Raw genomic sequence first — 56,328 nt, forward strand, 5'->3', positions numbered from 1 at the left:
TCAACGGCGTCGGCGGTGGCACGGTCGCGCTCATCGCGTGGTCGGAATTCATCAACAGCCAAGGCTTTTCGCACTTCGACGAAGAGCCGACCGTGCACATCGTGGTCGGCTCGCTGTTCGCGGCGATCATCGGCTCGATCTCGTTCTGGGGCTCGCTGATCGCGTTCGGCAAGCTGCAGGAGATCCTGCCCGGTCGTCCGCTCGGGCTCGGCAAGCTGCAGCAGCCGCTGAATCTGCTGTTGCTGATCGGTGCGATCGCCGCGGCGGTGGTGATCGGCATCGGCGCCACCAATGATGGTGTGTCCCAACTGTGGATGATCGCGGTGCTGGTGCTGGCCGGCGTGCTCGGTCTCGCGGTGGTGCTGCCGATCGGCGGCGCGGACATGCCCGTTGTCATCTCCTTGCTCAACGCGTTGACCGGATTGTCGGCCGCCGCAGCGGGTTTGGCGTTGAACAACACCGCGATGATCGTGGCGGGCATGATCGTCGGCGCGTCCGGCACCATCCTGACCAACCTGATGGCCAAGGCCATGAACCGGTCCATCCCGGCCATCGTGGCGGGCGGATTCGGTGGCGGCGGAACGGCTCCCGGCGCCAGCGGCGACGGCGAGGCCAAGCAGGCCAAGGCCACCTCCGCCGCCGACGCGGCGATCCAGATGGCCTACGCCAACCAGGTCATCGTGGTCCCCGGCTACGGCATGGCGGTGGCCCAGGCCCAGCACGCGGTCAAGGAAATGGCGGCGCTGCTCGAAGCCAAGGGCGTCGAGGTCAAGTACGCCATCCACCCGGTCGCGGGTCGCATGCCCGGTCACATGAACGTGCTGCTCGCCGAGGCCGAGGTCCCCTATGACGCGCTCAAGGAAATGGACGACATCAACGGCGAGTTCTCCCGCACCGATGTCGCGCTGGTCATCGGCGCCAACGACGTCACCAACCCGGCCGCCCGGGAGGACGCCAGCAGCCCGATCTACGGCATGCCGGTGCTCAACGTCGACCAGGCCAAGAGCGTCATCGTGCTCAAGCGCTCGATGAACTCCGGCTTCGCGGGCATCGACAACCCGCTCTTCTACGCCGACACCACCTCGATGTTGTTCGGCGACGCGAAGAAGTCCGTCGGCGCGGTCACCGAGGAACTGAAGGCGCTGTAAGGCAGCTGGACCTAATCGCCTCAGGGGGAAACAGCTATGTCGCAGGGCTTTCCGCCGCCCACCGAAACCGAGGACGGCGCAACGGGTCTCGAGGTCACGGTGCCGGTGCGCCGGAAACCGTGGCAAGCACGCTGGATCGTCAAGCTCGCCGTGCTCGTCGTCGGGGTGGCGGTGTGCCTGGTCGTCGGCGTCTTCCTCAACATGAAATCGGCGCCGGGCGAAGCCAAGATCACGGCCGGGAGCTGCGCGAAGGTGTGGGGCGCGACCAGTGCCGCGGAACTCGCGCAGGCCGACTGCGCCGACCCGGACGCCAACTACCGAGTGGCGCTGCGGGTGGACAACGACGTCGACACCTGCCCGAGCCCCGATTACGCCTACTACAAGCGGTCAGGCCCGGACGGATACCGGTTGTGCCTGACGCTCAACGCGGCCGAGCACGACTGCTTCGAGGACCTGCCCGGTTTCGTCAGCCCGAAGACGGCCTGCGGCCCGCACAGCTACCAGGTGAGCAGGATCGTCCATGGCACCATGGATCGCCTGCTGTGCGGGGTGGACACCAGAGCGCAATGGGGCCTCGTCTATTCGACGCCGGAGCCGACCACGATCTGCGTGCGTGCGGTCGGAAGATGATCGTCCACGATTTAATTTGCTGGACACGGCGGGCCGGTAACCCTGATCATGCTCGGAGTGTCCTCTCGTAATGAGCCGCTTCGGTTGATCGACCCGAGCGCACCCTCGGCCGATCTCGCCGAGCGGCTGCCGTGGGCTGTCACCGTCGACTCCGCCTACTCGACCCGCGACGCGATCGACGCCCTCGCGGTGACGCCGTTCCTGCGCGGCGATCAACCCTGCGCGCACATCGCGCGGTTCGAACGGATCAACCCGGAGGCGCTGCTCCGCCCCGAATACGGCCAGGTGGTGCGGTCGGTGCAGGAGGAGGAGAGCACCGCGACCCTGGTGGTCGGCACCGGCTGGTCGTTGCGCGCCATCCGCTGGTCGGGCGGGTCGGCGATGGTCGAGGTCACCGCCGAGACCGACGAGCTGGCCGCCACCGTGCTCGCCGAGTCGATCAAGGGCGCGGCCGCGCAGCCCGAGGTGGGCGAGACCATCGAGATGGGCTTCTGGCACATGGCAGGCCACGGGCCGCAGCGCCGCGGCCACGCCATCTCGGCACCGGAGTGGCCGACGATCCGCGGCAACTACCCCGAGGATGTCGCGGGCGCCATGGACCGGCTGATGGCGTTGACGGCGGCGGACGTGCGCGGCCGTCTCGTGCTGCTGCACGGGCCGCCGGGCACCGGGAAGACCACCGCGCTGCGTGCGCTCGCGCGGGCGTGGGCGCCGTGGTGTCAATTCGACTGCGTGCTCGACCCCGAGGTGATGTTCGGCAAGCCCGGCTACCTGATGGACGTGGCGGCGGGCGTCGACGGCGACGACGACACCAAGCGCTGGCGCATGCTGGTGCTGGAGGACTGCGACGAGCTGATTCGCGGCGAGGCGAAAGAGACGGCGGGTCAGGGCCTTTCGCGGCTGCTCAACCTGACCGACGGCATGCTCGGCCAGGGCAGGGACGTGCTGGTCGCGATCACCACCAACGAGGACCTGTCCCGGCTGCACCCCGCCGTCACCCGGCCGGGCCGCTGCTTGGCCCAGCTCGAGGTCGGCCGGTTGTCACCCGCCGAGTCGGCGGCCTGGCTCGCCAGGGAACGTCGTCCGGATACGCCGGCCGATGCCGCCTGCCCGGACGGCGCGACGCTGGCGGAATTGGTGGCGCTGCGCGACGGCGACACCAAAATTCAATCGGTCAAGGATGATCCCATCAATTCGGGCCTCTATCTGTGACGAGGTAGGCAATCGGCGAGCACCCGGAATCCGGATCGATCGGCTAGATTCTGTGAGTTCGTCTGCCGTCGTGTGCGGTGGAATTGCTTTGAACCCTGGGGAGGGGAATCCATGACTACACCACCACCTAATTATCCGTATCCGGGGCAACCTGGTGGACAGGGCTACGGCCAGCCGGGTTATCCGCAGGCACCCGGCGCACAGGGGTATCAACCACAGCCGGGTTACGGCTATCCGCCACCGAACAACGGCTTTCCACCGAACAACGGATTTCCGCCGCCCAACGGTTTCCCGCCGCCCGGGCAGCCCGGATTTCCGCCAGGCAATTTTCCGCCGCCCGCGCCGCCGTCGCGGTCGGGTGGTCGCGGCAAAGCCATTTTCCTCACGATCGCCGTCGTGGTCGCGATCGGCCTGGTCATCGGGCTCGTCGTGCTGCTTCGCCCGGACGGCGACAAGGTCGCGGTCGGCGAGTGCGCGAAACTGTCCGGCACCACCTTCAAGGCCGAATTCGCTACCAAGGAGTGTGCCGACCCCGAGGCCAATTACGTGGTGGCGGAACGGATCGACGGCGCCAACAAGGATTGCGCGACCAAGGATTACGCCAGCTACTACCAGACCGGCGGCAAGGAATACACGCTCTGCCTTCGTCTCAATGTGAAGGAGGGTGACTGTGTCGACGGCAATACGCTCGGTGCCAGCACCAAGGTGCCGTGCACCGCGGCCGCCGACTACAAGATCGGCCGCATCGTTCTCGGCACGGCGAACAAGTCCGCGTGCGGCAGCAAGTACACCGAGGACAGCACCATCGTCTACCCGAAGCCGGACCCGATGACGCTGTGCTTGGTGCCGCCGAAATAGCTGCGGCTAGCTGGATTCGGCGCGGTCCGGAGCGACGACGCCTGCATAGCGGCAGCACACCAGCACCGCGATGAGCGGAACGGCGATCGCGGTGGTCAGCGGGACCACCGCGGTGAGCCAGCCGATCACCGCGGGCCCGGCCAGCAGGCCGAGATAGCCGAAGCTGAAGACGCGCGACATATCGGTCGCGGCCTTGCCGGAACCGAGATTGCCCGCGGCGGTGAATATCTGCGGGACGCTGCCGGACAGGCCGAGGCCCGTCAACGCCCAGCCGAGCAGGGTCAGCGGGATCCAGGGGGATGCCAGGATCACGGCCAGTCCGAGCGCCGAGATCAGCATGCCGTAGCGAACGACGGCGACCCGGCCGAATGCGCCGCTCACCCGATCGGTGGCCAGGCGGCCCGCGGTCATGGCGACCGAGAAGGCGCCGAAAGCCAGTGCGGCGGTGGCCGCGTCGGCGTCGAGGTGCTCGCGCATCTGCAGGGTGCTCCAGTCGCCTGCCACGCCCTCGGTGAGCAGCACCGCGAACGCGATCACGGCCAGCGCCAATACCTTCCGGCGGTGCTCGCGTCCGGTGGAGTCCGTTGGGGCCGCAGGTTTTTGGCGCAGGTGCTGCTCGGCTGCCGGGGGATCGGTGTCGCGGAGCAGTCGTGGCAGCGCCGCGAACGTCAGTGCCATGCAGGCGATCGCCGCCGATGCCAACGTCACTCGCAAATCCAGCCCGGCCCGCAAGGTCGCGGCACCTATCAGCGATCCGAGCAGGCCGCCGCCGGAGAAGAGCGCGTGAAAGGCGGCGATGATCGGGCGGCCGTAGGCCCGTTCCACATGCACCGCTTGGGTATTCATCGACACGTCCAGCGCGCCGTTGCCGAAACCGAAGCAGGCCAACGCGATCGCCAAGGCGACCGGGCCGGTAGCGAGGCCGGGCCCGATCACCGCCACGGACGCGATGATCGCGGCGGCGGCGACCAGGGTCCGGCTGCCGAACCGGTCGGCGAGCGGCCCCGCGATGCGCATGCCGACGATGCCCGCACCGGCCATCAGCAGGATGAACATCCCGAGCGTCGACTTCGAGACGCCGGTCCGATCGGTGATCGGCGGAATGTGCACAACCCACATGGCCAGCAGGAACCCGTTCAAGCCGAACACCGTGAACACGGCGGCCCGGGCCGTGCGGGTTGTTCGATCAGCCGTCGAAGTCACCATCGTCTCGACGGTACCGATGAGATTTCCGCGTGCGCCCCACCCCCTCGATGTCGGCAAAGACCGGCCCGACCTCGCGGGATCCGGGGCGGGACATCGTCGGCCCACCGGTCCGGAAGCCGGATCGCGTCGATGCGATCCGGCTCCACAGGTCGTCTGCACAGCCTCTACTTGTTCCAACCATCCACTAGCCCTGGATGTTCCAGATGCCGGTTGCGGCCGTCTCACGTGCGTACTCGGTGAAATCCTTTGGCTCACGGCCCAAAGCCCGGCGCACACCGTCGGCGGTCTTCGAGTTCCTGCCGTCCAAGATCGTGCCGAACAGGTAGTCGAGCAGGCTCACCACGTCGGCGGGCACCTGGTAATCGGTCAGTGCCGCAACGAAGTCCGTGCGCGAGACGGGGATGAAGGCGATGTCGCGCCCGGTCGCCTCGGCGATCTCCGCGACCGCCTCGGCGAAGGTGAGCGCGCGCGGCCCGGTCAACTCGTAGACCTCGCCTTGGTGCCCGTCCTCGGTGAGCGCGCGCACGGCGACGTCGGCGATGTCGTCGGCGTGCACGAACGGTTCCGGCACCGCACCGTTGGGCAGCGCCACCTCGCCCGCCAGGATGTAGTCGGTGAACGCGCCCTCGCTGAAGTTCTGCGCGAAGAAGGCGCACCGGACGATGGTCCAGTCGAGACCCGATTCCTGCACGATCTCCTCGCATTCCGCCGCCTCCGGCTCGCCGCGACCGGACAGCAGCACCAGCTTGCGCACGCCGCTCGCCTTCGCCGCGGCCGCGAACGCGCGCAGCGTCTCGGGGGCGCCGGGCACCGCGAGGTCGGGCTGGAACGCGACGTACGCGGAGTGCGCGCCGGCCAGTGCGGCGGCCCAGGTATCGCGGTCCTCCCAGCTGAACGGGATCTCGGCCGAGCGCGATCCGATCCGGATCGAGTGGCCCGTCTGCTCGAGCCGGGCGGCGACGCGGCTGCCGGTCTTGCCGGTCCCGCCGGTGACGAGGATGAGGTCGTTTGCGTTGCTGTTTGTCATTGTTCGAGTACATCGTCAGGGGGCTGGACGAGACATAGTTCAGCAGCTCATGACCATGCGTGATCGTCTACTGTGGATGACGTGGATGCGCTCGCCAGTCTGCTCGAAGGTCCACGTGCCCGCGGCGCGTTCGTCATGTGCTCGTTGCTGAAGCCGCCGTGGTCGCTGCGTATTCAGGACGAGGCGTCGCTCGCCGTGGTGTCGATGGTGCGCGGTGGCGCGTGGATCATGATGGACAAGAACGCGCCGCGCCAGCTGTGCGAAGGCGACGTCGCGATCTTCCGCGGACCCGACCACTACACGATCGCCGACGACCCGGCCACCGAGCCGGACATCGTCATCCATCCCGGCAACGTGACGAAGACACTCGACGGCGAAACCCTCTGCGAGACATTGAGTCTCGGCGTGCGCCAGTGGGGGACCGACGCCGATGGCGCCACCCTGATGGTGACCGGCACCTACGAGTCGGCGGGCGCGGCCAGCCAGCGCCTGCTGCGCGCGCTGCCGCAGGTCATCGTGCTGCAGCGCGGCGACTTCGACACCCGCCTGCTCGACATCCTGGTCGACGAGGCCGTCAAGGAGCAGCCCGCCCAGGGCGTCGTGCTCGACCGCCTGCTGGACATGGTGCTGATCGCCGCCCTGCGCGCCTGGTTCGCGCGCAACGACGCGCCCGCCTGGTACCACGCCTACAGCGACCCGCTGGTCGGCAAGGCGCTGCGACTGCTGCAACACAATCCGGCGCACGGCTGGACGGTGGCCAGCCTGGCCGAGGCCGTCGGGGTGTCCAGGGCCGCGCTGGCCCGCCGCTTCACCGACCTGGTCGGCGAGCCGCCGATGTCCTTTCTCACCGAATGGCGCCTCGCGCTGGCCGCCGACCTGCTCGCCGAATCCGACGCCACCATCGAATCCATCGCCCGCCAAGTGGGTTACGGCAGCGCCTTCGCGCTGAGCACCGCCTTCAAACGCCACTTCGGCGTGAGCCCGCGCGACCACCGCCAGGGCGCCACCCCCGCTGAGCTATCGTCGGCCGGGTGACGCAGCAGTATCCGGTCCTCTGGCCGATGCCGACCCGCTGGGCGGACAACGACCACTACGGTCACGTGAACAACGTGACCTACTACTCGTACTTCGACACGGCGGTCAACGCGTGGTTGATGCACGCCACCGGCACCGACATCCGTGACCTGCCCGCGCTCGGTGTGGTCGCCCAGACCTCGTGCCAATACGTCGGCTCGCTCAGCTTCCCGGATCAGCTGCAGGTCGGCCTGCGCATCTCGCGCCTCGGTCGCTCCAGCATCACCTACGACCTGGCCATCTTCCGCGACACCGACGGCGCACTCGAATTAGCCGCCACCGGCGTATTCGTGCACGTCTACGTCGACGCCGAAACCCGTAAGCCCGTAGAGATTCCGGCTGTCATCCGGACCGCCGCCAGCACCCTTGTCACCGACTGAAGGTGTGCGGCAACGGTTTTGTTGTTAGCGTCGATACCGCGGCCTGGGAGTGGCCGCGGTAGGACGTGCTTTCACCTCATGGGGGAATGTTGATAAATCGGCTGTTCGCTGCGCTGTTATCCGCCGCCGCATTAGTAGCGGGAAGTACCGGTTTTTCCGGTGCTTCGCCGGTGGGGGTGACGGTGCTGCCCCGGCCGGGTGGCCAATCCCCGGTCGGCACAACGACTCTGCACCTGGTCGACGCCGCGCGACCGGACCCGTTCAAGCCGGAGCGGTCTCGTGAGTTGATGGTGTCGGTGTTCTATCCGGCCGCTCAGATCGACAAGTACCCGCGGGCACACTACGCGTCGACCGTGCTGATCCCGGAACTCGAGAAGCGCTACGGTATCGAGCTGCCCGGCCTGCTCACCAACTCTTACAGCGGCGCACCCGCGCTCGCCGGATCGGCATATCCGGTGGTGCTGTTCACGCCGGGAGCGGGCGTCTCACGGGTGGAGAGCACCGGCCTGGCCGAGGATCTCGCCAGCAGGGGCTACGTGGTCGTGACCATCGACCACACCTATGAGGCGCAGCTGGTGGAGTTCCCCGGCGGCAGGTTGGTTCAATCCGCGCCGATGCCGGCATTCGACAAGGAAACCCGGCATCGATTCGCGGATGCCAGGATGCTCGATGTCCAGCTGGTCTTGAACTCCCTCACCGGACTGGCCCGCGGCGAAAACCCGGACGCCGAGCATCGCGACCTGCCCTCGGGCCTCGATCGTGCCCTCGACCTGGACCGGATCGGGCTGATCGGGCACTCGCTCGGCGGGTTCACCGCCGTCGAGTCGATGCACGACGACCGCCGCATCGACGCCGCGATCGATCTCGACGGGCAGATCGGCATCGACGAGGATTTCGGGCGCGCGGCCACCGACGGCGTCGACCGGCCGGTGCTTGTGCTGACAAGCCAGCAGATCAACGAGGTCGGCGACGCCGCGCCGTCGCTGGATGCCTTCTGGCACCACGGCACCGGCTGGAAACGTCAACTGATGCTGCGGGATTCGGCCCACTACGACTTCACCGATATGCCCGCGCTGGTGCCCGAGATCGCCCGGGCCGCCGCCAAGCGATACATCGGCCCCCTCCCCGCGGACCGCGCCACCACCCTGGTGCGCACCTACGTCGCGGCCATGTTCGACAAGTTCCTCCGCGACCGTTCCGGCACCGTCCTCGATCAGCCGCCGACCGACCCGGAGGTCGTCGTCGACCGCTGAGCTGGCTCAGCTTTGCAGGGCGGCCTGGAAGCGGCGCATGCCGTCGAGCCAGCGGTCGTAGTCGGTGCCCTTGTGGCGGTACATCTTCAGTACGTCGGGGTGCGGCAGGATGAGGAAGTGCTCGGCTTCGATGCCCGCGACGACGATCTCGGCGACCAGGTCGGCGGACAGCACCGGGCCCGCGGTCTTCACGGCCTTGACCGCGAGTTCGGCCTCGGCGGCGTGCTCGGGTGGGACCAGGCCGGTGTGCAGGAGCTGGGTGTCCACACCCATCGGGCAGACGCAGCTCACGCGAATGCCCTTGTCGCCGTAGGTGACCGACAGCCACTCGGCGAACCCGACCGCGGCATGCTTGGAGACCGCGTAGGGCGCGGACCCGAGCTGGGTGAGTAGGCCCGCCGCCGACGCGGTCGACACGAAATAGCCCGTGCCGCGGGTCAGCCAATCGGGCACCAGCAGCCGTGCGGCGCGAACATGCGCGAGTACGTTGACCTCCAACGCCGCCGCCCACTGCGCGTCGGTGCTGTCGAGCCCGGCGCCACCGCCGATGCCCGCGTTCGCGAAATAGAGGTCGACGGGGCCGAATTCGGATTCGGCGCGGTCGATCAGCACGCGGATCACCCGCTCGTCCGCGACGTCGCCGCCGACCCCGATCGCGGTGTCGCCCAGCGATTTAGCGATGCGGGTCGCTCCATCGGCGTTGAGGTCGGCCAGTACCACGCGCGCACCGCAGGCAACCAGCCTGCGGGCCAGCGCCTCGCCGATGCCCGCTCCGGCCCCCGTGACGATCGCGACCTTGCCCGAAATCTCCATTCCCGCACCCTAGCGGGGCCGCGCCGGCCCGCCGCCACGAATTCGGCAACCGGGGTAACCGGTCCGGAAGCCCGGTGCGGCGCTCAGGAACTCGCGCGCGAATATTCGGTCAGTTACCGCGCGACAGTCGATTCAACAGCGGCGCCGTGCGCGGGCCGACCAGTTCGCGCATCACCAGCGCCATGTTGGTGCGCTCGACGCCGGGAACCTTCAGTATCTGCCCGGCAATTCGATACAGGTCGTCGGCGTCCCTGGCGACCACCCGGACCGTGAGGTCGGTGAGCCCGGTCATGCCGCACACCTCAGTCACCTCGGGCACCTCGGCGAGTTCGTCTACGACAGAATCCAATTGGTGCTGATCGACGACCACCGCGACGAACGCGGACAGCGGGTAGCCGAGCGCGCGCGGCCGCACCCGGCGCTCGAAACTGCCGAGCACGCCGCCGGCCTCCCAGCGCGACAGCCGAGCCTGCACGGTGTTGCGGGACAGCCCGAGCCTTGCGGCCAGCTCCACGCCGGTGGCTCTGGGATTGGCGACCAGTTCCAGCAAAAGCCTGGCGTCGGTGGCGTCCAAGGTCACGTCGACGGCTTCTCTGGTCATGGAACGCAGTATGACATTGCGACTGGGGTAAGAATTGAGCATTCTGCGCATTCGCGTGTCGATCACTTGCGCAGTTCGCATTATCGTGGATGCTGTGAGGTAGAGCACACCGAAATGGTGAGGAGGCGGCTACCGATGCCAGACAAGGTCGAGTATCCGGTTCAATTGGTCCAGCCCGACGGTCGCCGTGTCCTCGATCGCGAGCACGCCGCACTGGTCGCCGACGTCGGGCCCGAGCAGCTACGTGCCCTATACGAGGATATGGTCGTCACCCGGCGGATCGACACCGAGGCGACCGCCCTGCAACGGCAGGGCCAACTCGGTCTATGGGCTCCGCTACTGGGGCAGGAGGCCACCCAGGTCGGTTCCGCCCACGCCTTGCACCCCGACGACTACGTGTTCTGCAGCTATCGGGAGGCCGCCGTCGCGTACTGCCGCGGCGTGCATCCCACCGAGCTCACCCGGCTCTGGCGCGGCGTGGCGCACTCCTGCTGGGACCCGAACGCGGTCAATATGACCAACCCGAACATCATCGTCGGCTCGCAGGGTTTGCACGCGACCGGCTACGCCTACGCCGCGCACCTGGACGGCGCCGAGATCGCGACCATCGCCTACTTCGGCGACGGCGCGAGCAGTCAGGGCGACATCGCCGAGGCACTCGGCTTCGCGGCGAGCTGGAGCGCCCCCGTGGTCTTCCTCTGCCAGAACAACCACTGGGCGATCAGCGAACCGGTCAACGTGCAGAGCCAGACCCCGATCGTGCGCCGGGCCTACGGCTACGGCATCCCGGGCGTGCAGGTCGACGGCAACGACGCGCTCGCGGTACTCGCCGTGACGCGGCAGGCGGTGGCCCGCGCCCGTTCCGGCGGCGGGCCGTCCTTCATCGAGGCGCTGACCTACCGGATGGGCCCGCACACCACCGCCGACGACCCCACCCGCTACCGCTCGTCCGCGGAGACCGAGCAGTGGGCCCGCCGCGATCCGATCGACCGGCTGCGCAGGCTGCTGGAACGAGAATCGCTGTCCGACTACGCGTTCGAGCGTCAGGTCGCCGAACGCGCCGATGAGGTCGCCCGCCAGGTGCGCACCTCGACCATCGAAATGCCCAACCCCGCACCGATGGACCTGTTCGACCACGTCTACACCACTCCGCACGCGCTCATCACCGAAGAGCGACGGGAGTACGCGGAATACCTGGCCGGCGATCCCAGCGAGGCGGCCGCGCGACCGGAAGGAGTCCCTTCATGATCACCACGTTCGCAGGTGCGCTCAACACCGGGCTGCGTCGCGCGCTGGAGGACGACCCCAAAGTTATCCTGATGGGCGAGGACATCGGTCGCCTCGGCGGCGTCTTCCGGGTCACCGACACCCTGCAGAAGGACTTCGGCAACAACCGGGTCGTCGATACCCCGCTCGCCGAATCCGGCATCGTCGGAACGGCTTTCGGCATGGCGCTGCGCGGCTACCGGCCGGTGTGTGAAATCCAGTTCGACGGATTCGTCTATCCCGCCTTCGATCAGATCGTCTCGCACGTGGCCAAGATCCACTACCGGACGCAGGGAAAGGTGAACGCGCCCCTCACGATTCGCATCCCGTTCGGCGGCGGGATCGGCTCGGTAGAGCACCATTCGGAATCGCCGGAAGCCTATTTCGCGCACACCGCCGGGTTGCGCGTGATGTCGCCGAGCAATCCCGCCGACGCGTATCTGATGATCCGCCAGGCGATCGCGTTGGACGATCCGGTCATCTTCTTCGAACCGAAGCGGCGTTACTGGGACAAGGCCGACATCGACTTCCTCGCGCTCGATCGCGACGGCGGCCTACCGCTCGACCGCGCCAGGGTGTGCACCGTCGGCTCGGACGCCACCGTCGTCGCCTATGGCGGCACCGTGGCCACGGCCCTGTCCGCCGCGAAAATCGCCGCCGAGGAAGGGCATTCGCTCGAGGTGATCGATCTGCGCAGCCTCTCGCCGATCGACTTCGACACCATCGAGGAGTCGGTCGCCAAGACCGGCAGGCTGATCGTCACCCACGAGGCGCCCGTTTTCGCCGGTCTCGGTGCCGAAATCGCCGCCAGGATCACCGAACGCTGCTTCTACCACCTGGAGGCGCCGGTGCTGCGCGTCGGCGGGTTCGACATCCCCTATCCCCCCGCTAAGCTCGAAAAGTTCCACCTGCCCGACCCCGACCGCATCCTCGCCGCGGTCGATCGAACGCTCGCCGCCTGACGCCGGTCCGCCGTAGTGAGAGGTGCCCACGTGGAAGATCGTGCCAAGCCGGGCCACGGCGACATCCTGGAATTCCGCCTCCCCGACCTGGGGGAGGGGCTGGCCGACGCCGAGTTGGTGTCCTGGTCGGTCAGCGTCGGCGACGCGGTGGAACTGAATCAGACGATCGCCGAGGTCGAGACGGCGAAGGCGGTGGTGGCGCTGCCTTCGCCGTTCGCGGGGCTGGTGGTGGAGTTGCTCGCGCAGCCGGGCGAGACCGTGCTGGTCGGCGCGCCGTTGATACGGGTGCGGGACAGTGCGGCGGCACCGGCGAGTCGAGCGGGCGAGACGAACGGTGCCGAGGTGTCGAGTGAGGCGCCCGGCGCGGGGCGGACCGCGGTGCTGGTCGGTTACGGGCCGGAGGGGGAGGCGGTGTCGCGGCGGCGCAGGCCTGTTGCCGCGACATCTGTTGTTACGGAGGCGGATTCGGGTCGGAAAACGGAGGATTCGGCAGCGCGGCGAGCCGTGCCAGAACTGGCTGAAGCTCCTGCTGCGCAAACGGTTTCGCCTACGGATGTGGAAGATGAAGCCGCGGCGACCTTCTCGCCAACCAGACCCCCATTGACCACCACCAGGGCAGCCGCCACACCTGCCGCTCGCAGGCTTGCCCGCGAGTTGGGCATCGATCTGTGGTTCGTCGCGGGCTCCGGGCCGGACGGCGCGGTCACCGTCGAGGACGTGCGCGGCGCGGTCCCGGTCTCGCAACCACGCACGCTGGCCGGTCAACCGCAGGCCACGCGGGTGGCGACCGCGCCGGCCGGCACCGACCCCGCAGCCGGGGTGATCCGCCCACCGGCCCGCGAGGTTCGCACACCGATCAGCGCCATCCGCAAACGCACCGCGGCGGCCATGCTGGCCAGCGCCCGCTCCATCCCGCAGGCGAGCACCTTCGTCACCCTGGACTGCACCGCGTCGATGGAGCTGCTCGACCATCTCCGTAGCACCAAATCCTTTGCCGGAGTGACCCTTACCCCGCTCGCGCTGGTGGCGAGATCGGTGCTGGCGGCACTGGCCGAATTCCCGGAGATGAATGTTTTCTGGGACGAGGCGGCTCAGGAGATCGTCACCAAGCACTATGTGAACCTCGGCGTCGCCGTGGCCACCGATCGCGGACTGCTGGTGCCGAACATCAAGGAGGCGCAGTCGCTGAACCTGCGCGACCTGACCAGGGAGATCGGCTGGCTGGCCGAGACCGCGCGCGCGGGCGGCGCCAGCCCCACCGACCTGCGCGGCGGCACGTTCACCATCACCAATGTCGGCGTGTTCGGGGTCGACACCGGAGTGCCGCTGGTGAATCCCGGCGAGGCCGCGATCCTGTGCCTCGGCTCGATCCGCAAGCGCCCGTGGGTGTTCCGCGACGAACTCGCGATCCGCTGGGTTACCACGCTGGGCATCAGCTTCGATCACCGCATGATCGACGGCGAACTGGGCGCCCGCTTCCTCGCCACCACCGCGAGCCTGCTCGAAGACCCGCTCACCCTGCTGAGCCGCATCTAGCGGATTCAGCGGGCGTGCGCGAGATGTGGGTGTGATGTCACGCGGGGGAAACATTGCGGGCGCTCGATGTAAAGAAGACCGACTAGTTCTGTAGGCATGGCAGAGGCAGCGCATCTCGTCGATACCAGATTGCCGCTCGGGCGGCAGCTCACCTTCGGCATCCAGCACGTGCTGATCATGTACACCGGGTGCATCACCGTGCCGCTGGTGTTCGGCGCGGCCGCGGGGCTCGACCGGGCCACCATCGGCCTGCTGATCAGCGCGGACCTGCTGATCGCCGGGGTGATCACGCTGGTGCAGAGCCTGGGGGTGGCCAAGCTCGCGGGCGCGCGGCTGCCGATCATCTGCGGGGCCACCTTCATCGGCCTCGATCCGATGATCATGATCGCGAAGGAGTACGGGCTGCCCGCGGTCTACGGGTCGATGATGATCGGCGGTGTCGTCGGCGTCGCGCTGGCCTGGCCGTTCGCCCGGCTGGTGCGGTTCTTTCCGCCGCTGGTCACCGGGACCGTGCTCACCGTGGTCGGCGTCTCGCTGATCGGGGTGGCGGGCGGGCTGATCATCGGCACCGACCCGAAGGCGCCCACCTTCGCCGCACCGTCGCATATCGCGCTCGCCGCGGTCGTCTTCCTGATCGCCGTCGGCTTCCTCTGCCTCGGCCGCGGCATGGTCGCTCAGCTCGGCGTGCTGATCGGCCTGGTGGTCGGCATTGTCGCGGCCATCCCGATGGGGCTCATCGACACCGACGGGATCGCCGGGACCGACTGGGTAGGCCTGCCGAAGCCGTTTCACTTCGGCGCGCCGGAGTTCCCGATCACCGGGGTGGTCGCGATGAGCGTGGTGATAGCGGTCGTGTTCGCCGAATCGACGGCGAGCATGCTGGCGATCAGCGAGATCACCGGAAAGCCCATCGGCAAGGGTGATTTGGCGCGCGGCCTGGTCGGTGACGGGCTCTCCGGGGTGCTCGGCGGGATGTTCACCGCGTTCATCGACACGATCTTCAACCAGAACGTCGGCGCGGTCGCGGCCACCAGGGTCTACAGCCGCTACGTCACCGCGACCAGCGGCGCCATCCTGGTGGTGCTCGGGGTGCTACCCCGCTTCGGCGCGATGGTCGCGGCGGTTCCCGAGCCGGTGGTCGGCGGCGTCGGCCTGGTGCTGTTCGCCACCATCGCCATCGTCGGCGTCGACACCCTGCGTAAAGCGGACCTCGGCGACCGGGTCAACGCCACCATCGTCGCCACCGCTCTCGGCGTCGGCCTGCTGCCGGTGCTGGCGAAGGACATGTTCGTGCACTTCCCGTCCGGGGCGCAGATCCTGCTCTCCAGCGGCATAACCCTTGGCGCGACAACAGCTTTCACCCTCAATCTGCTCTTCAACCACACCAAACTGAGCGCACTCGCCCGAGGCGGCGTGACCCCGAAAACATCAGAGCAACAGACCATGGTCGAACCGAAAGATACCGCGGCCCCACACCCCACCCCGGCCCCAGCCTGACCTGCCGCGTCGCGAGTGGCGAACCCCTCTCGGCGACCGCCGGCACGGTGCGCCACTCGGCCTGACGTCGCTTGCTGTGCCACAGCGGGTTTGCGTGCTCGGTCAATCGCGGTGCGTCAGCACCTTGCGGACTACCAATCCCGCGATGAGGGCCCAGAACGCGGCGCCGACACCGAGGAAGCCGACCCCGGAGGCGGCGATCAGGAAGGTGACGATGCCTGCCTCGCGGTGTTTTTCGGAGCTCAGCGCGCCGGTCAAAGCGGCTGCCAGGGTGGCGAGGAGGGCAAGGCCCGCAACGGTTTCCAGGACGCCCCTTGGTGCGACGGCGATGAAGGTGACCAATGCGGCCGAGCCGAGGGCGACCACGAAGTAGATGGTGCCGGAGGTGAAGGTGGCGATCCAGCGTTTCTTCGGGTCGGGGTGCGCCGAGGGTGCCGCCGAGAGGGCGGCGCTGATCGCGGCCAGGTTGATCGCGTGCCCGCCCGCGGGCGCGCCGATGATGGTGCCGATGCCGGTGACGGTCATCGCGGCCCGCCAAGGGACTTGGTAGCCAAAGGATTTCATGACCGCGGTGCCCGGGATGTTCTGCGAGGCCATGGTGACGATGTAGAGCGGTATCGCGACGCCGATCATCGCCTGCCAATTCCAGTGCGGCAGTGTCAGTTCCACCGACGGCACCATCGCGGCGAAGTCGAGGTGCTTGTGCTGCACCGCGATACTGATGCCCGAGCCGAGCGCCGCCGTGCCGAATGCCGCGATCACCGCCCAGCGCTTGGCCACCCGCTGCAGCACCAGCCACACCAGGATCACCGGAATCACCACCGCCGGGCTGGACTGCACCGCTTTCACCGGCGCAAGGCATAGCGGCAGCAGCACCCCGGCCAGCATGGCCTGTGCGATCTCCACCGGAATCGCGGCGACCAGCCTGCCGAGCCGCTGCCACACGCCGGTGATCACGATCAACACCCCGGCGACCGCGAACGCCGCGACCGCGGCGGGCCAGCCGCCCGCCACCGCGCCGGTGCTCGCCAGCAGCGCGGCGCCGGGCGTCGACCAGGCCAGCGTGATCGGCATCCGAAACCGGTAGCTGAGCACCAGCATGCCGATCGCCTGCGTCACGCACAGTGCGAGCAGCCCTGAGGCGGCCTGCGCCGCGTTGGCGCCGACCGCGTTCAGTCCGCTCAACACCACCGCGAAGGAGCTGGTGAAACCCACCAGCGCGGTGACAACACCGGCGCCGACCGGCTGCGCGAGCCCGGTCCCGGTGGCCTCCGGCCCTGGATCCGGCTCGGTGGGTGCCGTGGTGGCCGGTGAAACGTTCGACATTGTGGCGATCCTGCCCGCAACTGGACTGGTCCGTCACGGGCCAATCGGCCGAAACTGGACCGAATTGCCGAACGGTCGCGACCAGCGCGTTCGCCGGACGCCGCCACCCGGCGATTCGATGGTCCGACCGCCCGCCCGGTCGTCCTTACCGGCGAGTAGCGCTGGGGTGCAGCCACATTGCCCAGTTCAGATGCGTAGGGTAATGGGTATTCGGTGCGCGAAGGTGCGATTACTGGACTAGGAGCCTGGGTTGAGCGCGGTACTGATCTCGCCGGTGGAGCTTCGGGAGACGTTGTCGGACAAGCGGGTTCGCCTGCTGGACGTCCGATGGTCGCTGGGTGACCCGGACGGCCCGCAACACTATCTGGACGGCCACATCCCCGGCGCGGTGTTCGTCGACATGGAAACCGAGCTGGCCGCGCCACCCTCGCCCGCGCGCGGCAGGCATCCGCTGCCCGACATCGCGCAGCTGCAGAAATGCGCGCGCAGCTGGGGCATCCGCCACGCCGATCCGGTGATCGTCTACGACGCCACCGGCGGCATGGCGGCGGCCCGCGCCTGGTGGCTGCTGCGCTGGGCGGGCATCGCCGACGTGCGGATCCTCGACGGCGGGCTGCCCGGCTGGACGAACGCCGGCGGCGAACTCGCCACCGGCACCGAGCCCGATCCGGAGCACGGCGACGTCGAACTGAGCCCGGGTCATTTGAAGGTCATCGACGCGGACGCGGCGGCTCGCTGGCGTGGCGTGCTGCTCGATGCCCGCGCGGGCGAGCGCTACCGCGGCGAGATCGAGCCGATCGACCCGAGGGCCGGGCACATCCCCGGCGCGATCAGCGCCCCCACCGCCGAGAACCTCGATGCCAGCGGACGTTTCCGGGCCCCGGCCGAATTGCGGGACCGCTTCGCCGGATTCACCGCCGAACCGGTCGCGGTCTACTGCGGTTCCGGCGTCACCGCCGCCCACCAGGTGGCCGCTCTCGCCGTCGTTGGTATCGATGCGGCCCTCTACCCGGGGTCGTGGTCGCAGTGGTCGAACGACCCGAAGCGGCCCGTCGCGACCGGCAGCTGATCGCGGGCTGCTCGGTCGACACGTACGTCCGAGTGGCCGCCGCGAGCTGCTCTGCCGACAGGTAGACCCGCCTACTGTGGCATGCGACCTTGTCGTGGGATCTTGACGCTCAGGGGCAGGTGCGCGCCACCCCTTGCAACGCCGTGCTGTCCGCTTCGGTCAGCGGTAGCTGATATTGGGCGGCCACGGTGAGGTACTTGCCCGCGTAGAAACAATGGTTCGCGCGTGCGGGTGGCAGCCATTCGGCAGGGGTCTTGTCACCTTTGGCCTCGTTGGTGCGCCCGTCGGTGGCGAGCAGGGTGAAGTCGAGGTCGTTGGCGAAGCGGATGCGCCGCTCGGGCGGCCAGCCTGCCGCGCCAAGATCCCAGGCGGCGGCCAGCGGATACACGTGGTCGATCTGCACATCGTTGGCGGCGGCCTTCTTGAACGGGATTCGCTTGCCGGTGTACGGATCGTTCAACATGCCGCCGACGACCACGCAATCACGCGTCCCCGGCCGGAAACTCACCCCGACGAGTTGCTTGGCCAGCACGTTGTTGCGGGTATCGCAGCCATCGTGTCCGCCCGGCCCATCGTTGTCGTCGGTCCACGCCTGCCCGAACACACAACCCTGTCCCGCCTGGCAACCTCTGTCGTATCCGCCGGGATGCGGCCGATCCGGCACTACGCGCACGCCGGCCAGTAACCGCGCCAACTCGACCCTGGTCGGACTACCCGGCGCGGGTGCCACCGGGGTGACGCCGAGCTGGCCGCACCCGGCGGCGCACAGCGCGACGAGCCCGCCAACGACCCAACGCCGAATGTCCATGGCGCCAGAGATACACGGAGGGACCGACATTCGTTGAACCCGACGCACGAGCAGTTGTCAGCAGCGCAGCGACACAACCCTCACAACCAGGCCCGCGCGAGCAGGTCGTCATCGGCGACCTCGCTTGCCCTCGGCGGGAACCGAGTGGCCGAAATCGACTCGGCGTCCGCGCCGTCGTGCCCGATCAGCCACGAGCCGCCGCGTTCCTCGCACTCGGCGAGCTTGGCGAAGGTGGCGAGCAGGAAGGCGATGGCGTCGTGCGAGTCCAGGGTTCTGGCCAGGCGCTGTGATTCACCGGGGCGGGACAGGTCCAGCCACACGCCGGACTGACCGTCGAGCCGCATACCGACGATCTTCTCGGCGTTGATGAAGGTGAATTTGCGCCGTTCCCACGGCGTCGTCGGCGTGAAGCTCTGCTCGAGAACTTGGAGCAGAATCGTCATGATTGCCTCCGTTGACCAGCGGATATTCAAGTATGTTCCGGCCAGCCCCAGAAATCCAGAAAAGCGGGATGGCCGCGGTGGATCGCTGTCGGACCCACCTGCTTGGATGGGTTGATGCTGCACGGTCTGTGGTCGCCGGGATCCGGGTTGCTGCTCTGGCACGACTCACCCCGCACCGCGCTGGATCCACCCACCCCGCCGGCTCCGCCGGCTGCCGTCCCCCTGCCCGACCCGTTGGGCAGCGTCTTGAGCGCGTCCAAATTCCGGCACCGGGCCGACGTGCTGATCATCGGCCCGGACGGCGCGGACACCGAGCAGGTTCGCGCGCACGCGATGGCCCCGTCGGCCGCCGCCGCGGTGCTGCGGCAGCGGCTGCCGGTCGAGGCGGTGTCGGGCGATCTGCGCTTCCTCGCGCATGTCGCGCACGGGGTGGAGCGCTGGGTGCGGGCCGGCCGGATCGTGCCGGAGGTGCACCGAGCGGACGGTCAGTGGTGGGTGCGCTGGCGACTGGTCGGCGGCGAGCGGCAGCGCGCCTGGCTGGCCGAGCTTGCCGTGGCCATGCCCGCCGCGCTGCAGGTGGCGGGCAGGCCGAACGCGCTGCTCGACGACCTGGTCACCGAACTCACCGACCCGATCGCGCGGGCACTGATCGACCCGCCGGAGTCGGCGCACCCGCTGGTGGACGCGCTCATCCGCGATGTCGCCCTCGATGCGGGCAGCTACCGGGTCGCCGAGACGCTGGAGCATTGGCGAGCCACCCTGACCGGTGACGAGCCGGAACTGGTGTTGCGCCTGCTCGAACCGGACGGCGAGCTCGGCACCGCCGACGAGTCGGTCGCGCTGTGGCGGCTGGAGGTGTGCCTGCGCGTCGACGGCGAGGCGCCGAATCCCGTACTGCTGCACGCCGATCCGAACCTGCTGCGGATCGCGGTGGAGAAGCTGGGTGAGGCGCAGCGGGCATACCCTCGGCTGCGCGATCTGCCGAGCGATCCACGCTCGATGGACCTGCTGCTGCCGACCGAGGTGGTCGTCGATCTGGTCGAGCACGGCGCGCACGCCCTACAGGCCGCCGGCGTGCGCCTGCTGCTGCCGCGCGCCTGGAGCGTCAGCGCGCCGACCATGCGGCTGCGCGTGGAGAGCGCGGTGCCCGCCGCCGAAAGTACCGTCGGCATGCCGGGACTCGTCTCCTACCGCTGGGAACTCGCGCTCGGCGACACCATCCTGACCAAGGCCGAGATGGCACGGCTGGTCAGCAGCAAATCCGACCTGGTGCAGTTGCGCGGCGAGTGGGTGCAGGCCGACCACAAGGTGCTCGCCGCGGCCGCCCGCTACGTCGCCGCGCACACCGACACCTCCGAGATCACCTTCGCCGACCTGATCGGCGAACTCGCCGGCGGCCGCGTCGAACAGGTGCCGGTCACCGAGGTCACCGCCACCGGCTGGGCCGCCGACATCCTGGACCGGACCCGCGAGCTCGCACCGATCACCGCGCCGGTCGGCCTGAAGGCGCAGCTGCGCCCCTATCAGGAACGCGGCCTCGCCTGGCTGGCGACCATGAGCCGCATGGGTTTCGGCGCGATCCTGGCCGACGACATGGGCCTTGGCAAAACCGTCCAGGTGCTCGCGCTGCTGGTGCACGAGCGCGAGGCGGCCGACGGCACGCCGGGTCCCACCTTGCTGGTCTGCCCGATGTCGGTCGTCGGCAACTGGCAGCGCGAGACCGAGCGTTTCGCACCGGACCTGCGGGTGTGGGTGCATCACGGGGTCGGCAGGCGCTCCGGCGACGAACTGGACGCGGCGGTGGCCAAGGCGGATCTGGTGATCACGACCTATTCGCTGCTCGCCCGCGACCTCGACGAGCTGAAGCGGCAAACGTGGGACCGGATCGTGCTCGACGAGGCACAGCACATCAAGAACGCCGCCACCAGGCAGTCCCGCGCGGCCCGCGGCCTGCCCGCGCGACATCGGCTGGCGCTCACCGGAACTCCGGTGGAGAACCGCCTGGAGGAGCTGCGCTCGATCATGGATTTCGCGGTGCCGAAGGTGCTCGGCAGCCCGCAGACGTTCCGCGCCCGCTTCGCCGTGCCCATCGAACGCGAGCGGGACGAGAACGCGATCAGCAGGCTGCGGATGATCACCCAGCCGTTCGTGCTGCGCCGGGTGAAGACCGACCCCGCGGTGATCACCGACCTGCCGGACAAGCTGGAGATGACGGTGCGCGCCAACCTGACCGTCGAGCAGGCCGCGCTGTACCAGGCGGTGGTCGACGACATGCTGGCCAAGATCAAGGACGCGAAAGGCATGGCCCGCAAGGGCGCCGTGCTCAGCGCGCTGACCAGGCTCAAGCAGGTGTGCAACCATCCGGCGCACTTTCTCGGCGACGGCTCAACGGTGCTGCACCGCGGCAGCCACCGCTCGGGCAAGCTGGCCCTGGTGGAGGACGTGCTCGACGCGGTGCTCGCGGACGGCGAGAAAGCGTTGCTGTTCACCCAGTTCCGCGAGTTCGGCGAGCTCATCGCGCCCTACCTGGTCGAGCGGTTCGGCACGGAGGTCCCGTTCCTGCACGGCGGGGTGCCCAAGCAGCGCCGCGACACCATGGTCACCCGGTTTCAGGAGCTGGCCGGGCCGCCGCTGATGTTGTTGTCGCTCAAGGCCGGTGGCACCGGGCTCAACCTCACCGCCGCCAATCATGTGGTGCACCTTGACCGTTGGTGGAATCCGGCGGTGGAAAACCAGGCCACCGATCGCGCGTACCGGATCGGGCAGCAGCGCAATGTCCAGGTGCGCAAGCTGGTCTGCGTCGACACCATCGAAGAGCGGATCGACGAAATGATCAACGGCAAAAGGCAACTCGCCGACCTGGCCGTCGGCGCGGGGGAGAACTGGATCACCGAGATGAGCACCGACGACCTGCGTGAGCTGTTCACACTGGGCGCGGAAGCGGTCGGCGAATGAGTCCCTACATCGACTACAACGAGTACGGCAAGCGCCGTCCGGTGCGTGGCGGAGTCGAGGCACGCAGCCGCCGTGGCGGTTTCGGACGTACCTGGTGGGGCAAGGCGCTGCTGGAAGCGATCGAGCAGATGGCCGACGCCGGGCGCCTGTCGCGCGGGCGCACCTACGCGCGGGCCGGGCAGGTGGTCAGCTACCGGATCGAGCCCGGCTCGGTGACCGCGGAAGTGCAAGGCAGTCAACCGCGTCCATTCACCGCCGTCTTCACCGTCCGGCCGCTGCGGGAGGAGGAGCTCGAGCTACTCATCGAGACGATCCGCGACGCGCCGGGCATGCTCGCCGAGATCGCGTCCGGCGCGCTGCCGACCGCGCTCGGCCCGCTGCTGCTGCCGACCACGGCCGCCGACCTGGATTTCACCTGCACCTGCCCCGACCCGGGGTGGCCGTGTAAACACGTGGCCGCGGTCTGCTACCTGCTCGCCGAACGGCTGGACGAGCGTCCCCGGGAGATCCTCACGCTGCGTGGCCTGGACCTGGACACGCTCATCGGCGGCATCGAACGCGACCCGCAGCCCACCGACTCCGCCGATCCGTACGGCAACGATGCCGAGCTGCCGGACCTGCCGAAGATCGAATTCCGTCCCGCACCGGATGATCTCGACCCGCTGCTGTTGCGCAAGGCGATGCGGATGACCTCGGCCGAAGAGCCGATCGCCGCGGCGGGCCTGCGCGACCTCACCGCGCTGTATCGCATGTTCGAGGCCTGATCGAGCTTGGTGAGCATCCGGCGTCGGGGCTTGCGGTTGTCTCCGGACTTTTCGGGGCGGGATCAGGTCCGGTGACACAGGGACCGGGACTTCCCGACACCGGATGCCTCATTAAGTCTGCGCGCGCCGGACCCGCCCGGGAACTGCCCGAGGGTTGCCCGGCCGCTGCCCTTGCACCGAACTTCGGGCAGCATCCGGGCCGTGCCTAGGCTGGTAGACGTGGCAGGCAACAGTTCGTGGCCGCGGTCCGGCCCGATGAGCGTCAGCGACGATCTCGGCGTCGCCGTCCGGCTCGCGGCGCCGCCGCGACGGGTGGTGTCACTGGTGCCCTCGTTGACCGAGGCCGTCGCCGTGACGTGTCCGCACGTCTTGGTCGCCGCCACCGAGTGGTGCACGCAGCCGGCCGATCTCGCTGTCGAACGCGTGCGCGGCACCAAGAACCCGCACGTGCGCCGCATCATCGAACTCGCGCCCGACCTGGTGTTGTGCAACATGGAGGAGAACCGGCGCCTCGATGTCGATCGCCTCCGCGCGGCCGGAATTCCGGTGTGGGTCACCAGAATCGAGACGGTGGACGAGGCGCTCGCCTCGCTGACGCGCCTGTTCACCGTTGCCCTTGGCGCCGCCGTCCCGCCGTGGCTCACCGAGGCCGAATCCGTCTGGGCGGCACCGCCGCCGCCGGTTCGCAACGCGGTGATCCCGATCTGGCGCCATCCGTGGATGGTGGTGGGCCGCGACACCTTCACCGGCGACCTGGCCGGGCGCCTCGGCCTGCACCTCGTGCACGCCGACCGCCCGGACCGCTATCCCCGCCTCACCGAGCGGGAATTGACCACCGGCATCGACCTCGCCGTCCTGCCCGACGAGCCCTACGTCTTCACCAGAACCGATGGCCCCGAGGCTTTTCCGGGAACTCCGGTGGCACTCGTCGAGGGCCGCAGCCTCACCTGGTACGGCCCGTCCTTGGCCACCGCACGGCAAACCCTCACCCAGCAGCTGGCGGCGGCCTTCCCCGGCGGTGCTCAGCCGAGTTCGTAGTCGAACCAGAGGTGGTGACTACCATCCTCGTCCACGCTGAGACCACCCGTGCCAGTGATACCGGCCAGGGCGCCGGTACCACTCGCCGGGACGATGACAAACGATTCGGCGGTTCGGTCGGTGCCCGAGGTGGTCGCCGAATGGGCGAAGTTGAAGCTGCCCGAGGCGCCGTTCAGCGCACCCTCGAACGATTCCATAGCGACGTAGGTTCCGGTCCCGGTGGCCTGGTCGAATGCCGCGGTGAACAGGGTCGCCGAGCGGCCGGTGATCTCGCCGTCGAACTTCTTCTCGATCTGTGCGACGCCGACCGGGAGCGCGGTGTCGATGGCGGGGGTAGGGACGACCTCGGTCGGGACGAACGAGACGACGGAAAAGGTACCGATGGCTTTCATGCGCCGGATCGTATCGACGGGTACCGACAATGTCGGGGCCGTTACGCCGATGTAGCGAACCGGTAGTCGGTCAGGTCGAAGTGTCCACTGCGCCAAGCCGCCTCGACCGTGGTCGACGGGCGCAGTGGCACGTCGCCGTGCTTGTCGAAGTAGTAACTGTTGGATACGGCGCAGCTGTCCTGCCAGAACACCTGTCCGCCGCGGCGGTCGAGCATCTCCTGGAAGAAGCGGTCGTTGGCCTCGCGGGTCACCTCGACCACCGTCGCGTTGCCCGCGCGGGCGTGCCGCAGGCAGCGCAGGATGTGCCTGGTCTGGTTCTCGATCAGCGCGAAGTAGGACGAGCCGTTGTAGCCGTACGGCCCGATGATCGAGAAGAAGTTCGGGAAGCCGGGCACGCTCACGCCCTCATAGGCTTGCAGCCGGTTCTCGTCCCACCACTTCTCCAGGTCGAGGCCGCCGATGCCGCGCAGGTCGTAGGTCGGCATGTTGCCGGATTCCATCACCTTGAAGCCGGTCGCCAACACCAGGATGTCGACCGGGTATTCGGTGCCGCCGGCGGTGCGCACGCCGGTGCTGGTGATCTGCTCGATCGGGTCGGTCTCCAGCACGACATTGTCGCGGTTGAAGGTGGCTAGATAGTCGTTCGAGAAGCTGGGCCGCTTGCAGCCCAAAGCGTAACGCGGCGTGAGCTTTTCGCGAATCGCCGGATCGTGCACCTGGCTGCGAAGATGCGCGAGACCGGCGCGCTCGCCGAGCGCGGCCGTCGGCAAACTCTGGTAATAGTGCGCGGCGATCGGGAAGGTGATCTCCACATACGTCTGGCTGATCAGCCTGGTCAGCGATCGCGCGCCGGGAATCCGCAGCGCCCACTGCACCGGCTTGGGCAGCGGCAGGTCCAGCCGGGGCAGGCACCAGATCGGCGTGCGCTGGAAGACGACGAGCTGCTCGACCTCGGGCGCGGTCTCCGGAATCACCTGCACCGCGGACGCTCCCGTGCCGATGACGGCGACCCGCTTGCCGCGCAGGTCCTGTTGATGATCCCAGCGAGAGGTGTGCATGGTGACCCCGGTGAAGTCCTCGACACCCGGGATCTCGGGCAGCTTGGGCCGGGTCAGCACCCCGGTGGCGCTGATGACGAAGCGTGCGGTGAGCTCGCCACCGTCGGCGGTGTGTAGCCGCCAGTGGCAGCCGTCCTCGTCGAATTCGGCCTCAGTGATATTGGTATCGAACCGAATTCGCGATCGCAGCTGGTATTTGTCCACGCACGATTCGGCATATGCCTTCAATTCCCGGCCCGGCGCGTAGGTCCGCGACCAGCTGGCGCGCTGCTCGAAGGAGAACTGATAGCTGAACGACGGAATGTCAACGGCGATACCGGGATAGGTGTTCCAGTGCCAGGTGCCGCCGACGCCGTCGGCCTCGTCGACGATCAGGAAATCGTCGAATCCGGCCTCCCGCAATTTGATCGCGGCCCCGATACCGGCGAACCCCGCCCCGACGATGATCACCTCGTGATCGATTGCGTTGCTACTCATGCCACCGCCCCGTGCGTCATGGGCCGTGTCCGCGGCGTAGACGGCGGTGTCGACCCGGTGCTGAGCGCGGCCGATCGGCAATTGGCCGCACATGCCACCAATTAGGCGCGCGGCGGGGTACTTTGTCAACCATGAGCCTGCGCGTACCGGCCCGGACCTGGGGCGGCCGCACCACCGAGGAGCGGCGCGCCGAACGCCGCGCGCGGCTGATCGACGCGGCCCTCGACGGCTGGATCGAGAACGGCTGGGCGGCCGTGACCATGCGCGGCGTCTGCCAGCGCACCGCGCTCAACGACCGCTACTTCTATGAGCACTTCGCCGACCGCGACGACCTGCTCGGCGCCACGTGGGACGCGGTCCGCACCGAGGTGTTCGCCGACCTGACCGCGATCTTCACCGGCCACCTCGAGCTGCCCCCGCTGGATATCCTGCGCGCGGCGGTGACCCGTGCGGTGCGCCTGCAATCCGACGACAACGGGCGCGCCCGCATCCTGCTCGCCGACCACGCGGGCAGCGCCGTGCTCGAGCAACGCCGCAAAACGATGCTCACCGACGCCACCGATCTGCTCGTCGTCACTTCCCGGCCGTACCTGCGCCAGGACGCCGACGAGCTCGAGTTCCGGATGAGCACCCTCGTCGGCATCGGCGGCTTCATCGAGCTGCTCACCGCGTGGCGCACCGGCGCGATGGACATCGACGGTGATCGCATCATCGAACACACCTGCCGACTCGGCGCACTGCTCGCCACCGAGTACCTGCCGCCGGAGGTCATTACGCCTGCGGGATAACGGTTTTCCGCGTCATGCTCCCGCGTTGCCGATTCGATATACGCGCCGCGCGGTATCCCGGAAGATGTGCGCGAGCTCCGCCTGCCCGCCGCCGTGCCCGGTGATCGAGGCGGCGACCGCCTCGATGCTGCCGGTGATGGTGGTGATCGGTTTGTCCACCGGGAAATTGGAGCCCCAGATCAGGCGGTCCGCGCCGAACGCGTCGATGGCGTGTTCGATGAGCGGGTGAATGCGATCCACCAGCACCGGAACCGGGGTGGCGGTGCCGCGCGGCGGCACCGGGTGGCCGAGCACCGGCATCATCAGGCCGCTCACCTTCGCGACCACATTCGGTCGTTCGGCGAGTGCGGACAGGTCGTCGCGCCAGCGCAGGAACAGCGCGCGCCGCTTGCTCGGGTCGGTGCCGGTGTGCTTGCCGATCGGGCCGAAAATGCCTGCCGGAGTGGCGAGATGGTTCAGCACGATCGGCACCTCCGGATACCGCTCGGCCAGCGCCGTCACATCGGGAATGGCATGCGAGTACACCCAGGCCTCGAAGGATAGGTCACGCTCGGCCAGCTCGCCGAAGCCGTTCAGAAACTCCTTCGTGGCGAGCGCACCCGGGTGGTCGGTGTAGGGCCGGACGTCAGGATCGGGATGGTGCGCCGCGTGTGAACGGATGCCGCGCACCATCGGCGCGGCGGCAAGGTGCGCGTCGAGCAGCGCGGCGAAGTCGGGTGCCGCCGGATCCGCGTAGCCGAGGATCGCGCCGAGCTCGGGATGGTCGCCGCCGAACGGCAATCGAGCCACCCACGCCGTCTCGTCGGCCTCGGCCAGCGCGTCCTTCCCGACCCAGCCGACCTCGATGTGCACGATCGTGTCGATCGGCTCGGCTCCGGCATCGGCCCGATAGTCCGCAGGCAAATACGGACGGCTGAAAGCCGTAGGGTCCCCGGTGAATTCGCGATCCCGACGCGGCGCCACCCGTTTGGCCAGATCGATCGGGAGCGGCAGCGCCCGGAGCAACTTCGCCGTCCCGCTGAACACCCGTGGTGTGGTGAACGGATCCCACTGATGAATATGTGCGTCGACGATCCGAATACCCGATAGCTCCATGTCCGCCGTCCCAACCGCGCCGATGGCCTTGACCCGGCGATTGTCACACGCCACCAGCCTTGTTCGTCCAGATTCCCCGAACCGTGACACCGCGGCCTGGGGCTCAGCGCGGATCTGCTGAGCCGGCTGGCTCACACATTGCGGCGGTATTGGCCGCCGACGGTGAAGAAGGTGTCGGTGATCTGTTGCAGGGTGCAGACTCGGGCGGCGTCCATCAGGACCTCGAAGATGTTGTCGTCGGTGCGGGCGACGGCCTCGAGGCGGGTGAGGGCGTCGTGGGCGGGGTCGCGGTGCCGGTGCTGGAATTCGCGGACGCGGGTCAGTTGGGACTGTTTCTCCGCCTCGGTGCCGCGAGCCAGTTCGATGTCGTGCTTCGGCTCACCGTGCGGGTTGCGGAAGGTGTTGACGCCGACGATGGGCAGCGAGCCGTCGTGCTTACGGTGCTCGTAGCGGATGGACTCGTCCTGGATCTTGCCGCGCTGGTACCCGGTTTCCATCGCGCCGAGTACGCCGCCGCGTTCGCTGATCCGGTCGAACTCGGCCAGCACCGCCTCCTCCACCAGGTCGGTGAGCTCGTCGATGAGAAAGCTGCCCTGCAACGGGTTTTCGTTCATCGCCAGGCCCCACTCGCGGTTGATGATCAGCTGGATGGCCAGTGCGCGGCGCACCGATTCCTCGGTGGGGGTGGTCACCGCCTCGTCGTAGGCGTTGGTGTGCAGGCTGTTGCAGTTGTCGTAGATGGCGATGAGCGCCTGCAGCGTGGTGCGAATGTCGTTGAAGTTCATCTCCTGTGCGTGCAGCGAGCGCCCGGAGGTCTGCACGTGGTACTTCAGCTTCTGCGAACGGTCGTTGGCGCCGTAGCGATCTCGCATGGCGACGGCCCAGATGCGCCGGGCCACCCGGCCGATCACCGAGTATTCGGGGTCCATGCCGTTGGAGAAGAAGAACGACAGGTTGGGGGCGAAGTCGTCGATCCGCATGCCACGCGCGAGATAGGCCTCCACATAGGTGAATCCGTTGCTGAGGGTGAAGGCGAGCTGGCTGATCGGGTTAGCGCCGGCCTCGGCGATGTGATAGCCCGAAATCGAGACCGAGTAGAAATTGCGAACGCCGTTGCGCACGAACCACTCCTGGATATCGGCCATCATGCGCAGGCTGAATTCCGTGGAAAAGATGCAAGTGTTCTGGCCCTGATCCTCCTTGAGGATGTCGGCCTGCACGGTGCCGCGCACCGTCGCCAGGGTCTTCGCGCGGATATCGGCGGTCTCGTCGGCGGTCGGCTCCCGTCCCTCGTCGGCCGAGAAACGTTCCAGCGCTTGGTCCATCGCGGTATTCAGGAAATAGGCCAGGATGGTGGGAGCGGGGCCGTTGATGGTCATCGACACCGAGGTCGTCGGCGCGGTCAGATCGAAACCGTCGTAGAGCGCCTTCATGTCGTCGAGCGAGGCGATCGAAACACCCGAGGTGCCGACCTTGCCGTAGATATCGGGGCGCTCGGCGGGATCGTGACCGTAGAGCGTCACCGAGTCGAACGCGGTGGACAGCCTTTTGGCGTCGGCGTGTTCGCTGAGCACCTTGAAGCGCCGATTGGTGCGGAACGGGTCGCCCTCACCGGCGAACATCCTGGCCGGATCCTCGTTGTCACGCTTGAACGGGAAGACGCCCGCGGTGAACGGAAAGCGACCCGGCAGATTCTCCGCGCGCAGGAAGCGAAGCAGCTCACCGTGATCGGTGTACCGGGGCAGCGCGACCCGCGGAATCGAGTTGCCGGACAGTGTTTCCCGGCGCAGCGGTGTGCGGATCTCGCGGTCGCGCACCCGCACCACCTGCTCGTCACCACGGTAGGTCGCGGCGAGCGCGGGCCATTCGTCGAGCAGTGCCGCGTTCTCGGCGGTCAGCGCGGCCCTGGCCTTGGTGGCCAGCTCGGCGACCGCCTGGTCCGCCGGCAGTTCCGCGGCCACCTGCTCGAACCGCTGGACCCGTTGGGCGGCAACGATTTGCGCGGCCGTCGCGGCGTGATAGTCGCGCACGGTCTGCGCGATCTCGGCCAGGTAGCGCACCCGCGCGGGCGGAATGATCTGCGCGAATCGGGTCGATGCGCGGGTGTGCACCCGGGGCAGCGCGCCCTGCTCCAACCGCAGGCCGCGTTCGGCGAGCAGCCCGGCCAGGTGCTGATACAGCGCGGTGACACCGTCGTCGTTGAACGTCGCCGCACTCGTGCCGAAGACGGGCATGTCCTCGGGTGAGGCGGTGAACTCCGACCGATTGCGGATCAGCTGACGCGACACGTCGCGCAGCGCGTCGGCGGCGCCACGGCGCTCGAACTTGTTGATCGCCACCATATCCGCGAAATCCAGCATGTCGATCTTCTCCAGCTGGGAGGCGGCGCCGAATTCCGGGGTCATCACATACATCGACACGTCGACGTGGTCGGTGACCGCGGCGTCGCCCTGCCCGATGCCCGGCGTCTCCAGGATCACCAGGTCGTAACCCGCTGCCTTGCAAGCGGTCACGATCAGCTCGATATTGTTCGGCAGTTCGCGCCCGCCCCTGGTGGCCAGCGAGCGGAAGAAGATGTGGTGGCCGTCGAGTGCGTTCATCCGGATGCGGTCGCCGAGCAGCGCACCGCCGCCGCGGCGCCGGGTCGGGTCCACCGCGAGAATCGCGACGCGCAGCTTGTCCTGCTGGTCCGAGCGCAGCCTGCGCACCAATTCGTCGGTGAGCGAGGACTTTCCGGAGCCGCCGGTACCGGTGATGCCGAGCACCGGGACCGTGCGCGCGGCGGCGGCCCGCGTCAACGCCTGCCGGTCGTTGTCGGACAACGCGTCCTGCTGAATGCAGGTGATGGCGCGGGCCAGGGCGGGGCGTTCACCGGCGAGCACGGCCTCCAGTACCGGCGGCACGGTGGCGAGGTCGACGTCGCAGGCCTGGATCAGCTGATTGATCATGCCGGGCAACCCGAGTCGCTGTCCGTCCTCGGGGGAGAAGATGGTCACCCCGGCGGCGGCGAGCCGCGCGATTTCCTCGGCGACGATGACGCCGCCGCCACCGCCGAATATCCGTACGCGGTCCGCCCCGGCTTTTTTCAGCGCGTCGGCGAGATATTCGAAGTATTCGACATGCCCGCCCTGATACGAACTGACCGCGACGCCCTGCGCGTCCTCGGTGAGCACCGCGTCGACCACCTCGCTGACCGAGCGATTATGGCCGAGGTGGATCACCTCCGCGCCCTGCGCCTGCAGGATGCGCCGCATGATGTTGATCGCCGCGTCGTGCCCGTCGAACAGGGCCGCGGAGGTCACGAAGCGAACGGGGTTGATCGGCGTGTGCAGCGCGCTGTTGTCGGCCACGGTTTCCTCCGGCGATATCCAGTGGGCGCCCGATACTAGGACGTCAAACTAATCGTACGGTGATGCCGATCACAGCGCCAGGCGACACCCGCCCGGTCAATTCAGGAAAGCCACCCAACAAGGTTCCGCTCATCGTGAATGCAAATGGCGACAACCGGTCCAGGCTCGAGTTCCGATGGGACGCGATGCCCTAAATCCGAAATCCATCCGCACAAATCCACCAAAAGGACGATCCATGGGACGGAACTCTTATCGGCTCACCGCCGCGGTAGCCGCCCTCGGCCTGTCGGCGTTCGCGGCGCCGTTCGCGCACGCCGAACCCGCGCCGCTGAACGGCCTGTTCGCGCTGTCGCCCGGCGTCTGCTCCGGCGGTGCGGTGACCGGCAGCTTCTTCCGGATGATCCTGCCGACCGGCGACGCGGGCGGCCCCTACTTGGCGAACAGCGACTCGGCGTGCAGCGATCAGACGGTGACCACGCTGTCCGCGGGCAGCGACGGCGGCCTGGTCAGCGGCAGTTATCAGCCGCAGCCCGCCGCGGCCTTCGACGGCGCGGGCAACGCGCGGTCGGGCCGGGTCACCACGCCGGTCCGCTTCTACGGCGTCGATTTCGCCACCGCGACCAATCCGACCGATCCGCAGACCGGCGGCGGGACCTCGGTGCCCGAGCTGTACTCCGACGGCGGGCAGCTGTCCGGCGATCTGAGCAGCCTCGGGGTCACCTGGAACAACCAGGTGTTCAACCAGGGCGCGCCGAAACCGGGCGGTGGGCTGCCCGGCAAGACCAGTCCGGTGCGCGGCAGCATCGACGGCTCGGGCAATTTCGTGATCGAGTGGACGAGTCAGATCGTCGGCGGTCCGTTCAACAACTTCACCGGGCTGTGGCATCTGGCCGGCCAGTACCGTGGCGGCGGCGCGACGCAGGCGGCACCGGCCGCCGCGCCGATCGCGCAAGCGCCCGCTGCTCCCGCGCAGGCCGCGCCCGCGCCCGCTGCTCCGGCCCCGGTGGCACCTGCGCCCGATGCAGCCGTGCCCGCCGCCGTGCCGGTGGCCCAAAACCAGCCCGTGCACGCCGATCCCGTGCTCGCTTCAAAGACGGTCGAGGTGCCGCGCGGACGGCACACTCCGGCGTGGGTGGTGCCGACGCTGCTGGTCGTCGCGGTCGCGGCGGCAGGGGTGTTCTTCAACGCGGACCGGATCGTCCGTCGGCAACGGCAGTGACAACCGTGTCGGGGCTGCCCACCTATTCGGAATTCGTCTCGAATCCGGAGCCCGCGCCACCGCGGCCGTTGAAGCGGTGGCCGTTCGTGCTGATCATCGCGCTCGGCGCGATCCTGGTCCTCGCGCCGATCGTCACCGGCATGTTTCCGCGAGCGGTCAAGGGCGAGGCGATGATCGACGCGTTCGAGCCGTATATGACGCGGTCGAGCATCGATGGGTATCGGCACGATCTGCACGTACTCGATGACGCGCGGACGAACGTGCTGACGCTGCGGCAGAACGGACAGCAGCCGGGCAGCTTCGACCGCGTCGACCAGTTCGTCCGCGATTACCCGGAGATCAACTATCACATGTCCGGGATGATCGGCGCGATCGACGACAACCGGCAGAATTACCAAAAGCTGGCCGAGGTACCGCCTTTCGGCACCTTGCCGTGGTTGTTCGCGCTGCCCGGCGCGCTCCTCGTCGGTGCCGGGGTGCTCGGTTACCGGCGCGCGCAGGCGGGCAAGCAGGCGGTGGTCTGGCGGTCGGTCGCGGGGCTCGCCGCGCTCGGGTTGATCGCGGTGCCGCTGCTCGGCGGGTTGTTCACCGCTTCGACCGCGGCACAACCGCTGATCAATGATCTGCGCCCGATCCTCACCCACGACGAGGTCCGAAAACTGCAGGGCTACTTCGTCACTCTCGTCGCGGCCGACGGTGAACTCAACAGCCGGTACACCGCCGCCGTCCGCGTCGCGCACCCGGAGGCCGATCTCACCGGCATCAACACCCTCGAAACCCGTTGGCAGCCGATGACTTCGCGCTTCGCCGCGCTGATCGGTGCGATGAACGACAACGTGCGCAACTTCGATGCCGTTGTCGCGCTGAACGAGTCGACGCGCCCGCTCGGCTTCGGCGCGTTTCGCGGACTCGGCTTTTTCTACCTGGTGCCGGGCATCTTCGTGCTGGCCGCCACGGTGGAGGGGCTCCGATTGCCGAGCCGCGTGCTGGCGCGGAGCGCGGCATCGCGCGACGCGAAATCGCCTGGCGGTGCGCGGAAATGACGCCGCGGCGTAGTCGAACGATCCGCCTGGCCGAACGTAGTAGGAGGGGAGCCGGTATGAGTCCACGAAAGATGATCGCGGCCACCGTGCTTGCCGTGCTGACGCTGGTGGTGTCCGGATGTTCCGGCGGCGACGACACGCCCGCCGCCAACGGGCCGGAGCCGCTGGTCGGCTTGCTGCGGTTCACCCCGGGTTCGGTGTCGGGCGACAGCGTCGCCGGTACCTGGTTCCGGATGGTGCAGCCGGGCGGTACGCCGGAGAAGGGCCCCTACATGCCCAACGGCGATTCCCCCGCGCAGGGCGGCTCCACCACCTTGCTCGAGCCGGGCACGGCGGGTGGCCTGCGCACCGGCGGATACCAGAGCGAGCCGAACCCCGGTTTCGCGCAAGGGAATTCGCTGTCCGTGTCGATCACCAAGCCGACCAGGTTCTTCGCCGTCGAGTTCGGCATCTCCACCAACCCGGTGGACCCGCAGACCCAGCGCCGGGTGCCGCCGCCCGCGGTGATCAACGACGGCGGCAAGTTGACCGCGGACGTGTCGTCCTGGGCGGCCTCCTGGAACGACCAGGAGTTCAACCAGGGCGCGCCGAAGCCACCGGAGAAGCAGGACGCTCAGGTGGCCGGCGCCGAACAGGTGCAGAAGGTGTGGGACTGGGTCGCCAAGCAGTGGTTCGACAAGCCCACCCCCGACGCCGCCCAAGGACCCTCCGCCACCGGCACTTACGACTCGAAGACCCGCAAGTTCACCCTGCAGTGGACCAGCCTCATCGTCGGCGGGCCGTTCAACGGCTTCACCGGCGTCTGGCACCTGGAGGGCTTATTCGAACCAGCCGCCGCCGCGCCCAATTCGCCTGCGGCCCCGGTCAAATAGACAGCAGAAGGAGTACGGTCCGATGAGTTCTCGCACGACGACCCGGCCTGCGCTCGCCAGTGCCATCCGCGCGGTGGCCGCGCTGACGGTCATCGGCAGCGCGGTCGCGGTCACCGCATTGACGGTGCGCCAGGACGACGACGTCACCAGCGTGGTGATCACCCAGGAGCAGCCCGCCGCCGCACGGGTCGCCGCCCCTGCGGCGTCGGCGGCGACGCCGGTGGCTTCACCCGCCGCCGCGGCCCCCGCACCGGCGCCGGGCGGCCCGGCACCGGCCGCGTCGGTGCCGCTCGGCTCGGGTGGCGCGTCCGCCGCCGTCGCGATCAACCCTGGTACGGGCGCCGCGCCGAGCGCCGGTGCGCCGAACAGCTCTGTCCCACTGGGTGCGCCGAACAGTTCCGGTGCGGGCACGCCGAACGGCTCGGTGCCACTGGGTGGCGCGGGTGGCAGCAATCCGTTCGCCGCCGCCCCGCTCGCCGCGCAGCCCGCGTGCCCCCTCGGTTGGCCCGCCCCGACGCAGCAGGGCGGGCTCGCCTCGCTGATCGGACTCGCCCCGCTGGCGGGCCCGTTCTCTTCAGAAGCCTTCGCGCTCGGCTCCGTCTACCAGCCCATCTTGCAGCTGGCCGGCCCGGTGCTGGCCGAGATCGCCCCGGTGCTCGCCAAGTATCAGCCGGTGATCGACCCCTTCATCACCCAGGTTCAGGGCGTGGAAGCCGTTGTCCTGCAAGCGATCCTGCCGTACTACGGGCCATACCGCGACCAGCTCATCGCCGCCGAGGGCGACCTCGCCAAGGCGCTGGCCCCGATCCTGACCCGCGCCTACAACAGCGAGGCCGCCTCCTGCTTCGTCGCGTGGCAGGGGCAGATCATCGACCAGGCCAAGGGCGGCCACGTCACCGTCGCGTCGCTGGCCCACCCCGGCGCTGTCGTCGAGCTCGGCCCCGAATCCTGACGCCGCGGATCGTTGATTTCCGGTTGGACAACGGCCCGCTGGAGATAATGGGCGGATGGCGACACACCAGCGGTTGGCTGTGCGGAGGCTGGTCCAGCAAGGTGTGCTGACCGAAGCTCAATTCGAGGCGGTGATGGCGGCACTGGCCGCGCGGGAGCAGCGGCCGCGCGGGCGGATCCTCGCCGAGATCGCCGCGTATATCGGCGCGGGGCTGGTATTGGGTGGCATCGCGCTGGTGATCGGGTCGTCGTGGGACGATCTGGCGCGCGGTGCGCAGGTGGCGCTGCTTGTCGCGGTATCGGCGGGGCTCGTTCTCGGGGCGATCGCCATGATCGGCGGCCCTGCCGAGCTGTTTGCGCGGGAGCCGCACGGCTCCCGCGCCCGGCTCGCCTCGGCGCTGCTCGCGCTCGCCGCCGGGTCGGTCGCCGGGACGGTGGGCACCGCGTTGGACAACGGTTCCGATCACGCGGGGGCGTGGGCGGCGCTCGCGGGTTTGGTTGTCGCCGTGCTCGGCTATGTCGCCGTTCCGTCGGTGATCGGCATGCTTGCCTGCGGCTGCTTCAGCGCGGTGGCCGTACCGCTGTTCGACGACCTGTTCGGTGTCGGCGAAGTCTGGGTTGGACTGAGCATGCTGGTGGCCGGCGGAATATGGTTCGCGCTCAGCCGGATCGGCGCGTTCGTCGAGACCTGGCTCGGCTACGGGATCGCGGTCGCCATCTCGCTGATCGGCGCGATCGTCGTCGAGTCGGACAGTCGGCCGTGGGCGTTCCTGCTCAGCGCGGCGGTGGCCGCCGTGTGCTTCGCGCTGTTCGCTCAGCAGCGCTCGACCGTGCTCGTCGTCGGCGGTGGGCTCGCGGTCGCGCTCGCGACAGGTCAGGCGGTGACCGAGTGGACCGACAGCGTCCTCGCCGCCGCGATCGCGGTGCTGGTGGTGGGGTCCGTGGTACTCGGGATCGGCGCGTATGCGCTGACCAGGGGTCCGAAACCGGCGGCCTAGGGGCACCATAGGTGGTGGTTTAGCTCACACTTCTCATATACATGGACGTCCAACTATAGGATGACCGCATACCGCATCGCGGTGTCTTGGTCGGCTACCAGAACAGGACTGGCATGGTTCGCGAACTCACTCACTTCATCGGCGGGCAACACGTCGCGGGCGCCTCCGGCAACTTCGGTGACGTCTTCGATCCGAATCTCGGTCAGGTGCAGGCGCGCGTGCCGTTGGCCAGCAAGGCCGAGGTCGAGGCCGTGATCGCCAATGCGGAAGCGGCGCAGCCGGTGTGGGCCGCGTTCAACCCGCAGAAGCGGGCGCGGGTGCTGATGCGCTTCCTGACGCTGGTGCAGGACGAGATGGATTCGCTTGCGGCGCTGCTCTCTTCGGAGCACGGCAAGACCATCGCCGACGCCAGGGGCGATATCCAGCGCGGCCTAGAGGTGATCGAGTTCGCCGTCGGCGCACCGCACCTGCTCAAGGGCGAGTACACCGAGAGCGCGGGTACCGGCATCGACGTCTACTCGATGCGCCAGCCGCTCGGCGTCGTCGCGGGCATCACCCCGTTCAACTTCCCGGCCATGATCCCGCTGTGGAAGGCGGGCCCGGCGCTTGCCACCGGAAACGCGTTCGTGCTCAAGCCCTCCGAGCGCGACCCGTCGGTGCCGCTGCGGCTGGCCGAGCTGTTCCTCGAGGCGGGTCTGCCACCGGGTGTGTTCAACGTCGTCAACGGCGACAAGGTGGCCGTCGACGCGCTGCTGCACGACCCGAGGGTCAAGGCCGTCGGCTTCGTCGGCTCCACCCCGATCGCCCAGTACATCTACGAGACCGCGACCGCGAACGGCAAGCGCGCCCAGTGCTTCGGCGGCGCGAAGAACCACGCGATCGTCATGCCGGATGCCGACCTCGACGATGTCGCCGACCAATTGATCGGCGCCGGTTACGGTTCCGCGGGCGAGCGCTGCATGGCCATCTCGGTGGCCGTTCCGGTCGGCGAGGAGACCGCGGATCGCCTGCTGGCCAAGCTCACCGAGCGGGTGGCGAAGCTCAACATCGGCCGCTCCGACGATCCCGGCGCCGATTACGGCCCGCTCGTCGGCAAGGACGGTGTGGACCGGGTGAACAACTACGTCCAGATCGGCATCGATGAGGGGGCCGAGCTGGTGGTCGACGGTCGCGGGGTGACCGTCCCCGGCGGCGAGGACGGATACTTCGTCGGCGCAACGCTTTTCGACAAGGTCACCCCGGAGATGCGGATCTACCAGGAAGAGATCTTCGGTCCGGTGCTCACCGTGGTCCGCGCCAAGGACTACGAAGAGGGCCTGCGGCTGGCCAACGAGCACGAATACGGCAACGGCGTCGCGATCTTCACCCGCGACGGCGACACCGCCCGTGACTTCGCGGCCCGCGTGCAGGTCGGCATGGTCGGCATCAACGTGCCGATCCCGGTGCCGATCGCGTACTACACCTTCGGCGGCTGGAAGCGTTCCGGCTTCGGCGACCTGAACCAGCACGGTCCGGACTCGTTCCGCTTCTACACCAAGACCAAGACCATCACGCAGCGCTGGCCTTCGGGGATGAAGGAAAGCAACGCGTTCGTCATCCCGACCATGGATTAACCGATGTTCATCCTCGACGAAGACGAGAAGGCGATCCGCGACACCGCGCGCGGATTCGCCGACGAGTTCCTCGCCCCGAACGCCCTGGAATGGGATGAGCAGAAACACTTTCCGGTCGACGTGCTGCGCAAGGCCGGTCCGCTCGGCCTCGGCGGCATCTACGTCCAGGAGGACGTAGGCGGTTCGGGCCTGCGCAGGCTCGACGCCGTGCGCATCTTCGAGCAGCTCGCCACCGGCTGCCCGGCCATCGCGGCCTACATCTCCATTCACAACATGGCGACCTGGATGATCGACAGCTACGGCGATGCCGCGCAACGCACGCGCTGGCTGCCGGACCTGACCTCGATGGAGCTGCTGGCCAGTTACGCGCTGACCGAGCCCGGTGCTGGCTCGGACGCGGCGGCGTTGCGCACCAAGGCCGTTCGTGACGGTGACGACTACATCTTCAACGGCACAAAGCAATTCATCTCCGGCGCGGGCGCCACCGACGTCTACGTGGTGATGGCGCGCACCGGAGCGGCGGGCGCAGGCGGCGTCTCGGCGTTCATCGTGCCCGCCGACACCCCGGGACTCTCGTTCGGCGCCAACGAAAGGAAGATGGGCTGGCACGCGCAGCCGACCCGTCAGGTGATCTTCGAGGACGCCAGGGTGCCCGCGGCGAATCTGCTCGGCGCGGAGGGTGACGGCTTCCGCATCGCGATGAACGGCCTCAACGGCGGGCGGCTGAACATCGCCGCGTGCTCGGTCGGCGGCGCTCAGGCGGCGCTGGACAAGACGGTGCCGTATCTGGCGGAGCGCCAGGCATTCGGCGAGCCGCTGCTGAACAACGAGGCGCTGCGGTTCCAACTCGCCGATATGCGTACCGAATTGGAGGCCGCCCGCACCCTGCTGTGGCGGGCTGCGGCGGCGCTCGACGCCGACGCGCCGGACAAGGTCGAGTTGTGCGCCATGGCAAAGCGATTCGCGACCGACGCGGGCTTCGAGGTCGCGAACAAGGCGCTGCAACTGCACGGCGGCTACGGTTACCTGGCCGAATACGGCCTGGAGAAGATCGTCCGGGATCTGCGGGTGCACCAGATCCTCGAAGGCACCAACGAAATCATGCGGGTGGTCGTCGCCCGCGCGGTGGTAGGAGCGGCATGACGGAACCGGAAGTTCTGATCGAGAAACAGCACGGGCTCGGGCTCATCACGTTGAACCGGCCCAAGGCCATCAACGCGCTGAATCATGCGATGGCACTTGCCATTACCGACGCGCTGCGAGCCTGGGTGGACGACGACGAGGTGCGCACCGTCGTCGTCACCGGTGCGGGGGAGCGCGGCCTGTGCGCGGGCGGCGACATCGTCGCGATCTACACCGACGCGACCGGCGGTGCGACCGGCGCGGATTCGCCGACCGGCCGGTTCTGGCGTGACGAGTACGTCCTCAACGCGCTGATCGGCCGGTACCCGAAGCCCTACCTGGTGGTGATGGACGGCATCGTGATGGGCGGCGGCGTCGGCCTGTCCGGCCACGGCAGCCACCGGATCGTCACTGAGCGGTCCAAGATCGGCATGCCTGAGGTGGGCATCGGCTTCGTCCCGGATGTCGGCGGCACCTACCTGCTCGCGCGCAGCCCCGGCGAGATCGGCACGCACGTCGCGCTGACCACGGCCAGGATGACCGCGGGTGACGCCATCGCGGCAGGCTTCGCCGACTACTTCGTCGCCACCGAACACCTTCCGGGACTGCTGGATACGCTGCGCACCGAGTCCGTCGAGGTCGCGATCGCCAAGTTCGCCACGGACGCACCGCAATCCGGCCTGCTCGGGCAGCGGGACTGGATCGACGCGTGCTACCGCGCGGAGACGGTCGAGGAGATCCTCGCCGGGCTGCGGGCACACGATGCGCCGGAGGCGGCCGTAGCCGCCGCCGACATTCTGGCGAAATCGCCTGTCGCGCTGAAGGTGGCGTTACGGTCGTTGCGTTCGGCGCGCGCCGCGCCGGACCTGGAGACGGTGCTGAACGAGGAATACCGGGTCTCCATCGCCGCGCTGTCCTCGCCCGATCTGGTGGAAGGCATCCGCGCGCAGGTAATCGATAAGGACCGCAACCCGCGGTGGGCACCGGCGACCCTCGCCGGCGTCACCACCGCGCAGGTCGACGCATACTTCGCCGAATTGGGCGAGCAGGAACTGGGTTTGGTGAGCAATGACTGAGAAGATCGGATTCCTCGGACTCGGCCACATGGGTGCGCCGATGGCGGCGAACCTCGTCAAGGCCGGATATGAAGTGCTGGCCTACGATCCGGTGCCCGCCGCGCAGGAACAGGCCATCAAGGACGGCGCCACCGTGGTGAGCACAGCCGTCGAGGCCGCCGACGCCGGCGTCGTGATCACCATGCTGCCCAACGGAAAACTCGTGCTCGACGTGTACGCCGAGCTGCTCCCCGCCGCCAAGCCGGGCACCCTGTTGATCGACTGTTCCACCATCGACGTCGCCGACGCCAAGTCGGCCGCGGTCCTGGCCATCGGCGCGGGCCACCGCGCGTTGGACGCCCCGGTGTCCGGCGGCGTCGCCGGCGCGGCGGCGGGCACGCTGACCTTCATGGTCGGCGGCGGCGCCGAGGACTTCGCCGACGCGCTGCCGTTGCTGGAGGTCATGGGCGGCAAGGTGGTGCACTGCGGCGGTTCCGGCGTCGGCCAGGCCGCCAAGATCTGCAACAACATGCTGCTCGGCATCTCGATGATCGGCCTCTCCGAAGCCCTGGTCCTCGGCGAAAAGCTGGGGTTGACCCACCAGTCGTTCTTCGACGTCGTCTCCACCGCCTCGGGTCAGAGCTGGGCGCTGACCACCTACTGCCCGGTCCCGGGGCCGGTGCCGACCAGCCCCGCGAACAACGACTACCAGCCCGGTTTCGCCACCGCCCTGATGAACAAGGATCTGGGTCTGGCCGCAAACGCGTTGCGCGAGAACGGGATCGACGGGCAACTCGGCCTGCTCGCGGCGGAGATCTACAACCGGTTCAACGAGTCGTCCGGCGGGCGGGACTTCTCGGCGATCGTCACCGAGATCCGTGACCGTAGCGACGGCCCGGGCCTGGCAGTCTGACCGCACTCCGATTGATGCGCAGTCCGATTGATGACATGTCTCGAACATGCGTTCGACTCGAGGTATTGTTCGAGCCGTGTCTCCACTTTCTCGCCAGGACTGGGCCAGGATGAACCTCGAACAGGTCCGTGACCAGCTGCTGGACGCGGCCGCGTTCGGCAAGTACCTGCCGCCCGAGCAACTCGAGAATGCCGCGGGAAAGATCGCCGAAGGACTGCGGGTCTACACGGAATTGACCCGCGACCGGGGCGACCGTAGCTAGGCATTAGTCGAATTACCTTGTGTTGTAACAGTTTTAGAATATTGATGGAACGTTGCGGGATGGCCGGTACACCTACCTCCTGTATCGTCAGCGATATTTCCCGACCATCCGACTTAGAAGGTGCTGAGTGACTGAATTCGAGACGATTCTGCTGGAGCGCAAGGGCCGGGTCGGCTGGATCACGCTGAACCGCCCGAAGGCGCTCAACGCACTCAATGCCCAGGTCCTCGACGATGTCATCGCCGCGCTCGACGAGCTGGAGCGCGATGACGAGGTCGGGGCCGTGGTCATCACCGGATCGGACCGGGCCTTCGCGGCCGGCGCCGACATCAAGGAGATGCAGCCGAAGTCGTACATGGACATGTTCCTGAACGACTATTTCGCGCGCTGGGACCGGCTCGCCCAGTTCCGCAAGCCGACCATCGCCGCGGTGGCGGGCTACGCCCTCGGCGGCGGCTGTGAACTGGCGATGATCTGCGACATCCTGATCGCGGCGGACACCGCGAAGTTCGGGCAGCCGGAGATCAAGCTCGGCGTCATCCCCGGCATCGGCGGCTCGCAGCGGCTCACCCGCGCGGTCGGCAAGGCCAAGGCGATGGATCTGGTGCTCACCGGTCGCAACATGGATGCGGAGGAGGCCGAGCGCGCCGGACTGGTTTCGCGCATCGTGCCCGCCGCCGAGCTGCTCGATACCGCGCTCGAGGTCGCCGAGACCATCGCGTCGATGTCGTTGCCGGTCACCATGATTGCGAAGGAATCGGTGAACCGTTCCTTCGAAACCACCCTCGCCGAGGGCCTGCGTTTCGAACGCCGAGTGTTCCACTCGCTCTTCGCGATCGAGGATCAAAAGGAAGGCATGGCCGCCTTCGTGGAGAAGCGTCCCGCGAAATTCACCAACCGCTGATCCGGCCGGAGCGAAATCCCCGGCAGAATACTTATCCACTTAGCCGGGGAAAGCTCGCGCGCTAGCCGAAATGCGAGGGCGACGGCCCGACGATCTCCACCGGCGTCGACGGGTTGCCGTGGCTCGGTTCGGCCGAAGGCCGGTCCATCGCAAGGATTCCCGCGATGGTCGCGCCGAGGGCCGCGGTCACCGCGACGGCGGCGATCAGCTTGCGGCGGTCGACCGGGCCGTGCACCAGCGACGCGGACAGCGCCGCGCCCGCCCGCGCGCGGGGCATCCGCACGTCGCCGCTGTGCCGTTCGGCCGCGAGCAGCACCGCGCCGCGGGCCGAGACGTAGTCCGGTTCCGAGTCGTAGATGATCGGCAGGTCGATCAGTTCCGCGAGCTCGTCGCGGATGCTCGGGTTGCGGGTGCAGCCGCCGAGCAGCACCAGTGCCTCGGGTTGCACGCCGCTCTCCTCGATGAGCTGACGCACGAACGAGGCCGAGTGATGGATGCTCGCGGCACACAATTCCGCCAGGTCACTGCGGGTGACCACCTCGCGGCCGCCGGAGATGGGGTCGATCGCGGTGACCACTCGCTCGCTGCTCAACGCCTCGCGATGCTTGCGGCTGGTCAGCTTGTCGGTGAGCACGCCGCCGCGCGCGAGTTGCCAGCGCAGCAGCGCGTCGTAGCCGTCGCCGCCGAGCACCGTGCTGCGTTTGCCCGCCAGGATGGTGTCGTTGCGGCAGTCGGCGTGCGTGATGGTCAAGCCGGAGGTGCCGAGGTCGTAGAGCAGTACCGAGCCGACGTCCGGTAACTGTCCGGTGAAACGGAGATAGCGCAGCTGGGCCAGCGGCTCGTCGACGATGGTCAGGCGGTTGCGGCCGGCGCCGGTCCGGATGGCGTCGGCGTGCATGGTGCAGCGGCACGTCACAGCGGTTCCGGTGACCAGTTCGTCGCGTCGATCGGCGGCGCCGCGCATCTGGCGGATGGCCTCGAAAACGGGTTCCTCGATGCCGCCGCCGGCGCGGCGCGGCACCTGGCAGCGGTCGATCGGGGGGAGGTGTGGCTGATCGGAATGTGTCAGCATCGCGCGCGCGCCACCAGCGCCCGCCGATACCCCCAAGACCAGCACCATGGTTTACATGGTGAACCCTTTTGTGCTCGCTGCCAAGACAACGGGCCGGAAAATTCGCTAGTTGGATGCCGGACCGTTACCCCGTGGTCGATCAGCGGGTGTATGGAACCGTCCAGTACGGTCGTCCCGTGGTGGCTAGGTCGTGGACCAGCGCGCCTGTTCGTCGCCGGTATCGAAGTCGCCTGCGGCGTGTCGGAATTCCGCCAGTAGCTGCAGCAGCGTGTGCAGGCGATCCGGCGCGAGGCCGAGCAGCGCGAAGACCTTGGTGTTCAGTTCCTCGGTCGCCTGCGCGACCAATTCCCTTCCGGCATCGGTGATCTCGATCAAGGTCGCGCGCCGGTCGGTGGGGTGCGGCACCCGCTCGACCAGCTTCGCCGCCTCGAGCCGATCGACGGTATTGGTCACGCTGGTGGGGTGCACCTGCAGCCGCGCACTGGCCTTCGCCATCGGCAACGCGCCGGTTTTGCTGAAGCTCAACAGCATCAGCAGTTCATACCGGGAGAAGGTCAAACCGGTCGGTTTCAGCGCCTCGTCGACCCGCGCCATGACGATTTGCTGGGCGCGCACCAGCGAGGTCACCGCGGCCATACCGTCGGCCACCTCACCCCAGCCGTGGCCGACCCATTGGCGATGGGCCTCCTCGATCGGGTCGAGCGGAAGTGGGCGTGGCCGAGACATGGTCCGATCATTCCATGCGGGTGGGCACGGTTCGGGGACATCCAGGGCGGCTTCGGATCACAGTGCGGCCGCCCGCTTCGAATCAGCGTGAGCGCAAGGGTGGGTCCGGGAGTCCGCGCACGGCACTATCAATCACGAGGCGGGCGTGGCTGAGTGGTTGAGGCAACGGTCTGCAAAGCCGTTTACGCGGGTTCAATTCCCGCCGCTCGCTCCAACAGGGTTCGAGGGTCGCCTCCGGTGGAGGCGCTCGGTTCGGCATACGCCACGGCCGGACCGAGCACCTCGAGCCGCACGCGCCGGCCCGTGGCCGGCGCGGCGACGCTGGCCCGGCGCACCCGTATCGTGTCGGCGCGGCCATCCAGTGCGATGGTGAGAAGCACGTCGGCGCCGCGGAATTCGACATCGCGGATTACCCCGCTGTTCGGCTCGCCCTCGGAAACCTCATGGGCGACAAGCTGTTCCGGGCGGAGCATCAGGGCGACCGAGCCGGTGGGCGCGGACTGCTGCACCGGGATCCGGCCGAGCGCGCACGTCGCAACGGCGCCGTCCACCGTCGCGTCCAGCAGCACGCAGTCGCCGAGAAAGCGCGCGGTGAACAAGTCCTTCGGTGCGGCATAAACCTTTTCGGGCGCGCCGACCTGAGTGAACCGGCCGTCGCGCATCACCGCGACCTGCTCGGCGAAGGACAACGCCTCCTCCTGATCGTGGGTGACCAGAATGCTGGTCACGCCCGCAGCGCGCAGGGTGTCGGCGACGGCCTGTCTGGTGGTGGCGCGCAGACCGGCGTCGAGCGCGCTGAACGGCTCGTCCAGCAGCATCACGTCGGGCTTGCGGGCCAAGGCGCGGGCCAAGGCGACGCGCTGCTGCTGGCCACCGGAGAGCTGATGCGGGCGGCGGTCGGCATAGGAAGGAGGCAGCGAGACCATGTCGAGGAGTTCGATGACGTGGTTCTTGCTGTCGCGTCGTCCGCCGCGCAGCCCATAGGAGATGTTCTGCCCGACGGTCAGGTGCGGGAACAGCGCGCCGTCCTGGGCAACGTAACCGATGTTGCGCCGCTGCGGGGGCACCGAGAAACGATCGCGGACAACGGTTTCCGCGCCGATCATCACCGAACCGGTGTCCGGCGCCTCGAAGCCGGCGATCACCCGGAGCAGCGTGGTTTTGCCGCAGCCGGAGGCGCCGACCACCGCGGTCGACGTCCGGTCTGGTACCTCCAGGGTGATCCCGCCGAGCACCGTGTGACGGCCGAACGACTTCGAAACATCGTCGACTACCAGCTGACTCATCGTCCGGCCGCCTTCCTGGACTGGGTGAACAGCAGATACGTCACGGGCACCGCCGCGACGATCATGATCAGGGCGTACGGCGCCGCGGCCGCGTAGTCCAATTCGCCGGAGAGCGACCAGAATCGCATGGCCAGCGTGCGAGTTCCGATGGGCGCCAACAGCAATGTGGCGGTCAGCTCGGTCGCGACCGCGACGAAGACCAGCGCGCCGGCCGCCGCCGCGGCAGGAGCGGTGAGCCGCAGTGTTATTCGGACGAAGGTGACCGGACCGGACTTGCCGAGTGACCGGGACGCCTCTTCCAGCCCGATCGGCACCTGCGCGAGCCCCGCCCGCACGCTGACCAGCGCGCGCGGCATGAACATCAGCACATAGGCGGCGACCACCATGGTCACCGTCTGATAGAGCGGCGGGGCGAAGCGGATGGTCACCGTCACCATGGCCAGCGCGATGACGATGCCGGGCAGCGAACTGGTGATGTAGTTGGCGCCCTCCACCATTCGGGCGAACACCGAGGTGGACCGGACCGCGATCCAGGCCACCGGGAAGGCGCACAGCGTGGTGAGCAGCGCGGCCATCGCGGCGAGCGCGACGGTCTGCCCGAGCGCCTGGCCGATCTCGGTGAAGTCCCACACCTGCGCGCCGCCGATGCGCAGCCAGCGCCCGATGGTCCACAGCGGAACGCCGAGCGCGCCGACCGCCACCAGGGTGAGCGCCGCGAGCACCGGAATCGCGGTGGCCCCCAGCCGGATCCGCGTCGGCTCCCGTGCCGCGCCGCTGCCGATCCTGGCGTAGCGGGCGTTGCCGCGCAGCGTGGCCTCACCCGCCAGCAGCACCAGACAGCAGACCACGAGCACGCCCGCAAGCATGCTGCCCGCCGGGCCCGCGAAACTGGACTGATACTGCTCGAAGATCGCGGTGGTGAAGGTGTCGAAGCGGACCATCACGAACGCGCCGTACTCCGCGAGCAGGTGCAAGGCGATGAGCAGCCCGCCGCCGAGAATGGCCAACCGCAACTGCGGCAACACGATTCGCACGAACACCGCTACCGGTCCTGATCCGAGTGCCCGCGCCGATTCCTCCACCGCGGGGTCGAGGCGGCGCAGCGTGGCTGCGGCGGGCAGATAAACCAGCGGGAAGTACGACACGGTCGCGATGATCACCCCGGCGGACAGGCCGTGCATGGCCGGGAAGACGCTCACCCAGGCATAGCTGTTGACGAACGCGGGCACGGCCAGCGGCGCCACGAATAGCGGCCCCCACCAAGCCTTTCCGGGTACATCGGTGCGTTCGACCACCCAGGCGAGCCCGACCCCGAGCAGCACGCAGATCGGCACGGTGCACACCACAAGGGCGACCGTATTGCGCAGCAGCTGACCGACTCTCGGCCGGAACACCAGCTCGCCGGCCTGGCTCAGGCCGGTGGCGAAGATCTCGGACACGATGTAGCCCAGCGGCACGAACGTCGCCGCCACCAGCAGCAGGGCGATGGTCGTGACGAGCGGCCCCGGTCGGCCCATCCGGGACGAGGCGAGAGCGGTCCGCAGGGCCACGGTCAGAGCAGACCCGCCTCGGTCATCAACGCGGTGACCTTCTTGGCGTCGAGCTTGGACGGGTCGACGGCCGGTGCCTGCAGGTCGGCCAGTGGCGGCAGCGCCGGGTTGGCGGCGACATCGCTGGCGACCGGGTATTCCAGCGAGTCGCCGTCGCGCAGCACCTGCTGGCCCGCCTTGCCGGTGACGAACGCCAGGAACTTCTGCGCCGATTCCTGCTTCTTGCTCGACTTCAGTACGCCGCCACCCGAGACGCTGACGAAGGCACCGGGGTCCTGCTGCTTGAAGTAGTGCAGTGCGGTGTGGCTGCTGCTCTCCTTGGTCTTCGCCTGATCGCGGTACCAGTAGTAGTGGTAGATCACGCCGCCGTCGGGGCTGCCCGCATCGACCGCCTTCATGGTGACCACGTTGCTCTTGAAGGCGGTCGCGTTCTCCTTCATGCCCTTCAGCCAGGCGCGGGTGGTGTCCTCGCCCTTCAGCGCGAGCAGGGCGGCCACGATGGCCTGGAAGTCGGCGCCGGACACGCCCGCGCCCCAGCGGCCCTTCCACTGCGGCTGCGCGAGATCGAGCAGCGAGGCGGGCAGCTGGTCGGTCGCCACCTTGTCCTTGTTGTAGACGAAAACCGTTGAGCGCGCGGCGACTCCGGTCCACTTGCCGGTGGACGGGCGGAACTGCGCGGGCACCCGGTCCAGCGTCGGCTTGTCCAGGTCGGCGAAAAGGCCCGCGTTTTCGACAAGCGCCATCGCGGGCGAATTCTCGGTGAGGAAGACGTCGGCGGGCGAGGCGCCACCCTCGGCGACGAGTTGATTGCCGAGATCGGTGTCACCGCCCTGCCGGAGCGTGACCTTGATGCCGGTCTCCTTGGTGAACGCGCTCGCCCATTCTTTGGTGAGCGATTCGTGCTGCGCGTTGTAGACCGTGATCTCTTTCGCGTCGTCGGACGAATTCGAGCATGCCTGAAGGCTGAGCGCCGCGACGGTGACGGCCAGTACTCCGGAGATCGTTTTCCATCCGACGGGCATCAGTTCGGTCCTTTCGCGGCGATTCCCTCAGGTTGATGAGGCTTACCTAAGTGAACATACCGCGTTCGACCTGCGTGGATGCGACCGGCACTACCTAGGTGTTGCCGGAATTACAGACAGGTCAGCCGAGACCCGAGAAATCGCGCAGCACAACGTGATTGCGATCTGCCGTGGTGCCGAGGGTGTAATCCGGGAGCCGGCCGAAGTATTCGGCTCTGGTGGTCGCGCTCCAGCGACGGGCGGCCTCGGTGCGAGTTTTGTAGAAGTTGAGCATGTAGCCGCCCTCGTAAAGGCGAAGCAGGCTGTAGCCGCCCGGATATTCCTTCACCGCGGCGACTTCCAGGAATTCGACGGCACACGCGGTGTCGGGGCGGGTGCGCCGATTGCGGTGAGTATGGCCGCTGTGCTGGAGGAAGACACCGGGGGAGCGTTCGTACAGGGATTGCAGTTCGGCGCTGTCGCGGCCGTTGAGGACGAAGCCGGGTCCCGCGAGATTGGTCAGGCCCGATTCGACGGTGACCGGGTGATGGCCGAAGACCAGGGTCGGACGGTCGGGGTCGGCGCGCAGTCGCTCGGCGAGCAGGTCGAATTGGGGGCGGTCGATGGTGCCACCGGAACCGTCGAGTTCGCTGGTGTCCAGGCCGAACAGTCGCAGGCCGCCGAATTCGTCCTCGATCAACTGCTGGCGCGGCAGGAACGCCTCGGCCCAGCAGTCGTGGTGGTCGGCGGGGGCGGGCTGACAGCCGGCGTAGTCCGGGCCGGCATGGGGGCGATCGTGGTTGCCGCGTACGACGAAATAGTCGCTGCCCAACGTCCCCCAGGTGTCAAGTCGCGCGCGCACGGCACGCGAATCTTCCAGGGACGCTTCGCTGGTCAGGTCGCCGGCGATGAGTAGCCGCTCGGCAGCGCGGTCGGGGCGGCGCAGATCGTCGAGCATGGCGGCCAGCATCACCTCGGGATACGGTGGCACGTCTTGACGGACGCCGGGTGGCAGGTCGGCGACGATCAGGCCGCTGACTTCTTCGCCGTAGTGCACGTCGTTGGCGAGGGCGAGGGTGTGCAGCGGACGGCCCGGCGGTGGCACCAAAGTGGTGAATTCGCCGGTGCATTCGGGCGTTCCGGGGCTGAGCGTGGTCAGCGACAGCGCGGGGATCGCGCGCACGCCGTTCGACCAAGCCTCGAAACGGTAAGTGCGGCCGGGTTCTAGGTCGTTGAATTCGGCGTAGTGGAATGGGGTCGGCTGGGGGTCGGCGTGCACCGGAACGGGCGCGCGGGCCGAATCCGCCGGGGCCAGGCGTAGTTCCGTGTCGGCGTCCACCGGAACCAGCCGTGCGGCCGGATCGGGTGCCACCGTTGTCCAGGTCACGATCACCGACCGGTCGGTGATCGTAACCACCTCCAGATCGGTTGCGATCAGCGGATTCGGTTGTGCCCGAGCCGAACCCGCCCGTGCCAGCGGCAGCAGAGCCGCATAACCGAGGGCGCCGAGCACGGTCCGCCGAGACGGCCCGCAGCACGACTGACCGATGGCTCGCCGGTTCATGCGCGCGGGGGTGGCGTCAATTCTTGCCCGAGCCCCCGGAACAGACCTTCCACTTACCGTCTTCCTTCTTCAGGTGTTCGGTGGTGCTCGTGTCGGTGTCGGGTGCCTGACCCGGTACCTCGAGGGTGAGTTTTCCGACGATGTGCGCGGTCGCGGTTTCGCCGGTGATCACGATGTTTTCGATCTTATCGATGGTCACCGCGACCGTCGCCGACTCGAACTCCTGTTTCTGTTCCTCGGGCAGCGCCTCGAACTCGGCCCGATCCGCCTCGCACGCCTTGGCCGCGGCCGCCCGGAATCCCTTGGCCTGCAGCGTGTCGTAGAAGTCGTGCACCGCAACCTCGATCCGCTTGCCGTCGGAGGCCAGCGGCCCCTTCCCCTGCGCGGTCAACACCGCCCCGAGCACCACGACGCCGCCGAGCGCGAGCAGCACCACGGCCACCAGCCCGATGATCAGGCCGATCTTGCTCTTGCGCGACGGCTGACGGCCGGGCGGCGGCGGCGGATAGTTGCCCTGCGGGTAGCCCGTCGGCGGTGGATATTCGGTGGGCTGCTGCCGATCCTGCGGTCCTTGCTGCGGCGGCTGCCCGCCTGGCGGAAAAGTCATCGTCTCGTCCTCCGTCAGCCCCCCTCGGCTCACCCGAAGATTACGGCAACCGGGGTGCCGAGCGAGCGAAAAGCCGACGCGGTCCGCCGAAACGGCACGGGTGTACGGCGACGTTCCGTCGGCGGGCGCCTATATTGGCCTGGTGTGGGATCATCGCCCATCTTCATTCGTGCAGAAGGAGATTCGGATGCGCAGGCTGTTCGTCATGTCCGTGCTAGGTGTCGGGCTGCTGGCGGTCGCGCAGGGCGCGGGAATCGCGGGGGCCGATCCGATGCCCGCCGGGCAGGGCGCGCTGCGGGTGCAGGCCGCGACCACCGGTGCTGATTCGTCGGCCGTCGCGGGCGTGCTGGTCGGGATCACCACGTGCGCGGCAGGGCCGATGCTCGCCACGCTGACCACCGGTCCGGACGGCAGCGCCACCACGAACCTGGCGCCGGGTTGCTACCTGGCTCAATTCACGTCGGCGTCCGGCTGTGAGCCGAAGAGCACGACCTCCGTCAAGGTCGACGTCATCCCTGCCGCCACCCAGACCGCGGCTTTCCAAGTCAGCTGCGCCTGACACCCGAACAAAAAGGCCCCCGACCGCGAATGCGGATCGGGGGCCTTTTGCACTGTGCCCTCGGCAGGAATCGAACCTGCGGCCTTCTGCTCCGGAGGCAGACGCTCTATCCCCTGAGCTACGAGGGCGGGATAGGACTCGGTCGGGGCGGGGACCGCCGCCGATCGGGCGGGGAAAGCGTATCGCATCGGCTGCCGGGAGCCAAAAAGGGTTGTCGGGGGCGGCGGTTCGGGTCAGTTCGGGGGCAGGGGGGTGGCGCCGTGTGCGGTGAGCATGGTGGTGATGAGCTGGGCTTCGCCGCGTTGGGTTTTGTCCATGGTGTCGGCGAGGGTGCGCACGGCCGTGGTTTCGGCGTGCGTGGCCGCGTAATCGATCATCGGGAGGCCGCCCTGGTGGTGGCGCAGCATGAGTTGCAGGAAGAGGGTGTCGAGCTGCTGGCCGGTGGCTTGGCGCAGCGCGGCGAGATCGGCGGGCGTGGCCATGCCCGGCATGGTCTGCATGGGCCCGGACATCGTTTGGGTCGCGCCGGCATGGCCGTGGCCGCCGGGCTGGTCATTCATCCAGCCCATGTAACCGTCGACACTCTGCGCGGGCTTGCCCCACAGCTGCAGCCAGCCCTGCATCCGGCCGACCTGATTCTGCTGGGTGGTCATGATGTCGTAGGCGAGGCGGCGCACATCGGTGTCGGTGGAGCGGACCAGCACCACGCCCGCCATCTCGACGGCCTGCGCGTGATGGGCCGACATGTCCTGGGTGAAGCCGACGTCCACCGCGCCGGGATCCGGCTCGGACGAGTTGTTCAGCGGCAGCCGGATCAGCGTGCCGATGGCGACGCCGATCAGGATGGCGCCGAGCACGCCGAGGATCAGCAGCGCGGTGCGCTGCCTGCGCACCTGGGCGCCGAGGCCGGATTCCGTGGAATCCGGCTCGATTTCGGTGGTCACTACCGGCTCGGCTGCGGCTGGCCCGGCGCGGGTTGAGCCGGGTTCGGCGCGGGACGGGGCGCGGGCTGGTTCGGCGCCGGCGCGCCGGGCAGACCTGGCAGTCCCGGAACCCCGGGCACGCCGGGCAGTCCACCGGGCATCCCGCCGACCTCACCCTGGTCCTGCTGCAGGCCCTTGCCGTCCATCGGCACCGCGTCCGGTCCGGGCGGCGTCGGGTCGAACGGCGGCGGGTTGTCGGTGTCGAACGCGATCGTCGAGCAGTCCGCGCCGACCTCGGGATAGGCGTAGTTGTTCAGGCGCAATGCCGTGATGAACTGTCCGACACGCGCGTCGGAGGCACTGTCCAGCTTCAGCTGATGTCCCCACGATTGCAGCGAAACCGCGTGGTCCAGTCCGGGATACGGCGACATCAACGAGTACGGCTTGCCCTGCACCTTGCTCTTCAGCGAGTCGATACCGGCCGCGTCGACCTTGTCCGGGTTGTAGGCGATCCACACCGCGCCGTGCTCGAGCGAGTGCACCGCGTTCTCCATCCGGATCGGCTTGTCGTACACCACGCCGGTGCAGGTGGCCCAGGAAGCGTCGTGCGGTCCGCCGAACGCGGGGCTCTGGTCGTAGGCCACCCGCTGGGTCGGGCCGATATGCAGCCCGGCCGGGTATTCCTTCTTGACTACGCCGGGGATCGCATCGGAGGGGTCCTTGCGTTCCGCGCTTGGCGTGAACTTCTCCAGGTCCGCCTTTTCCTGGTACTTGGGTACCAGGCTGTAGGCGAGTGCACCGATCAGTGCGATGATGACTACGGCCGCGCCGATGGCCAACCAGGGGATCTGACGATTCTTCTGCGGCAGTTGCCCACGCCCGCCCCCTTTGCGGGACCCGGACAATTTGGCGGCGGCCTTGGCCGATTTGGCGCTGGGACTACTCGGCATCGCTCGTTGTGCTCTCTCGATGTGATGGATCCGCAGGGTGGGCGTGACTTGCGGACGGTTCCGGCGCAGTGCCCACTCGAGGTGTACACCCGCCAAGACCATAGGATAGAGACTCGTGACTCCAGCTGACCTTGCAGATCTCCTTCGCGCCACTGCGGCGAAGGTGCTTGTCGAACGCGGACTGGACCCCGCGGTCCTGCCCGACGAGGTCACTGTCGAGCGCCCCCGCAACCCCGAACACGGTGACTATGCCACGAATGTGGCGATGAAGGTCGCGAAAAAGGCAGGCGCGAATCCGCGCGATCTGGCGGCCTGGCTCGCCGACGCGCTGAGCGCGGCCGACGAGGTGGCCTCCGCCGAGGTGGCCGGGCCCGGCTTCCTGAACATCCGGCTCGCCGCGTCCGCGCAGGGCGCGATCCTGGAGCAGGTGCTCGCCGCCGGGACCGAGTACGGCAGCTCGGCGGCGCTGCAGGGCACCCGGATCAACCTGGAGTTCGTCTCGGCCAACCCGACCGGGCCGGTACATCTCGGCGGCACCCGATGGGCCGCGGCAGGCGACGCGCTCGGCCGGATACTGGCCACGCAGGGCGCCGACGTGGTGCGCGAGTACTACTTCAACGATCACGGCGCGCAGATCGAGCGGTTCGCCAGGTCGCTGGTCGCGGCGGCGATCGGCGCGCCGACCCCGGACGACGGCTACGCGGGCGCCTACATCGGCGAGATCGCGAGCACGATCGTGGCCGCGCATCCGCAGGCGCCCGCGCTGCCCGAGGACGAGCGGCAGGAGCTGTTCCGCGCCGAGGGCGTCGAGCTGATGTTCGCGCAGATCCGGCAGTCGCTGCACGAGTTCGGCACGGACTTCGACGTGTTCTTCAACGAGAGCTCGCTGTTCGAGTCCGGTGCGGTAGAGCAGGCCGTCGCGAAGCTGAAGGGTTCCGGCGACCTTTACGAAAAAGACGGCGCCTGGTGGATCGCGAGTTCCGAATACGGGGACGATCAGGATCGCGTTGTCATCAAAAGCGACGGCAAGCCCGCTTATGTCGCGGGCGATATCGCCTACTTCCAGAACAAGCGGGATCGCGGATTCGATCTGTGCATTTACATGCTCGGCGCCGACCATCACGGCTATATCGGTCGGTTGAAGGCGATCGCCTCGGTTTCCGGCGATGATCCGGCCACCGTCGAGGTGCTGATCGGGCAGATGGTGAATCTGCTCAAAGACGGTGTCGCCGTGAAAATGAGCAAACGTGCGGGCACCGTGGTCACCCTCGAGGATTTGGTCGACGCGATCGGCGTCGACGCGGGACGGTATGTGCTGGTTCGCTCCTCGGTGAATTCGAGCATCGACATCGACCTCGACCTGTGGACCAGCCAGAGCAGCGAAAACCCGGTCTACTACGTGCAATACGCGCACGCGCGGACCGCGTCGATCGCGCGCAATGCCGCCGACCTCGAATACGACAAGGTGACACCGGATCTCGCGCTGCTGACCTCCGACGAGGAGGGTGAACTGATTCGCACCCTCGGCGAGTACCCCAGGGTGGTGAGCAGTGCCGCCGGCCTGCGCGAGCCGCACCGGGTCGCCCGCTACCTGGAGGAGCTGGCCGGTACCTACCACCGCTTCCAGACCAACAAGAACCTGCGCGTGCTGCCCCTCGGGGACGAGCCCGTCAGCCCGACCAATGCCGCGCGCTTGGTGATGGTCAACGCGACCCGTCAGGTCCTCGCGAACGGCCTCGCCCTGCTCGGCGTCAGCGCACCGGAGCGCATGTGAACGGGCACAAGACTTTTCAGACGAGCGCCAGGGAGGACCTAGACGTGAGTGAGCGCAGCGAGCGAACTAACGATGCAGCCGCCTGCGCGGTCGCGACGGAGCCGAGCGCTAGCGAGGTGGAGTCGTGAGCGCGCATCCCGCTGGGCCTCGGCATGCCGAGATTCCGCACGCCCCTAATCTGCCGGAGCGTCCTCGTGACCCGCAGCAGCTGATCGATCTGCCCGCGAATGTCTGGCCGCGCAACGCCTCCCGCGACGCCGACGGCGTGGTCCGGTTGGCCGGTGTGCCGGTGCACGAGCTGGCCGCCGAATTCGGTACTCCGCTGTTCGTGATCGACGAGGACGACTTCCGTTCCCGCTGCCGCGACATGGTTCGCGCGTTCGGCCCGGACGCGCGAGTTCACTACGCGTCCAAGGCTTTTCTGTGCGGCGAGATCGCCCGCTGGATCCGCGACGAGGGCTTGTCGCTGGATGTGTGCTCCGGCGGCGAGCTCGCGGTGGCCCTGCACGCGGACTTCCCTGCTGAGCGAATCGCGTTGCACGGCAACAACAAATCGGCGACCGAGCTGGAAGCGGCCGTCGCCGCTGGTGTCGGCCACGTGGTGGTCGATTCGCTGATCGAGATCGAGCGACTAGAGGCCATCGCGGGCCGCGCCGGGGTGGTGCAGGACGTGCTGGTCCGGGTCACCGTCGGCGTGGAAGCCCATACGCACGAATACATTTCGACCGCGCACGAGGATCAGAAATTCGGCTTCTCGATCGCCGGTGGTGACGCCATGGAGGCGCTCGCGCGGGTCTTCGACGCGGACAACCTGCGCCTGGTCGGCCTGCACAGCCACATCGGCTCGCAGATCTTCGAGATCGACGGCTTCGAGATCGCCGCGCGCCGCATGCTGCGGTTGCTGCACGACGCCATCGAGAAGTTCGGCGTCGACCGCACCGCGCAGATCTCCACGCTGGATCTCGGTGGCGGACTTGGTATTTCGTACTTGCCGAGCGATGACCCGCCGCCGCTGGACGACTTCGCCGCGAAGGTGCGCGACCTGGTCGCCGCCGAGGCGGCCGCCATCGGCCTGCCGCAGCCGAAGATCGCGGTGGAGCCCGGCCGCGCCATTGCCGGGCCCGGCACGGTCACCCTGTACGAGGTCGGCACCATCAAGGACGTCTCGCTCGACGGCGGCCTGCGCAGGCGCTACGTCAGCGTCGACGGCGGCATGAGCGACAACATCCGCCCGGCGCTGTACCAGGCGGACTACGACTGCCGCCTGGTCTCCCGCTCCTCCGAGGCCGCCGCCGTGGTCGCGCGCGTCGTCGGAAAGCATTGCGAGAGTGGCGATATCGTTATCCGCGATACCTGGATGCCCGAAGACGTCGGCCCCGGCGATCTCGTCGCCGTCGCCGCGACCGGTGCGTACTGCTATTCGATGTCCAGCCGATACAACCAGCTGACCCGCCCCGCGGTGGTCGCGGTGCGTGACGGACAACCGCGACTCATCCTGCGCCGAGAAACGGTGGCGGACCTGCTCAGCTTGGAGGTGCAATGAACTCTGTATCGCGCAGCGATTCCATCGGGGGTGGTGGCCGGGCGGCGGGTGGGCCGAATCCCGCACAGACTTGGGGTAGAGATCAACCGATCGGCGTCGCCGTCCTCGGCATGGGCAATGTGGGCACGGAGGTCGTGCGGATACTGCGCGATCATTCCGACGACATGCGGTCGCGCGTCGGTGCGCCGCTGGTGCTGCGCGGCGTCGCGGTCCGCAATCTCGACAACGATCGCGGCCTCCCGCCGCACCTGCTGACCACCGACGCCGACGCCCTGGTCGCCCGCGACGACGTGGACCTGGTGGTCGAGGTGATCGGCGGCATCGACCCGCCGCGTCGCCTGATCCTGGCCGCGTTGAACGCCGGCAAATCCGTGGTGACCGCGAACAAGGCGCTGCTGGCCGACTACACCGGCGAACTCGCGGCAGCCGCCGAACGCAGCCGCGCCGACCTCTACTTCGAGGCCGCGGTGGCCGGCGCCATCCCGGTGGTCCGTCCGCTCATCCAGTCGCTGGCCGGTGACCGGGTCAACCGGGTGGTCGGCATCGTCAACGGCACCACCAACTTCATCCTTTCCGCGATGGACGAGACCGGCGCCGACTACGAGGTCACCCTGAAGGAGGCCACCCGCCTCGGTTACGCGGAGGCCGATCCGACCGCCGATGTCGAGGGCTACGACGCCGCCGCCAAGGCCGCGATCCTCGCCTCGCTCGCGTTCCACACCCGGGTCACCGCGGCCGACGTGTACCGCGAGGGCATCTCCAAGATCAGCTCCGAGGATCTGGAGACGGCGTCCG

51 protein-coding genes and 2 tRNA genes (2 of these 53 running past the window's edge) are annotated in these 56,328 nt (G+C 68.3%); 32 read left to right on the top strand and 21 right to left on the bottom strand.

Translation table 11 applies throughout. The features are described 5' to 3' along the window. The 4 genes from ACIBCN_RS34480 to ACIBCN_RS34495 all read left to right on the top strand — a co-directional run. Positions 1 to 1,148, top strand: the 3' portion of a protein-coding gene (locus tag ACIBCN_RS34480) for an NAD(P)(+) transhydrogenase (Re/Si-specific) subunit beta (RefSeq protein WP_396995985.1). Its footprint begins 268 nt before the window's first position; the window shows 1,148 of its 1,416 coding nt (coding positions 269–1,416); its start codon lies off the left edge, out of view; it ends in the stop codon at positions 1,146 to 1,148. Positions 1,149 to 1,184: 36 nt separating this feature from the next. Beyond that, complete coding sequence (locus ACIBCN_RS34485; protein ID WP_396995887.1) at positions 1,185 to 1,778, top strand: hypothetical protein; 594 nt, start codon at positions 1,185 to 1,187, stop codon at positions 1,776 to 1,778. A gap of 48 nt (positions 1,779 to 1,826) precedes the next feature. Continuing rightward, positions 1,827 to 2,990, top strand: coding sequence for a DUF5925 domain-containing protein (locus tag ACIBCN_RS34490; RefSeq protein ID WP_396995889.1), 1,164 nt, complete (start codon positions 1,827 to 1,829; stop codon positions 2,988 to 2,990). A gap of 111 nt (positions 2,991 to 3,101) precedes the next feature. Next, positions 3,102 to 3,848 carry a hypothetical protein gene (locus ACIBCN_RS34495; protein ID WP_396995890.1) on the top strand — a complete coding sequence of 249 codons (747 nt, stop codon included), beginning with the start codon at positions 3,102 to 3,104 and terminating at the stop codon, positions 3,846 to 3,848. A 6-nt stretch (positions 3,849 to 3,854) separates the two neighbouring features. Here the strand turns inward: ACIBCN_RS34495 and ACIBCN_RS34500 are convergent, their stop codons facing one another. Together ACIBCN_RS34500 and ACIBCN_RS34505 are read right to left on the bottom strand one after the other, a co-directional pair. Continuing rightward, a complete protein-coding gene (locus tag ACIBCN_RS34500) occupies positions 3,855 to 5,054 on the bottom strand; it encodes an MFS transporter (RefSeq protein ID WP_396995892.1) in 1,200 nt (399 codons plus the stop codon). Positions 5,055 to 5,238: 184 nt separating this feature from the next. Then, positions 5,239 to 6,081 (bottom strand): NAD(P)H-binding protein, encoded by an 843-nt coding sequence (locus tag ACIBCN_RS34505; protein WP_396995893.1) that lies wholly within the window; start codon positions 6,079 to 6,081, stop codon positions 5,239 to 5,241. Positions 6,082 to 6,162: 81 nt separating this feature from the next. On the opposite strand from ACIBCN_RS34505, the gene ACIBCN_RS34510 reads away from it, so the two are divergent. The 3 genes from ACIBCN_RS34510 (at position 6,163) to ACIBCN_RS34520 (ending at position 8,788) form a co-directional block, all read left to right on the top strand. Then, positions 6,163 to 7,116 carry an AraC family transcriptional regulator gene (locus ACIBCN_RS34510; RefSeq protein WP_396995894.1) on the top strand — a complete coding sequence of 318 codons (954 nt, stop codon included), beginning with the start codon at positions 6,163 to 6,165 and terminating at the stop codon, positions 7,114 to 7,116. 26 nt (positions 7,117 to 7,142) lie between these two features. After that, complete coding sequence (locus tag ACIBCN_RS34515) at positions 7,143 to 7,535, top strand: acyl-CoA thioesterase (RefSeq protein ID WP_396995987.1); 393 nt, start codon at positions 7,143 to 7,145, stop codon at positions 7,533 to 7,535. Positions 7,536 to 7,621: 86 nt separating this feature from the next. After that, on the top strand, positions 7,622 to 8,788 hold the full coding sequence (locus ACIBCN_RS34520; RefSeq protein ID WP_396995895.1) for an alpha/beta hydrolase family protein: 1,167 nt from the start codon (positions 7,622 to 7,624) through the stop codon (positions 8,786 to 8,788). 6 nt (positions 8,789 to 8,794) lie between these two features. Here the strand turns inward: ACIBCN_RS34520 and ACIBCN_RS34525 are convergent, their stop codons facing one another. Continuing rightward, complete coding sequence (locus tag ACIBCN_RS34525; protein WP_396995896.1) at positions 8,795 to 9,601, bottom strand: SDR family oxidoreductase; 807 nt, start codon at positions 9,599 to 9,601, stop codon at positions 8,795 to 8,797. 109 nt (positions 9,602 to 9,710) lie between these two features. Further along, on the bottom strand, positions 9,711 to 10,202 hold the full coding sequence (locus tag ACIBCN_RS34530) for an Lrp/AsnC family transcriptional regulator (protein WP_396995897.1): 492 nt from the start codon (positions 10,200 to 10,202) through the stop codon (positions 9,711 to 9,713). A 135-nt stretch (positions 10,203 to 10,337) separates the two neighbouring features. On the opposite strand from ACIBCN_RS34530, the gene pdhA reads away from it, so the two are divergent. The 4 genes from pdhA (at position 10,338) to ACIBCN_RS34550 (ending at position 15,463) form a co-directional block, all read left to right on the top strand. After that, positions 10,338 to 11,450, top strand: a complete 1,113-nt coding sequence (pdhA, locus tag ACIBCN_RS34535) for a pyruvate dehydrogenase (acetyl-transferring) E1 component subunit alpha (protein ID WP_396995898.1) — start codon at positions 10,338 to 10,340, stop codon at positions 11,448 to 11,450. Then, positions 11,447 to 12,430: an alpha-ketoacid dehydrogenase subunit beta gene (locus ACIBCN_RS34540; protein WP_396995899.1), complete on the top strand. Its 984-nt coding sequence runs from the start codon at positions 11,447 to 11,449 to the stop codon at positions 12,428 to 12,430. The genes pdhA and ACIBCN_RS34540 overlap by 4 nt, the downstream gene beginning before the upstream one ends. 30 nt (positions 12,431 to 12,460) lie before the next feature. After that, positions 12,461 to 13,966: a dihydrolipoamide acetyltransferase family protein gene (locus ACIBCN_RS34545; RefSeq protein WP_396995900.1), complete on the top strand. Its 1,506-nt coding sequence runs from the start codon at positions 12,461 to 12,463 to the stop codon at positions 13,964 to 13,966. Positions 13,967 to 14,062: 96 nt separating this feature from the next. After that, positions 14,063 to 15,463: a uracil-xanthine permease family protein gene (locus ACIBCN_RS34550; RefSeq protein ID WP_396995902.1), complete on the top strand. Its 1,401-nt coding sequence runs from the start codon at positions 14,063 to 14,065 to the stop codon at positions 15,461 to 15,463. Between the two features lie 102 nt (positions 15,464 to 15,565). Here the strand turns inward: ACIBCN_RS34550 and ACIBCN_RS34555 are convergent, their stop codons facing one another. Then, on the bottom strand, positions 15,566 to 16,789 hold the full coding sequence (locus tag ACIBCN_RS34555; RefSeq protein WP_396995903.1) for a benzoate/H(+) symporter BenE family transporter: 1,224 nt from the start codon (positions 16,787 to 16,789) through the stop codon (positions 15,566 to 15,568). A 262-nt stretch (positions 16,790 to 17,051) separates the two neighbouring features. Between ACIBCN_RS34555 and ACIBCN_RS34560 the strand changes: the two genes are divergently transcribed. Then, positions 17,052 to 17,858 (top strand): sulfurtransferase, encoded by an 807-nt coding sequence (locus ACIBCN_RS34560; protein ID WP_396995988.1) that lies wholly within the window; start codon positions 17,052 to 17,054, stop codon positions 17,856 to 17,858. A gap of 109 nt (positions 17,859 to 17,967) precedes the next feature. Here the strand turns inward: ACIBCN_RS34560 and ACIBCN_RS34565 are convergent, their stop codons facing one another. Then, complete coding sequence (locus ACIBCN_RS34565; RefSeq protein ID WP_396995904.1) at positions 17,968 to 18,666, bottom strand: HNH endonuclease family protein; 699 nt, start codon at positions 18,664 to 18,666, stop codon at positions 17,968 to 17,970. Positions 18,667 to 18,746: 80 nt separating this feature from the next. Next, on the bottom strand, positions 18,747 to 19,109 hold the full coding sequence (locus ACIBCN_RS34570) for a hypothetical protein (protein WP_396995906.1): 363 nt from the start codon (positions 19,107 to 19,109) through the stop codon (positions 18,747 to 18,749). 114 nt (positions 19,110 to 19,223) lie between these two features. Between ACIBCN_RS34570 and ACIBCN_RS34575 the strand changes: the two genes are divergently transcribed. The 3 genes from ACIBCN_RS34575 (at position 19,224) to ACIBCN_RS34585 (ending at position 23,866) form a co-directional block, all read left to right on the top strand. After that, a complete protein-coding gene (locus tag ACIBCN_RS34575) occupies positions 19,224 to 22,064 on the top strand; it encodes a DEAD/DEAH box helicase (RefSeq protein ID WP_396995908.1) in 2,841 nt (946 codons plus the stop codon). Beyond that, entirely contained in the window at positions 22,061 to 22,828 is a 768-nt protein-coding gene (locus tag ACIBCN_RS34580; protein ID WP_396995910.1) for an SWIM zinc finger family protein, read from the top strand. Before ACIBCN_RS34575 ends, ACIBCN_RS34580 begins: the two co-directional genes overlap by 4 nt. 201 nt (positions 22,829 to 23,029) lie before the next feature. Beyond that, entirely contained in the window at positions 23,030 to 23,866 is an 837-nt protein-coding gene (locus tag ACIBCN_RS34585; RefSeq protein ID WP_396995911.1) for a helical backbone metal receptor, read from the top strand. Here the strand turns inward: ACIBCN_RS34585 and ACIBCN_RS34590 are convergent. Continuing rightward, positions 23,851 to 24,258, bottom strand: a complete 408-nt coding sequence (locus tag ACIBCN_RS34590; RefSeq protein ID WP_396995912.1) for a DUF3224 domain-containing protein — start codon at positions 24,256 to 24,258, stop codon at positions 23,851 to 23,853. The genes ACIBCN_RS34585 and ACIBCN_RS34590 overlap by 16 nt on opposite strands. 41 nt (positions 24,259 to 24,299) lie before the next feature. After that, complete coding sequence (locus tag ACIBCN_RS34595) at positions 24,300 to 25,793, bottom strand: flavin-containing monooxygenase (RefSeq protein WP_396995914.1); 1,494 nt, start codon at positions 25,791 to 25,793, stop codon at positions 24,300 to 24,302. A 131-nt stretch (positions 25,794 to 25,924) separates the two neighbouring features. On the opposite strand from ACIBCN_RS34595, the gene ACIBCN_RS34600 reads away from it, so the two are divergent. Beyond that, the gene (locus ACIBCN_RS34600; RefSeq protein WP_396995916.1) at positions 25,925 to 26,581 is read left to right on the top strand and encodes a TetR/AcrR family transcriptional regulator; all 657 of its coding nucleotides are present in this window, start codon (positions 25,925 to 25,927) and stop codon (positions 26,579 to 26,581) included. A gap of 12 nt (positions 26,582 to 26,593) precedes the next feature. Here ACIBCN_RS34600 and ACIBCN_RS34605 read toward each other — a convergent pair whose 3' ends face one another. Both ACIBCN_RS34605 and icmF read right to left on the bottom strand, forming a co-directional pair. Beyond that, positions 26,594 to 27,730, bottom strand: coding sequence for an amidohydrolase family protein (locus tag ACIBCN_RS34605; protein WP_396995917.1), 1,137 nt, complete (start codon positions 27,728 to 27,730; stop codon positions 26,594 to 26,596). 77 nt (positions 27,731 to 27,807) lie between these two features. Next, entirely contained in the window at positions 27,808 to 31,026 is a 3,219-nt protein-coding gene (gene icmF / locus ACIBCN_RS34610) for a fused isobutyryl-CoA mutase/GTPase IcmF (protein WP_396995918.1), read from the bottom strand. A gap of 235 nt (positions 31,027 to 31,261) precedes the next feature. On the opposite strand from icmF, the gene ACIBCN_RS34615 reads away from it, so the two are divergent. The 11 genes from ACIBCN_RS34615 to ACIBCN_RS34665 all read left to right on the top strand — a co-directional run bounded on the left by ACIBCN_RS34615 (position 31,262) and on the right by ACIBCN_RS34665 (position 41,978). Continuing rightward, the gene (locus ACIBCN_RS34615) at positions 31,262 to 32,245 is read left to right on the top strand and encodes a hypothetical protein (protein WP_396995919.1); all 984 of its coding nucleotides are present in this window, start codon (positions 31,262 to 31,264) and stop codon (positions 32,243 to 32,245) included. Next, positions 32,242 to 33,288, top strand: a complete 1,047-nt coding sequence (locus ACIBCN_RS34620) for a hypothetical protein (protein WP_396995920.1) — start codon at positions 32,242 to 32,244, stop codon at positions 33,286 to 33,288. Before ACIBCN_RS34615 ends, ACIBCN_RS34620 begins: the two co-directional genes overlap by 4 nt. A 56-nt stretch (positions 33,289 to 33,344) precedes the next feature. Then, on the top strand, positions 33,345 to 34,160 hold the full coding sequence (locus tag ACIBCN_RS34625) for a hypothetical protein (RefSeq protein ID WP_396995921.1): 816 nt from the start codon (positions 33,345 to 33,347) through the stop codon (positions 34,158 to 34,160). A gap of 22 nt (positions 34,161 to 34,182) precedes the next feature. Then, a complete protein-coding gene (locus ACIBCN_RS34630; protein ID WP_396995922.1) occupies positions 34,183 to 35,112 on the top strand; it encodes a hypothetical protein in 930 nt (309 codons plus the stop codon). 55 nt (positions 35,113 to 35,167) lie between these two features. Then, entirely contained in the window at positions 35,168 to 36,109 is a 942-nt protein-coding gene (locus tag ACIBCN_RS34635; RefSeq protein WP_396995923.1) for a DUF2157 domain-containing protein, read from the top strand. Positions 36,110 to 36,222: 113 nt separating this feature from the next. After that, positions 36,223 to 37,722 carry a CoA-acylating methylmalonate-semialdehyde dehydrogenase gene (locus ACIBCN_RS34640; RefSeq protein WP_396995925.1) on the top strand — a complete coding sequence of 500 codons (1,500 nt, stop codon included), beginning with the start codon at positions 36,223 to 36,225 and terminating at the stop codon, positions 37,720 to 37,722. Positions 37,723 to 37,725: 3 nt separating this feature from the next. Then, positions 37,726 to 38,865 (top strand): acyl-CoA dehydrogenase family protein, encoded by a 1,140-nt coding sequence (locus ACIBCN_RS34645; protein ID WP_396995926.1) that lies wholly within the window; start codon positions 37,726 to 37,728, stop codon positions 38,863 to 38,865. After that, on the top strand, positions 38,862 to 39,920 hold the full coding sequence (locus ACIBCN_RS34650) for an enoyl-CoA hydratase/isomerase family protein (protein ID WP_396995927.1): 1,059 nt from the start codon (positions 38,862 to 38,864) through the stop codon (positions 39,918 to 39,920). Before ACIBCN_RS34645 ends, ACIBCN_RS34650 begins: the two co-directional genes overlap by 4 nt. Continuing rightward, positions 39,913 to 40,812 carry a 3-hydroxyisobutyrate dehydrogenase gene (mmsB, locus tag ACIBCN_RS34655; RefSeq protein WP_396995929.1) on the top strand — a complete coding sequence of 300 codons (900 nt, stop codon included), beginning with the start codon at positions 39,913 to 39,915 and terminating at the stop codon, positions 40,810 to 40,812. Before ACIBCN_RS34650 ends, mmsB begins: the two co-directional genes overlap by 8 nt. A gap of 76 nt (positions 40,813 to 40,888) precedes the next feature. Beyond that, positions 40,889 to 41,074 (top strand): DUF6374 family protein, encoded by a 186-nt coding sequence (locus tag ACIBCN_RS34660; RefSeq protein WP_396995930.1) that lies wholly within the window; start codon positions 40,889 to 40,891, stop codon positions 41,072 to 41,074. Between the two features lie 127 nt (positions 41,075 to 41,201). Beyond that, the gene (locus ACIBCN_RS34665; protein WP_396995931.1) at positions 41,202 to 41,978 is read left to right on the top strand and encodes an enoyl-CoA hydratase; all 777 of its coding nucleotides are present in this window, start codon (positions 41,202 to 41,204) and stop codon (positions 41,976 to 41,978) included. A 61-nt stretch (positions 41,979 to 42,039) separates the two neighbouring features. On the opposite strand, the gene ACIBCN_RS34670 is transcribed toward ACIBCN_RS34665, so the two are convergent. Continuing rightward, complete coding sequence (locus ACIBCN_RS34670) at positions 42,040 to 43,098, bottom strand: Hsp70 family protein (protein WP_396995933.1); 1,059 nt, start codon at positions 43,096 to 43,098, stop codon at positions 42,040 to 42,042. 135 nt (positions 43,099 to 43,233) lie between these two features. Beyond that, positions 43,234 to 43,776, bottom strand: coding sequence for a MarR family winged helix-turn-helix transcriptional regulator (locus ACIBCN_RS34675; protein WP_396995935.1), 543 nt, complete (start codon positions 43,774 to 43,776; stop codon positions 43,234 to 43,236). A 139-nt stretch (positions 43,777 to 43,915) separates the two neighbouring features. Between ACIBCN_RS34675 and ACIBCN_RS34680 the strand changes: the two genes are divergently transcribed. Further along, positions 43,916 to 43,990 (top strand) — tRNA-Cys (locus ACIBCN_RS34680). Here the strand turns inward: ACIBCN_RS34680 and ACIBCN_RS34685 are convergent. The 5 genes from ACIBCN_RS34685 to ACIBCN_RS34705 all read right to left on the bottom strand — a co-directional run bounded on the left by ACIBCN_RS34685 (position 43,959) and on the right by ACIBCN_RS34705 (position 49,784). Beyond that, complete coding sequence (locus tag ACIBCN_RS34685) at positions 43,959 to 45,062, bottom strand: ABC transporter ATP-binding protein (protein WP_396995936.1); 1,104 nt, start codon at positions 45,060 to 45,062, stop codon at positions 43,959 to 43,961. The genes ACIBCN_RS34680 and ACIBCN_RS34685 overlap by 32 nt on opposite strands. After that, complete coding sequence (locus ACIBCN_RS34690; protein ID WP_396995989.1) at positions 45,059 to 46,579, bottom strand: ABC transporter permease; 1,521 nt, start codon at positions 46,577 to 46,579, stop codon at positions 45,059 to 45,061. The genes ACIBCN_RS34685 and ACIBCN_RS34690 overlap by 4 nt, the downstream gene beginning before the upstream one ends. A 35-nt stretch (positions 46,580 to 46,614) precedes the next feature. Next, positions 46,615 to 47,634, bottom strand: coding sequence for an iron ABC transporter substrate-binding protein (locus tag ACIBCN_RS34695; protein ID WP_396995938.1), 1,020 nt, complete (start codon positions 47,632 to 47,634; stop codon positions 46,615 to 46,617). A 121-nt stretch (positions 47,635 to 47,755) separates the two neighbouring features. Further along, a complete protein-coding gene (locus ACIBCN_RS34700; RefSeq protein WP_396995940.1) occupies positions 47,756 to 49,177 on the bottom strand; it encodes a metallophosphoesterase in 1,422 nt (473 codons plus the stop codon). 16 nt (positions 49,178 to 49,193) lie between these two features. Then, a complete protein-coding gene (locus ACIBCN_RS34705; protein ID WP_396995941.1) occupies positions 49,194 to 49,784 on the bottom strand; it encodes a hypothetical protein in 591 nt (196 codons plus the stop codon). A gap of 187 nt (positions 49,785 to 49,971) precedes the next feature. On the opposite strand from ACIBCN_RS34705, the gene ACIBCN_RS34710 reads away from it, so the two are divergent. Beyond that, complete coding sequence (locus tag ACIBCN_RS34710; protein ID WP_396995942.1) at positions 49,972 to 50,343, top strand: hypothetical protein; 372 nt, start codon at positions 49,972 to 49,974, stop codon at positions 50,341 to 50,343. A gap of 55 nt (positions 50,344 to 50,398) precedes the next feature. Here the strand turns inward: ACIBCN_RS34710 and ACIBCN_RS34715 are convergent. From ACIBCN_RS34715 to ACIBCN_RS34725, 3 genes are all read right to left on the bottom strand, one after another. Then, positions 50,399 to 50,471: transfer RNA gene (locus ACIBCN_RS34715), tRNA-Arg, on the bottom strand. 105 nt (positions 50,472 to 50,576) lie between these two features. Then, complete coding sequence (locus ACIBCN_RS34720) at positions 50,577 to 51,287, bottom strand: DUF305 domain-containing protein (protein WP_396995944.1); 711 nt, start codon at positions 51,285 to 51,287, stop codon at positions 50,577 to 50,579. Continuing rightward, a complete protein-coding gene (locus ACIBCN_RS34725) occupies positions 51,287 to 52,216 on the bottom strand; it encodes a DUF3105 domain-containing protein (RefSeq protein WP_396995945.1) in 930 nt (309 codons plus the stop codon). Before ACIBCN_RS34725 ends, ACIBCN_RS34720 begins: the two co-directional genes overlap by 1 nt. Positions 52,217 to 52,331: 115 nt before the next feature. On the opposite strand from ACIBCN_RS34725, the gene argS reads away from it, so the two are divergent. The 3 genes from argS to ACIBCN_RS34740 form a co-directional block, all read left to right on the top strand. Beyond that, positions 52,332 to 53,990 (top strand): arginine--tRNA ligase, encoded by a 1,659-nt coding sequence (argS, locus tag ACIBCN_RS34730; protein WP_396995947.1) that lies wholly within the window; start codon positions 52,332 to 52,334, stop codon positions 53,988 to 53,990. Positions 53,991 to 54,114: 124 nt separating this feature from the next. Then, positions 54,115 to 55,533 carry a diaminopimelate decarboxylase gene (gene lysA / locus ACIBCN_RS34735; RefSeq protein ID WP_396995948.1) on the top strand — a complete coding sequence of 473 codons (1,419 nt, stop codon included), beginning with the start codon at positions 54,115 to 54,117 and terminating at the stop codon, positions 55,531 to 55,533. Then, positions 55,530 to 56,328 carry the 5' portion of a homoserine dehydrogenase gene (locus tag ACIBCN_RS34740; protein ID WP_396995949.1) on the top strand. Its footprint extends 605 nt past the window's final position, so only the first 799 of its 1,404 coding nucleotides appear in the window; the start codon lies at positions 55,530 to 55,532; its stop codon lies beyond the right edge, outside the window. The genes lysA and ACIBCN_RS34740 overlap by 4 nt, the downstream gene beginning before the upstream one ends.

This window comes from Nocardia sp. NPDC051052 (assembly GCF_044456045.1).
Classification (GTDB): Bacteria; Actinomycetota; Actinomycetes; order Mycobacteriales; family Mycobacteriaceae; genus Nocardia.

Coding starts and splice junctions, on each gene's coding strand:
- ACIBCN_RS34575 (WP_396995908.1), top strand. CDS start 19,224: ATGCTGCACGGTCTGTGGTCGCCGGGATCCGGGTTGCTGCTCTGGCAC.
- ACIBCN_RS34650 (WP_396995927.1), top strand. CDS start 38,862: ATGACGGAACCGGAAGTTCTGATCGAGAAACAGCACGGGCTCGGGCTC.
- ACIBCN_RS34505 (WP_396995893.1), bottom strand. CDS start 6,081: ATGACAAACAGCAACGCAAACGACCTCATCCTCGTCACCGGCGGGACC.
- ACIBCN_RS34530 (WP_396995897.1), bottom strand. CDS start 10,202: ATGACCAGAGAAGCCGTCGACGTGACCTTGGACGCCACCGACGCCAGG.
- ACIBCN_RS34725 (WP_396995945.1), bottom strand. CDS start 52,216: ATGCCGAGTAGTCCCAGCGCCAAATCGGCCAAGGCCGCCGCCAAATTG.
- ACIBCN_RS34500 (WP_396995892.1), bottom strand. CDS start 5,054: ATGGTGACTTCGACGGCTGATCGAACAACCCGCACGGCCCGGGCCGCC.
- mmsB (WP_396995929.1), top strand. CDS start 39,913: ATGACTGAGAAGATCGGATTCCTCGGACTCGGCCACATGGGTGCGCCG.
- ACIBCN_RS34520 (WP_396995895.1), top strand. CDS start 7,622: ATGTTGATAAATCGGCTGTTCGCTGCGCTGTTATCCGCCGCCGCATTA.
- ACIBCN_RS34580 (WP_396995910.1), top strand. CDS start 22,061: ATGAGTCCCTACATCGACTACAACGAGTACGGCAAGCGCCGTCCGGTG.
- ACIBCN_RS34705 (WP_396995941.1), bottom strand. CDS start 49,784: ATGACTTTTCCGCCAGGCGGGCAGCCGCCGCAGCAAGGACCGCAGGAT.
- ACIBCN_RS34675 (WP_396995935.1), bottom strand. CDS start 43,776: ATGTCTCGGCCACGCCCACTTCCGCTCGACCCGATCGAGGAGGCCCAT.
- ACIBCN_RS34710 (WP_396995942.1), top strand. CDS start 49,972: ATGCGCAGGCTGTTCGTCATGTCCGTGCTAGGTGTCGGGCTGCTGGCG.
- ACIBCN_RS34645 (WP_396995926.1), top strand. CDS start 37,726: ATGTTCATCCTCGACGAAGACGAGAAGGCGATCCGCGACACCGCGCGC.
- ACIBCN_RS34565 (WP_396995904.1), bottom strand. CDS start 18,666: ATGGACATTCGGCGTTGGGTCGTTGGCGGGCTCGTCGCGCTGTGCGCC.
- ACIBCN_RS34670 (WP_396995933.1), bottom strand. CDS start 43,098: ATGGTGCTGGTCTTGGGGGTATCGGCGGGCGCTGGTGGCGCGCGCGCG.
- ACIBCN_RS34595 (WP_396995914.1), bottom strand. CDS start 25,793: ATGAGTAGCAACGCAATCGATCACGAGGTGATCATCGTCGGGGCGGGG.
- ACIBCN_RS34570 (WP_396995906.1), bottom strand. CDS start 19,109: ATGACGATTCTGCTCCAAGTTCTCGAGCAGAGCTTCACGCCGACGACG.
- ACIBCN_RS34625 (WP_396995921.1), top strand. CDS start 33,345: ATGAGTCCACGAAAGATGATCGCGGCCACCGTGCTTGCCGTGCTGACG.
- ACIBCN_RS34695 (WP_396995938.1), bottom strand. CDS start 47,634: ATGCCCGTCGGATGGAAAACGATCTCCGGAGTACTGGCCGTCACCGTC.
- ACIBCN_RS34515 (WP_396995987.1), top strand. CDS start 7,143: ATGCCGACCCGCTGGGCGGACAACGACCACTACGGTCACGTGAACAAC.
- ACIBCN_RS34590 (WP_396995912.1), bottom strand. CDS start 24,258: ATGAAAGCCATCGGTACCTTTTCCGTCGTCTCGTTCGTCCCGACCGAG.
- ACIBCN_RS34700 (WP_396995940.1), bottom strand. CDS start 49,177: ATGAACCGGCGAGCCATCGGTCAGTCGTGCTGCGGGCCGTCTCGGCGG.
- ACIBCN_RS34615 (WP_396995919.1), top strand. CDS start 31,262: ATGGGACGGAACTCTTATCGGCTCACCGCCGCGGTAGCCGCCCTCGGC.
- ACIBCN_RS34485 (WP_396995887.1), top strand. CDS start 1,185: ATGTCGCAGGGCTTTCCGCCGCCCACCGAAACCGAGGACGGCGCAACG.
- ACIBCN_RS34685 (WP_396995936.1), bottom strand. CDS start 45,062: ATGAGTCAGCTGGTAGTCGACGATGTTTCGAAGTCGTTCGGCCGTCAC.
- ACIBCN_RS34550 (WP_396995902.1), top strand. CDS start 14,063: ATGGCAGAGGCAGCGCATCTCGTCGATACCAGATTGCCGCTCGGGCGG.
- ACIBCN_RS34690 (WP_396995989.1), bottom strand. CDS start 46,579: ATGGGCCGACCGGGGCCGCTCGTCACGACCATCGCCCTGCTGCTGGTG.
- ACIBCN_RS34495 (WP_396995890.1), top strand. CDS start 3,102: ATGACTACACCACCACCTAATTATCCGTATCCGGGGCAACCTGGTGGA.
- pdhA (WP_396995898.1), top strand. CDS start 10,338: ATGCCAGACAAGGTCGAGTATCCGGTTCAATTGGTCCAGCCCGACGGT.
- ACIBCN_RS34525 (WP_396995896.1), bottom strand. CDS start 9,601: ATGGAGATTTCGGGCAAGGTCGCGATCGTCACGGGGGCCGGAGCGGGC.
- ACIBCN_RS34640 (WP_396995925.1), top strand. CDS start 36,223: ATGGTTCGCGAACTCACTCACTTCATCGGCGGGCAACACGTCGCGGGC.
- ACIBCN_RS34490 (WP_396995889.1), top strand. CDS start 1,827: ATGCTCGGAGTGTCCTCTCGTAATGAGCCGCTTCGGTTGATCGACCCG.
- ACIBCN_RS34555 (WP_396995903.1), bottom strand. CDS start 16,789: ATGTCGAACGTTTCACCGGCCACCACGGCACCCACCGAGCCGGATCCA.
- ACIBCN_RS34600 (WP_396995916.1), top strand. CDS start 25,925: ATGAGCCTGCGCGTACCGGCCCGGACCTGGGGCGGCCGCACCACCGAG.
- ACIBCN_RS34630 (WP_396995922.1), top strand. CDS start 34,183: ATGAGTTCTCGCACGACGACCCGGCCTGCGCTCGCCAGTGCCATCCGC.
- ACIBCN_RS34540 (WP_396995899.1), top strand. CDS start 11,447: ATGATCACCACGTTCGCAGGTGCGCTCAACACCGGGCTGCGTCGCGCG.
- ACIBCN_RS34635 (WP_396995923.1), top strand. CDS start 35,168: ATGGCGACACACCAGCGGTTGGCTGTGCGGAGGCTGGTCCAGCAAGGT.